The sequence below is a fragment of the Fibrobacter sp. UWT2 genome (assembly GCF_900142545.1).
Taxonomy (GTDB): domain Bacteria; phylum Fibrobacterota; class Fibrobacteria; order Fibrobacterales; family Fibrobacteraceae; genus Fibrobacter.
Genome location: NZ_FRBF01000006.1, coordinates 1 through 57,671, shown reverse-complemented (window position 1 = coordinate 57,671; position 57,671 = coordinate 1). Strand labels below are relative to the sequence as shown.

At 50.0% G+C, this 57,671-nt stretch carries 41 protein-coding genes (1 of these 41 running past the window's edge); 19 read left to right on the top strand and 22 right to left on the bottom strand.

From position 1 onward, the window contains the following. The 3 genes from ilvN to BUA40_RS05755 all read left to right on the top strand — a co-directional run. On the top strand, window positions 1-138 hold the 3' portion of the coding sequence (gene ilvN / locus BUA40_RS05765) for an acetolactate synthase small subunit (RefSeq protein ID WP_072799415.1). The gene continues 360 nt to the left of window position 1, outside the view; 138 of the gene's 498 nt are visible here — the last part of the coding sequence; the start codon falls outside the window, past its left edge; its stop codon occupies window positions 136-138. A gap of 241 nt (window positions 139-379) precedes the next feature. Further along, complete coding sequence (locus BUA40_RS05760) at window positions 380-1,081, top strand: hypothetical protein (RefSeq protein WP_072799413.1); 702 nt, start codon at window positions 380-382, stop codon at window positions 1,079-1,081. Then, complete coding sequence (locus tag BUA40_RS05755; protein ID WP_072799411.1) at window positions 1,078-2,169, top strand: radical SAM protein; 1,092 nt, start codon at window positions 1,078-1,080, stop codon at window positions 2,167-2,169. The genes BUA40_RS05760 and BUA40_RS05755 overlap by 4 nt, the downstream gene beginning before the upstream one ends. On the opposite strand, the gene BUA40_RS05750 is transcribed toward BUA40_RS05755, so the two are convergent. After that, entirely contained in the window at window positions 2,166-2,579 is a 414-nt protein-coding gene (locus tag BUA40_RS05750; RefSeq protein ID WP_072799409.1) for a hypothetical protein, read from the bottom strand. The two genes, BUA40_RS05755 and BUA40_RS05750, sit on opposite strands and share 4 nt — an antisense overlap. Window positions 2,580-2,908: 329 nt before the next feature. Here BUA40_RS05750 and BUA40_RS05745 point away from each other — a divergent pair, with 329 nt between their 5' ends. Continuing rightward, window positions 2,909-4,216, top strand: a complete 1,308-nt coding sequence (locus tag BUA40_RS05745) for a CobW family GTP-binding protein (RefSeq protein ID WP_072799407.1) — start codon at window positions 2,909-2,911, stop codon at window positions 4,214-4,216. 60 nt (window positions 4,217-4,276) lie between these two features. Here BUA40_RS05745 and BUA40_RS05740 read toward each other — a convergent pair whose 3' ends face one another. From BUA40_RS05740 to BUA40_RS05695, 10 genes are all read right to left on the bottom strand, one after another. Then, window positions 4,277-4,816: an RBBP9/YdeN family alpha/beta hydrolase gene (locus BUA40_RS05740; RefSeq protein ID WP_072799404.1), complete on the bottom strand. Its 540-nt coding sequence runs from the start codon at window positions 4,814-4,816 to the stop codon at window positions 4,277-4,279. A 91-nt stretch (window positions 4,817-4,907) separates the two neighbouring features. Further along, the gene (locus tag BUA40_RS05735; RefSeq protein ID WP_072799401.1) at window positions 4,908-6,269 is read right to left on the bottom strand and encodes a glutamate synthase subunit beta; all 1,362 of its coding nucleotides are present in this window, start codon (window positions 6,267-6,269) and stop codon (window positions 4,908-4,910) included. Window positions 6,270-6,402: 133 nt separating this feature from the next. Next, window positions 6,403-10,824 carry a glutamate synthase large subunit gene (gltB, locus tag BUA40_RS05730; protein ID WP_072799398.1) on the bottom strand — a complete coding sequence of 1,474 codons (4,422 nt, stop codon included), beginning with the start codon at window positions 10,822-10,824 and terminating at the stop codon, window positions 6,403-6,405. 223 nt (window positions 10,825-11,047) lie between these two features. After that, a complete protein-coding gene (feoB, locus tag BUA40_RS05725) occupies window positions 11,048-13,375 on the bottom strand; it encodes a Fe(2+) transporter permease subunit FeoB (RefSeq protein WP_072799396.1) in 2,328 nt (775 codons plus the stop codon). After that, the gene (locus tag BUA40_RS05720; RefSeq protein ID WP_072799394.1) at window positions 13,375-13,614 is read right to left on the bottom strand and encodes a FeoA family protein; all 240 of its coding nucleotides are present in this window, start codon (window positions 13,612-13,614) and stop codon (window positions 13,375-13,377) included. The genes feoB (BUA40_RS05725) and BUA40_RS05720 overlap by 1 nt, the downstream gene beginning before the upstream one ends. Window positions 13,615-13,625: 11 nt before the next feature. After that, window positions 13,626-14,045, bottom strand: a complete 420-nt coding sequence (locus tag BUA40_RS05715; RefSeq protein WP_072799392.1) for a metal-dependent transcriptional regulator — start codon at window positions 14,043-14,045, stop codon at window positions 13,626-13,628. Between the two features lie 240 nt (window positions 14,046-14,285). Beyond that, the gene (locus BUA40_RS05710) at window positions 14,286-14,876 is read right to left on the bottom strand and encodes a hypothetical protein (protein ID WP_143149705.1); all 591 of its coding nucleotides are present in this window, start codon (window positions 14,874-14,876) and stop codon (window positions 14,286-14,288) included. Window positions 14,877-15,012: 136 nt separating this feature from the next. Next, the gene (locus BUA40_RS05705) at window positions 15,013-18,174 is read right to left on the bottom strand and encodes a type I restriction endonuclease subunit R, EcoR124 family (protein ID WP_072799387.1); all 3,162 of its coding nucleotides are present in this window, start codon (window positions 18,172-18,174) and stop codon (window positions 15,013-15,015) included. Window positions 18,175-18,182: 8 nt separating this feature from the next. Beyond that, complete coding sequence (locus BUA40_RS05700; protein ID WP_143149704.1) at window positions 18,183-19,487, bottom strand: restriction endonuclease subunit S; 1,305 nt, start codon at window positions 19,485-19,487, stop codon at window positions 18,183-18,185. 46 nt (window positions 19,488-19,533) lie between these two features. Further along, on the bottom strand, window positions 19,534-22,077 hold the full coding sequence (locus BUA40_RS05695; protein WP_072799383.1) for a type I restriction-modification system subunit M: 2,544 nt from the start codon (window positions 22,075-22,077) through the stop codon (window positions 19,534-19,536). 674 nt (window positions 22,078-22,751) lie between these two features. On the opposite strand from BUA40_RS05695, the gene rhuM reads away from it, so the two are divergent. Beyond that, on the top strand, window positions 22,752-23,690 hold the full coding sequence (gene rhuM / locus BUA40_RS05690) for a virulence RhuM family protein (RefSeq protein WP_072799380.1): 939 nt from the start codon (window positions 22,752-22,754) through the stop codon (window positions 23,688-23,690). 78 nt (window positions 23,691-23,768) lie between these two features. On the opposite strand, the gene BUA40_RS14535 is transcribed toward rhuM, so the two are convergent. The 8 genes from BUA40_RS14535 to BUA40_RS05650 all read right to left on the bottom strand — a co-directional run bounded on the left by BUA40_RS14535 (window position 23,769) and on the right by BUA40_RS05650 (window position 35,283). Continuing rightward, window positions 23,769-25,160, bottom strand: coding sequence for a hypothetical protein (locus tag BUA40_RS14535; RefSeq protein ID WP_083585299.1), 1,392 nt, complete (start codon window positions 25,158-25,160; stop codon window positions 23,769-23,771). A 233-nt stretch (window positions 25,161-25,393) separates the two neighbouring features. Beyond that, on the bottom strand, window positions 25,394-28,033 hold the full coding sequence (gene feoB, locus BUA40_RS05680; protein WP_143149703.1) for a ferrous iron transport protein B: 2,640 nt from the start codon (window positions 28,031-28,033) through the stop codon (window positions 25,394-25,396). Then, window positions 28,033-28,317, bottom strand: a complete 285-nt coding sequence (locus tag BUA40_RS05675; RefSeq protein ID WP_072799378.1) for a FeoA family protein — start codon at window positions 28,315-28,317, stop codon at window positions 28,033-28,035. Before BUA40_RS05675 ends, feoB (BUA40_RS05680) begins: the two co-directional genes overlap by 1 nt. A 1-nt stretch (window position 28,318) precedes the next feature. Next, entirely contained in the window at window positions 28,319-28,759 is a 441-nt protein-coding gene (locus BUA40_RS05670) for a metal-dependent transcriptional regulator (protein ID WP_072799375.1), read from the bottom strand. 354 nt (window positions 28,760-29,113) lie between these two features. Continuing rightward, window positions 29,114-31,195, bottom strand: coding sequence for a heavy metal translocating P-type ATPase (locus BUA40_RS05665; RefSeq protein ID WP_072799372.1), 2,082 nt, complete (start codon window positions 31,193-31,195; stop codon window positions 29,114-29,116). A gap of 3 nt (window positions 31,196-31,198) precedes the next feature. Continuing rightward, complete coding sequence (locus tag BUA40_RS05660; RefSeq protein WP_072799370.1) at window positions 31,199-31,423, bottom strand: DUF1490 domain-containing protein; 225 nt, start codon at window positions 31,421-31,423, stop codon at window positions 31,199-31,201. A gap of 198 nt (window positions 31,424-31,621) precedes the next feature. Continuing rightward, complete coding sequence (locus BUA40_RS05655; RefSeq protein ID WP_255369222.1) at window positions 31,622-33,802, bottom strand: TonB-dependent receptor; 2,181 nt, start codon at window positions 33,800-33,802, stop codon at window positions 31,622-31,624. 161 nt (window positions 33,803-33,963) lie between these two features. After that, a complete protein-coding gene (locus BUA40_RS05650; RefSeq protein WP_143149702.1) occupies window positions 33,964-35,283 on the bottom strand; it encodes a hypothetical protein in 1,320 nt (439 codons plus the stop codon). A 313-nt stretch (window positions 35,284-35,596) separates the two neighbouring features. Here BUA40_RS05650 and BUA40_RS05645 point away from each other — a divergent pair, with 313 nt between their 5' ends. The 8 genes from BUA40_RS05645 to BUA40_RS05610 all read left to right on the top strand — a co-directional run bounded on the left by BUA40_RS05645 (window position 35,597) and on the right by BUA40_RS05610 (window position 45,295). Continuing rightward, window positions 35,597-36,433 (top strand): helix-turn-helix domain-containing protein, encoded by an 837-nt coding sequence (locus tag BUA40_RS05645; protein ID WP_072799366.1) that lies wholly within the window; start codon window positions 35,597-35,599, stop codon window positions 36,431-36,433. 35 nt (window positions 36,434-36,468) lie between these two features. Continuing rightward, window positions 36,469-38,220, top strand: coding sequence for an ABC transporter ATP-binding protein (locus BUA40_RS05640; protein WP_178299561.1), 1,752 nt, complete (start codon window positions 36,469-36,471; stop codon window positions 38,218-38,220). Next, window positions 38,213-39,943 (top strand): ABC transporter ATP-binding protein, encoded by a 1,731-nt coding sequence (locus tag BUA40_RS05635; RefSeq protein ID WP_072799361.1) that lies wholly within the window; start codon window positions 38,213-38,215, stop codon window positions 39,941-39,943. Before BUA40_RS05640 ends, BUA40_RS05635 begins: the two co-directional genes overlap by 8 nt. Before the next feature lie 90 nt (window positions 39,944-40,033). Continuing rightward, window positions 40,034-40,600 carry a DUF3793 family protein gene (locus tag BUA40_RS05630; protein WP_072799359.1) on the top strand — a complete coding sequence of 189 codons (567 nt, stop codon included), beginning with the start codon at window positions 40,034-40,036 and terminating at the stop codon, window positions 40,598-40,600. Window positions 40,601-40,642: 42 nt separating this feature from the next. Then, complete coding sequence (locus tag BUA40_RS05625; protein WP_072799357.1) at window positions 40,643-41,071, top strand: flavodoxin; 429 nt, start codon at window positions 40,643-40,645, stop codon at window positions 41,069-41,071. 125 nt (window positions 41,072-41,196) lie between these two features. Next, the gene (locus tag BUA40_RS05620) at window positions 41,197-42,057 is read left to right on the top strand and encodes a tRNA 2-thiocytidine biosynthesis TtcA family protein (protein WP_072799355.1); all 861 of its coding nucleotides are present in this window, start codon (window positions 41,197-41,199) and stop codon (window positions 42,055-42,057) included. 85 nt (window positions 42,058-42,142) lie between these two features. Beyond that, on the top strand, window positions 42,143-44,491 hold the full coding sequence (locus tag BUA40_RS05615; RefSeq protein WP_072799353.1) for an efflux RND transporter permease subunit: 2,349 nt from the start codon (window positions 42,143-42,145) through the stop codon (window positions 44,489-44,491). A gap of 15 nt (window positions 44,492-44,506) precedes the next feature. After that, entirely contained in the window at window positions 44,507-45,295 is a 789-nt protein-coding gene (locus BUA40_RS05610) for a ZIP family metal transporter (protein WP_072799351.1), read from the top strand. 8 nt (window positions 45,296-45,303) lie between these two features. Here BUA40_RS05610 and feoB (BUA40_RS05605) read toward each other — a convergent pair whose 3' ends face one another. Continuing rightward, window positions 45,304-47,343 carry a ferrous iron transport protein B gene (gene feoB / locus BUA40_RS05605; protein WP_072799349.1) on the bottom strand — a complete coding sequence of 680 codons (2,040 nt, stop codon included), beginning with the start codon at window positions 47,341-47,343 and terminating at the stop codon, window positions 45,304-45,306. 2 nt (window positions 47,344-47,345) lie between these two features. Continuing rightward, on the bottom strand, window positions 47,346-47,597 hold the full coding sequence (locus BUA40_RS05600; RefSeq protein ID WP_255369221.1) for a FeoA family protein: 252 nt from the start codon (window positions 47,595-47,597) through the stop codon (window positions 47,346-47,348). Window positions 47,598-47,754: 157 nt separating this feature from the next. Here BUA40_RS05600 and BUA40_RS05595 point away from each other — a divergent pair, with 157 nt between their 5' ends. Genes BUA40_RS05595 through BUA40_RS05570 form a run of 6 tightly spaced genes read left to right on the top strand, consistent with a single transcriptional unit; the run spans window position 47,755 to window position 53,921 of the window. Further along, a complete protein-coding gene (locus tag BUA40_RS05595) occupies window positions 47,755-50,130 on the top strand; it encodes an efflux RND transporter permease subunit (RefSeq protein ID WP_083585298.1) in 2,376 nt (791 codons plus the stop codon). A gap of 9 nt (window positions 50,131-50,139) precedes the next feature. Then, window positions 50,140-50,922 (top strand): outer membrane lipoprotein-sorting protein, encoded by a 783-nt coding sequence (locus tag BUA40_RS05590; protein WP_255369220.1) that lies wholly within the window; start codon window positions 50,140-50,142, stop codon window positions 50,920-50,922. Between the two features lie 50 nt (window positions 50,923-50,972). After that, a complete protein-coding gene (locus BUA40_RS05585) occupies window positions 50,973-52,184 on the top strand; it encodes a DUF1302 family protein (RefSeq protein WP_072799347.1) in 1,212 nt (403 codons plus the stop codon). Window positions 52,185-52,193: 9 nt separating this feature from the next. Continuing rightward, entirely contained in the window at window positions 52,194-52,904 is a 711-nt protein-coding gene (locus BUA40_RS05580; protein WP_072799344.1) for an energy transducer TonB, read from the top strand. Between the two features lie 39 nt (window positions 52,905-52,943). Further along, window positions 52,944-53,525 carry a MotA/TolQ/ExbB proton channel family protein gene (locus tag BUA40_RS05575; RefSeq protein ID WP_072799342.1) on the top strand — a complete coding sequence of 194 codons (582 nt, stop codon included), beginning with the start codon at window positions 52,944-52,946 and terminating at the stop codon, window positions 53,523-53,525. Next, on the top strand, window positions 53,526-53,921 hold the full coding sequence (locus BUA40_RS05570; RefSeq protein WP_072799339.1) for an ExbD/TolR family protein: 396 nt from the start codon (window positions 53,526-53,528) through the stop codon (window positions 53,919-53,921). A gap of 38 nt (window positions 53,922-53,959) precedes the next feature. Here the strand turns inward: BUA40_RS05570 and BUA40_RS05565 are convergent, their stop codons facing one another. Continuing rightward, complete coding sequence (locus BUA40_RS05565; RefSeq protein WP_143149701.1) at window positions 53,960-57,421, bottom strand: hypothetical protein; 3,462 nt, start codon at window positions 57,419-57,421, stop codon at window positions 53,960-53,962. Window positions 57,422-57,671 lie beyond the last annotated feature (250 nt).

Genomic DNA, 57,671 nt, shown 5'->3' with positions numbered 1-57,671 from the left:
GCTACTTCGATGATCATCCAGATCACCGGAAACAGCCAGAAGGTTGACACGCTCAAGAGCCTGTTGCAGAAGTTCGAAATCGTCGAATATATTCGCACGGGTAAGGTTATCATGCTCCGCGGCGAAGAACAGACCTAACAAGACCGGACTGGCTAATGCTTCAAGGTTCGTACCATGGAGCCAGTCCTCTCGCCTCCACGACTCGTTAAGACGAGTCGCTTGAGGCTCACAGAATCCGTTCGCGACCATGTAGATTTAAAATCCGCTCCGAAAGGGCGGATTTTCTTGTATTCGGTCACAGGTTTTTGCAGATTAGAATTTCTTGTAGAAATCAGGGAGCGGTTTATATATATTTTAAGTTGAAGGAAGGAGTTCTGCTATGAAAATCGAGAAGAAAATCGTCAAAAACAGCACGAAGCTAAGCATTGCCGCCAAAAGCGCCATTGCAGCCTCGTTCGGAATCGCAGCCGTTGCATTGACCGCTTGCGAAGAAAGCGCCACCGCCGCGTCCCCCGCTCAAGATCCTGAAACAGGGGCTCCCGAAACCGAGACTCCGAGCAGCTCTAGCGTTGTCGATATTCCTCTGAGCCATGAGGCCCTTAGTAGTTCGGCAGTCGAAGCACTGTCATCTGCCGCAAAGCCTTTGAGCAGTTCTTCGGAAGAAGTGGACGTGATGTTGGCGGGAGTCATCGCGCCCCATCATCTAGATACTATCCCTAGTTCCTCTTCCGTTGCAGAACCGCTGAGCAGTTCATCTTACGATGAGCCGTATCCGCCTCCTGAAGCAGGCGTTATCGAAGCTCCCGATGAAAGCGACTTCGAAAGCAGTTCTTCGAGCGAAGTGAACGCACAAAGCAGTTCCGCCGAAGATCCGGTGCCGCTCGCTGGCGACCCCATTATAGAAGAAAGTTCTTCGAGCGAAGTGGAACAGCCCTCTAGTTCGTCTACGGATCAGCCAGTGGAATGCCGTGAAGGAGACCCCTCCTGCATCAACATCCACTTATGCACCGATCCTAAAGATCCTAAGTGCCTGATTGTGAGCATGGCAACGACTTTCGAACAAGACGACATCACTACATGAATTTAGTTCTATGCCTTACGGAACAGTGCAACTTGCGCTGTTCCTATTGTTATTATAAGGACACGCAATCTGCCCGTCATAATGTGATGGATGACGAGACGCTTGAGCAGGCAATTCGCGTGGGGCTAGAACGTAGCCTGTTTTTCAAGCAGGCCTATTTGAACATTACCTTTTTCGGCGGCGAGCCCTTACTGCGCAAAGACGCCATTTTCAAAGGAGTAAACCTGGCCAAGGCTTTTCTTGCCGAGGCCATAGACAAAGGAGAAGCTCCCAGCAACTTTAAGCTCAACTTTGCCGTCAACACGAACGGAACGCTCTTTGACGATTCATTCTTTGATTTTTGCGAACGCGAACATTTTCGCATTTACCTTTCGCTCGACGGCCCGGAATATCACCACAACATTGCTCGCCGCACGGTAAACAACTGCGGCAGTTTCAAGGACATCGAGAAATACATTCCACGTTTCGTTAAGTTAGGCGCAGTAGCCCTAAGCACCGTGACGCGAGCCCACATCGAGACCTTAGCAGAAAGCGTCAAATGGCTGCATGAGCAAGGATTCAAAAGCCTCACCACCAGCGTCGACTATGACGGCAAATGGACCGGCGAAGATTTCGACAGGCTCGCCTTGCAATACCAGAAGATGGCCTTATATTGGAAGGAATGCCGCGACAAAGGCGACAAGATGTTCCTGGGTACAATTCAAGACAAAATAAAATTATACCTTGCAAATTTGCGATACAGGCAATATTCTTGCCACGTATACAACGGCGCCATTGGCGTCGCCACTAACGGCAACATGTTCCCGTGCACTAGGTTCATTACTTCAAACGAAAATCCGCCCTACTTACAAGGTAACGTCTTTACCGGATTCAACGAAGAAGCCTGCGAACAAATTAAGCAATTTCTAGACAACGACAAAAAGGAATGCGAAGGTTGTGACATACGCTACCGCTGCTGCGCACACGAATGCGCCTGCACTTCTTTTTACAGCACCGGTTCTATCGAAGGCGTATCGCCTGAAGTCTGCACGCACGAACGCATGCTCGCAGAGCTCTGTGATAATCTAATGATTAAAAACTTGGATTAGAAGCCGAGAACGGCTTCGGAGATCTCGTTGGCTTCGTCGGAATAATCGTCGGCATAGTCCGGATTGAATTCGCCCCAGCCATCGCTGACGCCGCAACCGACACCCACATCTAACGAAGACCACTTGAATGCGGCAAACACGCGTTCAAAGCGTTCCATGAGATCGGCAAAGAAATCTTCGGGGAGTTCATCTTCAATGAGCACGGAGCCATCCATCGCCAAGAGTTCGCCTTCGGGGAGTTCCTCGAAACGGCATTCGTATTCATCCATCATCACGTCGTCAACCGAGTACCAGTCGCCACTATCTTCACTGGGCAGGTCCATTTCGGGGTACTGCTCCATTAAAGCATCATAAACGGCAGAAAGTTCGTCGGTGGTGCCAACGAAACGCATCAGTATTCGACAATTCATACGTTCTCCATTCTTAATACAAATATAGCCGTTTTTTACTCAAAAATGAACTTTTTCTTACAAAAGGGGCTTTTGTAGGGCACAAAAAAGGAAAGCGGTACTTTTTGTACCAGCGCATTTAGCCATATCACACAAAAACGACAAAAATAAGAAATATGTAAGAAATTTTTTCAGTAATCTACTTGTCAGCCCCCTCAAATTTTTATATCTTATGTACCAGAAATCTTTGTTCTCCTCCTAACCCCCAAAAAACTGGTCCGGCTCTGCTGGGCCAGTTTTCTTTTATAAAAAAGCCGAAATTCGCGAAAAAAACTAAATTTTAAAGCACTATGAAAAAGTCAGTACCTATTACGCTGCTCACCGGCTACCTCGGAGCCGGAAAAACCACCCTCCTCAATTTTGTTCTCAACAACCAGCAAGGTTACCACGTCGCCGTGATCGTAAACGACATTGGCGAAGTGAATATTGACCAAACCCTTATCGAAAAGGGCGGAAACATTACCAAGGAAGACTCCGGCAAGGTGGTGCCGCTGTCTAACGGCTGCATTTGCTGCTCCCTGAAGACCGACCTTTTGGAACAAATTGCCGAACTGTTGGAAATGAACAAGTTCGACTATATTCTGATTGAAGCGAGCGGTATTTGCGAACCCATTCCTATCGCACAGACTATTTGCATGGCCGGCGCCCAGTTGCAGAGCCGCGACGGTCGCCCGCTCCCCTGCCACCTGGACAACATCGTTTCCGTTGTTGACGTGGCACGCCTCGCCGACGAATTCGCTGGCGGCCAGAAGCTTTTATCCAAGGATCTTGAAGAAGAAGATATCGCGAACTTGCTCATCCAGCAGATTGAATTCTGCAACACCATCGTGATGAACAAGGTTGATAGTTTGTCTAAAACCGACCTTGAACACGTGAAAGCCGTGGTTCGCGCCTTGCAGCCCGACGCCAAGATGATCGAGACGAATTACGGCAAGGTCGAAATGAAGGATATCTTGGACACTAAGCAGTTCGACTTCGAAAAGGTCGGCAACTCCGCCGCTTGGGCCAAGGAACTCATGAAGGAAACAACCCCCGACGACGACGATGATGATGACCACGACGAGCATGAACATCACCACCATCATGACCATGATGATGACGACGATCATGAACATCATCACCACGACCATGATGAACATGACCACGATCATGAAGACCATAGCCACTGCGACCACGAACACGGCGTGTGCCATTGCGGCCACCACCACGACAAGGATCATCCGCATGGTGACGAATACGGCATCAGCACATTCGTGTACGAACGCCGCCGTCCGCTGATTCGTGAACGTTTCGAAGTGTTGCTCGACGACTATCCGACCAGCATCATCCGCACCAAGGGTCTCGTGTGGTTCGAAGACGAACGCGATAACAGCTACCTGTTCGAACAAGCCGGCAAGCAGGCTTCCGCCCAGAATTTCGGACCGTGGTTCGCCAGCGAAAGCGAAGAAGAACAGAAGCGTATTCTCCGTGAAAATCCGGACCTGCTGAAGGTGTGGGACGAAAAGTACGGTGACCGCATTATTCGCCTCGTCTTCATTGGCCAGCACATGGACAAGAAGAAGATCATCGCAGCCATGGACAGCTGCTTGGGCGAGTAAGAGCTAAGCTCGACTCTATCTCAAAAAAATTTCGCCCCGACGATGTCGGGGCGTTTTCATTTAAAGGTTTGATTCGAATTCGGCGAGGAAGCCGCGGCCTTGTTCCCATTCGCGAAGGTCGGAATCGGAATTGATGTGGCCGAGAGCGCCGGCATTGTAGACTTTGACGCCCCAAGCGTTTGCAAAGAACAGCGAACGTTCCATGGTGACGAACGGATCGTTTTCGCTGGCCACCACACAGGCGGGAATCGGCAATTTTTCAAGCGGCATCGGAGCAAAGCTCTTGATGACGTCTACATTGTCTACATCGCTCGGAGAAACGAGAAATGCGCCCTTGACGTACGCAGGCACGCCTCCGCACGAAGCCGCCTTTAAAAGCCAGTTTACGGTGGTGCAAACGCCCAAACTGTGAGGAATCAGGATTGTATCGCCCTTCAAAGCGCGAATGGCCTTATCGAGAGTCTCAACCCATTCGCCCTTCTCGGGATTGTCCCAGCAGCGTTGCTCCACGCGAGTAGCGTTAGGCAGGCTCTTGGCCCAAAAAGTTTGCCAATGTTTCGGTCCAGAATTATTCAAGCCAGGTACAATCAGATAATTCATCACGTATTCTCCGTTTTATTCCCTATAAAAATAGTATAAAAGAAGCTTAAGCGGAACTTAAGCCTCTTCTATTTATGTCTATGGCGCAATTTTAAAGAGATGCAACTTTCGCCTTAGCATCGGCCATGGCGCGGACCACAAGGGACGCGCCATTTGCGCAGTCACCGACTGCGTAAATGTGGCGAGCCGGGTCCGGAATGATCGCGGTACGCGGCGTAAGTTGCAGGCCCAAATCGTTCACGATGCCTTCTGCCGGGACCCCGGTGAAGCCCATGGCGAGCACAACCAGGTCGGTTTCGATGACTTCGGTGGAATTCGGGACTTCGTTGGGTTTGAGCGGGCGGCCCTGCGGGGACATTTCCCATTCCACGCGGACAGCTTCGACGCCTGCGACGCGGCCATCTTTCACAATGAACTGCTTGGAAGACACGTTCCAGCGGCGTTCGCCACCTTCGTGCTGGGCGTAGCTGGTACGCAGCATGTACGGCCAATCCGGCCACGGAGTGGACGGAGAACGTTCCTCGGGCGGCTTGGGCATGAATTCCACCTGGAGCACGCTTTCGCAGCCTTCGCGGATTGCCTTGCCCACGCAGTCGTTACCCGTATCGCCACCGCCAATCACCAAGACCTTACGGCCCTTGGCGCTGAACTTTTCAGGATTCGTTTCGCCGGGCTTGTTTGCGCCGTGCAAGAAGTCGAGCGCAAGGAAGATTCCTTCGGCTTCGCGGCCCGGGATTTTCAAGTCGCGGGCGTTCGGCGTACCGATGGCGAGGAATACATAGTCAAAATTCTTGTGGATGTATTCCGCCGAGATGTCCTTGCCGATTTCGGTGCTGCAGACAAACTTGATGCCCGCTTCTTCGAGGAGTTTGACGCGTCGATCGATAACGGACTTGTCGAGTTTCCAGTTCGGAATACCGTAGCGCAGGAGGCCGCCCACCTTTTCACGCTTTTCGTAAACGGTAACGGCGTAACCCTTGCGACGAAGAGCTTCGGCAGCAAAGAGACCTGCAGGACCCGAGCCGATAACCGCAGCGGTTTTACCGTTCCATTCTGCAGTAGGGAGCGTTACGCGGCCTTCTTCGAAGGCTGTTTCGATGATGTACTTTTCGATTTGGCGAACCATCACGGGATCGTTATGCACATTGCCCGTACAGGCGGATTCGCAAAGGGCGGGGCAAACGCGGCCCGTAAATTCAGGGAAGAAGGCCGTCTTGCTGATAACGTTGTAGGCGCGTTCCGCATTCCCTGCAGCGACAGCCGCATTGAATTCGGGCACCAGGTTACCGAGCGGACAACCCGCACCATGACAGAACGGAATGCCACACGTATGGCAGCGTGAACCCTGCTGTACGATTTCCAGTGAAGTCAACTTGCGTTCGACTTCGTTGTTGTCCTTAATTCGCTCTTCGACAGGGCGGTAAACATCTTGTATGCGTTTAATCTGTTCCATAATAGGCTTCAACTTCTTTAGTTAAACTTTCAATGTTCAGTAGGAAGTTAGAAGTAGGAAGTAGGAAGTTTTTATAATCGCGGCATAGCCGCCTTACTTACACTGTCTACAGCCTACTGTCTACCGTCTACTATCATTTTACCTTTCCCTGTAATGCGTTACGATAGTCGACCGGGAAGATCTTTACGAACTTCGGACGTTCGCTGTTCCAGTTTTCAAGGATGCGCTTACCCTTTTCGCTACCCGTTGCCTGAACATGCTGTTCAATAAAGTCAATGAGTTCGCGTTCGCTGTCGGTACCGGCAAGCACGCTTTCAAGGTCCACAGAGCCCACGTTGCAGCTCAGGTCGAAGTGACCCGTTTCGTCGTACACGTAAGCAAAGCCACCAGTCATACCTGCGGCGAAGTTCACGCCTACGCGACCGAGCACGACCACGCGGCCACCCGTCATGTATTCGCAACCGTGGTCACCCACGCCTTCGGAGACGAGGAGCATACCGGAGTTACGGATACCGAAGCGTTCGCCAGCAAGACCATTGATGAACACCTTACCGCTGGTACCACCATAACCGATCACGTTACCGGCAATGACGTTGTCTTCGGCCTTGAAGGTTGCGTTGTGCGGCGGACGCACGATAATCTTACCACCCGAGAGGCCCTTGCCCATAAAGTCGTTGGCTTCGCCTTCCAAATCGAGCGTGACACCCGGAGCAAGGAAGGCACCGAAGCTCTGGCCCGCGACACCCTGAAGGTGAATGCGGATCGTATCTTCGGGAAGGCCCTTCTCGCCAAAGTGTTCGTCCACTTCGCCGGAAAGTTCCGTACCCACCGTACGGTCAGTATTGTGTACCATCGCGCTGAGTTCCACGGCAGTCCCCTTTTCGAGAGTTTCCTTGACGAACGGCAAGAGTTCGCGGCGGTCGAAGTTGACCAGTTCTTCCTTGACATAGTTCTTGTCGAAGGACTTGACGCCACCCTTGACGGTTTCGAAAATCTTGGAGAAGTCGAGGTTCTTGGCCTTGTAGAAGGCGATGGCGGAATCCTTTTCAAGGAGGTCGCTACGGCCGCAGGCTTCTTCGAGAGAGCGGAGACCGAGGCTTGCGAGGATTTCGCGGACTTCATCGGCGATGAAGAACAAGAAGTTTTCGACGTATTCCGGCTTGCCAGCAAAGCGCTTGCGGAAGTCGGCATCCTGCGTTGCAATACCCATGGGGCACTGGTTCGTATGGCACTTGCGGTCCATTACGCAACCAAGGCTAACGAGCAAGTTCGTAGCAAAGCCGAATTCTTCGGCACCGAGGAGGGCTGCCACCACAATGTCGCGGCCCGTCTTGAGCTGGCCATCGACCTGGAGCTTGATACGACCGCGCAAGTCATTGAGCACAAGAGTCTGTTCCGCTTCGGCAATACCGAGTTCCCACGGAAGGCCGGCATGCTTGATAGAGGTGAGCGGAGATGCACCCGTACCGCCATCGTGGCCAGAAATGAGCACCACGTCGGCATGAGCCTTGGCAACACCAGCGGCAACCGTACCCACACCCACTTCGGACACGAGCTTCACGGAAACACGAGCCTTCGGGTTGGAGTTACGCAGATCGTAAATGAGCTGAGCCAAGTCTTCGATAGAGTAAATATCATGATGCGGCGGAGGAGAAATCAACGACACATTCGGCGTACTGTGACGGATGCGAGCCACAAAGTCGTTCACCTTGTGAGCCGGCAGCTGGCCACCTTCACCGGGCTTTGCACCCTGAGCCATCTTGATCTGCAAATCCTTTGCGTGGCGCAGGTAGTCAATCGTGACACCAAAGCGGCCCGAAGCAATCTGGCGGATAGCAGAGCTACGGATATCACCGTTCGGAGCCGGAGTATCGCGATCCGGGTCTTCACCACCTTCACCGCAGTTGCTCATGGCACCGATGCGGTTCATGGCGATAGCGATGGTTTCGTGAGCTTCAGGGCTCAAAGAACCAAGGCTCATAGCGCCTGCCACAAAGTGCTTGACAATGGATTCGCGGCTTTCGACTTCGGAAATATCAATCGGAGCCGCTTCCTTGAACTTGAAGAGGCCGCGGAGCGTTGCCTGGCGTTCAGACTGATCGTTAATCAGCTTGCTGTAAACCTTGAACTTTTCGTAGTCGCCACCCTGCACAGCCTGACGGAACGCCGCCAAGGACTGCGGAGTCCACAAGTGCTTTTCGCCTTCCTTGCGGTAAGCGTACTGGCCGCCGGACTGAAGCACCTTGCTTGCATCGGCAAAGGCGATCTTCTGGCGTTCGCCCACTTCGGTTGCGATTTCTTCGAGGCCGATACCTTCGATGCGGCTTGCGGTTCCCGGCAGGAACTTTTCGACGAGTTCCTTGTTCAGGCCGACCGCTTCGAAAATCTGGGCGCTGCGGTAGCTACGAAGGGTAGAAATACCCATCTTCGACATAATCTTGAGGAGGCCCTTGTCCACAGCCTTCACGTAGTTGGCGGCAGCCGTCACCGGATCGACATCGAGGTCGCCGTTGTGGCACATGTTGGTAATGCTCTGGAAGGCCAAATACGGGTTGATGACCGTGGCACCGAAACCGAGCAACAAGGCAAAGTGCATGACTTCGCGGACTTCGCCAGACTGCACCACCAGACCGATTTCAGGACGTACACCGGCTTCCACAAGGGCGCGGTTCACGCTGGCCGTGGCAAGCAGCGACGGAATAGGCACGTAACCCCAATCGATGTTCTTATCGGTCAGAACGATGATATCGAAACCATCATTCACGGCACGCACAGCATCGCCAGCGAGGTTCTGCAAGGCAGCTTCCAGGACTTCCCCATTGCCACCGAGCGGGAACTGCATCTTGAGTTCCTTGGCCTTGAAGGCCTTATCGCCGATGTTTTCAAAGCGGCGGATTTCGTCTTCGGTCACGATCGGGCGCGGAATCTTGATGAGGTGCGCCTGCTCCGGAGTTTCTTCGAGTATGTTGCCGTGGTTACCGATGTAGGTCGTAAGGCTCATCACCAATTCTTCACGAATCGGGTCAATCGGCGGGTTTGTGACCTGGGCAAAGAGCTGCTTAAAGTAGTTGAACAGCGGCTGCGGCTTGTCAGAAAGCACGGCGAGAGCGGCGTCGTTACCCATAGAACCGATAGGTTCTGCACCGTTCTTGGCCATGGGCTGCAAAATGATGGAGAGGTCTTCGGCAGAGTAACCGAAGCGCTTCTGCTGCACCAGAATATCGTCAGGAACATCGGCCGGGTTGATTTCGATAAAGAGGCCACGAACGCTCATCTTGTTTTCGGCGACCCAGCGGCGGTACGGCTTGCTACGGGCCACGTAAGCCTTCATTTCGGCGTTCTTCAAGATGTGGTGATTTTCGAGATCGAGGTAGATGATTTCACCGGGTTTGAGGCGGCCCTTTTCTTCGACTTCGTCATCCTGCAGGTCGAGCACGCCCGTTTCAGAGGCCATCACGAAGAGACCGTCTTTACACAAAGTGTAACGTGCCGGACGAAGGCCGTTGCGGTCAAGGATTGCACCGGCGTTCACACCATCAGAGAAAGCGACGGCGGCAGGGCCATCCCACGGCTCCATAAGCATGGATTCGTATTCAAAGAAGCCACGCACGTCGCGACCCAGGTAATGCTTCTGGCCCCAAGCCTGCGGCAAGAGCATCATCATCGCATGCGGGAGGCTACGACCCGCAGCGACGAGAAGCTCAAACATGTTATCGAGGCTAGCAGAGTCGCTCTGGCCCGGCATAATGAGCGGCAAGAGCTTCGGCAAATCGTCACCGATGACTTCGCTCTTCAGGAGCGGTTCACGGGCACGCAGACTGTTCAGGTTACCGCGCAGGGTGTTGATTTCACCGTTGTGAGCGAGGTAGCGGAACGGGTGAGCCAGCGGCCAAGTCGGGAACGTATTGGTAGAATAACGCTGGTGCACGAGAGCCAAGGGGCTTTCAAAATCGAGGTCGTTCAGATCCTTATAGAAGCCTTCGATCTGGCTTGCAAGCAACAGACCCTTGTAAACGATGCTCTTGCGGCTGCAGCTGCAAACATACACGCCCTTGCAGGTCTTTTCGACCAGGCGGCGCACCACGTAAAGCTTGATATCGAATTCTTCGTTGGTCTTGAACTTGGAGCCGTCAAAGAACACCTGGCGAATATGCGGCAAGGTTTCGCGGGCCGTGTGACCGATGGTAGCGGGGTTCACCGGAACTTCGCGGAACTGAATGACATCTACACCTTCAGATTCGGCAACACGCTTGATTTCGGCATCCAGGGCGTCGGCGGCAAGCGTATTTTCGACAAAGTACATGGCCACGCCGTAACGGGCCGGAAGATTCGGGTACAGCTTGCGGAAGAACTTATGCGGCATAGAAAGCAAAAGGCCAGCGCCATCACCCGTTTCAGGGTCGCTACTAGCCGCACCGCGGTGCATGAGCCTTTTCAAGACCGTAATACCCTGCAACACAATCTGGTGCGAGGCAACATTATTAATATTGGCAACTAGGCCGACACCGCAGGCGTCGTGTTCGTTGGCCGGATCGTAAAGTGCTTGAGCGTTCATAAATAATCCTTGTTTTACTTTTTTGCGCTCCGTATTTGCAAAATCCGTGCCAAACGGACAAAATCACCCGTCAATTATTGAAAAAGCGGTCAAAAATGTAAAACAAAAGCCGAATTCCAGAATTAGGCTAAATTTTTGATTTCAAAAATTGTAAAGAATTACAGCGTTTTTACAAATTCCGTAAATACCCTTAAATCAGACGCAAATCGAGCGAAAAAGGGCGTCATTCAAACACTTTCTTCTTGCGTTGATCGCGACCGATCAAAATGAGGCTCACGACCACACCGGCGAGGAGCACCACCGAGGTCACAATCAGCGCGATGGAATGTCCGCAGGTCACCTGGAAGAACAGCACCGAGAGACTCCAGCCGATAACCGTCTGAAACACCATCATGAGCGTTCCGTAGAAGCGCCCGAGTTCACGGAAGGCGGTTCCCATGGCAGCAAGACACGGCACGTAGAGCAATATAAATAGTAAGTATGCCAACACCTGGAAACGCCCCAGGTTGAAATGCGCCTGCATGGTCTTGTACGCGCCTTCGTTTCCAGCACCTTCGGATTCTTCAATCGCAGCCTTGACTCCCAGCGGGTTCGCAATGGAGGTAAAGACTTCCACTAAGTTCGCGGGGATGCTTACGAGAGCTTCTTTTACCGTAGATTTCAGGCTAAAGCCTTCGTCCGCAGCGGTTTCGGCAGCGGCAGCCTCCCCCGCTTTTTCAGCAACGTTAGTAGCGTTAGCGTCGCCCGTACCCTCGATGGCGTACAACGAATTGAGCGTTCCGACAATCGCCTCTTTTGCGAAGAGCCCCGTAAAAAGAGCCACCGAAGCGGGCCAGTTGTCGCGTTCGACTCCGAAAGGTTCAAACACCGGCGTAATCACCGTACCCACGGCACTCAGCACCGACTTTTCGTTGTTGTCGTTACCGAAACTACCGTCAGTACCGACGGAACCCATAAAGCCGAGCACCGTCACCATAATGAGCACGACCTTACCCGCGCGGAAAACGAATTCTTTGAGGCGGAGCCATGCGTGGCGGAAAAGGTTACGCACCTTGGGCAGATGGTATGGCGGCAGTTCCATGATAAACGTCGATTCCTTGCCCATGAAAAGCGTATGGCGCAAAAGCAGGCCATAAATCAACGCAATAACGATGCCCGTCAAGTAAATTCCGAACACGAGCGTCCCTGCGCTTTCGCCGAAGAACGCCGCGCCAAACAGCGCATACACCGGGAGGCGAGCGCCGCAGCTCATGAACGGCACCAGGAACAAAGTAAGGAACCTTTCACGCTTGTTTTCGAGCGTACGCGTGCCCATGAGCGCAGGCACCGAGCAGCCAAAGCCCACAATCATCGGCACGAAAGCCTTTCCCGGGAGCCCGAGGAACCGCATAAAGCGATCCGCCACAAACGCCGCACGCGACATATAGCCGGAATCTTCAAGGAACGAAAGGCAAAGGAACATGAAGAAGATGACCGGAATGAACGTCGATACCGTCTGGATGCCCGTACCGATGCCGTTCGCCAACAGCGCCACGACAACGCCCGGAGCGCCAATCTTCGTCAACAGTTCCGTCATGCCGTCCACGAAAATTCCACCGAACAAAATGTCGAAGAAATCGATAAACGCGCTGCCGATCTTCACCGCAAACCAGAACACCAGATACATGGCAATGAGGAAAAGCGGGATTCCCAAGATGCGGTTCAAGAAGAGCTTGTCGAGTTTGTCCGTTCGTGTGCGCTTGTTGGTGTTGTCGCGAATCACCGCCTTGGCGATATCGCGGGCATAGGAATAGCGGGAATCGGCCAATGCAAATTCCACCTCTTCGCCCAAGTCTTCTTCAATCTTGTCGTGCGGGATTTCGACACCGAGTTCGTCGGCAAGTTCCAGCACTCGTCCGCTATGCTCCAGATACTGCACCGCCGTCCAGCGCGGGCTTGCCCCTAGTTTGTCGGCTACGGGCTTGAGCGGCACCGCAATTTCTTCAATCAGCTTTTCCAGGACTTCGGAATGCTTGACCGCCTTCGGGAGCGGAAGCTCGCGGCTGTTATGCAGCAGTTTGTGCAAATCGTTCACGAAGCCTTCGCAACTCTTGGGCGAAACCGCCGTGAGGCCAATCGCCGTCACGCCGAGGATTTCTTCGAGCTTGTGCAGGTCCACATGGATGCCGCGACTCGCCGCGATATCCATCATGTTCACCGCCAAGACCATCGGCACGCCCTTTTCCATCAGCTGGCTCGTGAGGAACAGGTTGCGCTCCAGGTTCGTGGCATCCAGAATGTTCACGACCAAATCCGCTTCGCCCTTGAGCAGGTAATCGAGAGCAGCACGCTCGTCTTCGGAGTTTGCAAACAGCGCGTAGATACCCGGCAAGTCCACCACGCGAATCGTGTGGTTGTCGAGCTTAAACTGGCCTTCCTTTTTTTCGACAGTCACGCCCGGCCAGTTGCCCACAATTTGGTTTGAGCCGGTCAACGAGTTGAACAGAGCGGTCTTTCCGCAGTTCGGGTTGCCTGCAATCGCAATCGTGAAAACTTCTTTCTCGATAGGCATCAGACTCTCCTCAACTTGAGTACGTTAGCCTCTTGTTTACGGAGCGAAAGCCTGTACGAAAGCACGCTCACCTCGACCGGGTCGCCGAGCGGTGCCACCTGCAAAACCTGCAGCACCACGCCGCGCACAAGCCCCATCGACAAAAGTTTGGACTTGTACTGAGAATCACCCGTGTTGTATCCAATAATTTCGGCCTTGTCGCCTTTTTTAAGTTCCGAAAACTTCGGTTCGTTATTCATACACCAACGATTTACTTTTTCGTAGATTTAGCGGTCTTCGACTTTTTCGACGGTTCACTGGGCGTGTTCACAAACTCCTCGATTTTTTCGAGAGTCTCCGCCGAAAGAATGTGCTCCATGCAGCAGGCGTCCTTGTCGGCAATCGCCTCGGACACGCCGAGCTTGATCAAGAAACTCTTCAGCAGAATGTGACGGTTCAAAATCTGGGACGCCACAAGCGCACCTTCCGACGTGAGTTCGATGCCGCTGTAAGGCTCCTGCGTCACAAGGCCGAGCTTCTTGAGTTCGATTACCGCCTTCGCCACCGACGGCATCTTGACCTTGAGCGCCGCTGCAATGTCGCGGACACGGGCAATCCCGTTTGCAAGGCGCAGCATGTGCACCATTTCCAAGTAGTCTTCAAGGCTCTGGCTTAACTTTACTTGTTCCATAGGACGGCTCCGATTAGATGAAAAACACACCTTATATATTAGTCATAGCTAAATTTAGAAAGCCTCGGCTAATTAGTAAAGGCTAAACTGCGGGAAATGGGGGTATTTTTGCAACAGTTGTCAAGAAATCCTTGACAACTGCATTACGAAGGGGGCGTTTCCCGGCTCGTCCCTCGCCGGGTCGGGCTATACTCGCTACGCTCGCCGAGCCTGTAGTCTCGGCCCTTCGGGTAACTATCCCTAACGCAATTCCCATAAAAACTTTCCATCAACAAATTTCACTTTCAACTCTTTTTCAACTTTGGGAAAATTGTCCGCACTAATTGTCAATTTAAAATTTTTGCTTTCCAAGCCAAATGATGTATAAGAATTACCAGGATCAACTTCCGTTTGCAAACAAAAGCCCTGCTCATGAAATCGAGCTATATCACATAAAGCACAATCATTCGGTTCAATATTTTGTAGCGGCAATTCTATATGAGTCCAAACCAATCTTATTGGAACAAATTGCGGATCATCACAAGAAATCTTTATTGAAACGTTTTTTGCGAGACCTCGTCCTATATTGCTGACCTCCAATCTACGCCAAATTTGTCCGTTTACATTTGTAAATCTGTCGGATAACCCAATTGTCAAAATAGGACGTTGAGAATACTCCTTGTATTCATCTTTCCATAAGGCAACCAAAGCTGCATAAAATGTTGCAAGCGCCACTCCACAATTTATAACAGCACCTTCTGTATCGCAATACTTAGCAACTACAATCATAACTGCTATTCCCCAAAAAGGGAATAAACGAATAATAAATACGGAAAGAGGACTTTTTTTCATAGCAACTCCTAACAGTAAAGAGAATATTAAACTCCTATTACACAAAAACAACAAACACTGAACAACTATTGCTTCAATCCAGAATTGTACAAATTCTGAAACGGCGATAAAAACCGTTCTAAAATACATTTAGCATCTACTCCAAATCAAATCCGCCCTCGAGGATGAATTTTCGGAGATAATCGTCGAGTTTGATTTTAACTTTGGGGATTGATAATTTTCGACCGCTGGTATTTTCAAAATAGCGGGCTGCCGCACTGGTATCCTTGACAGAATTTTTCAGCGCGTCTAATCGACCGTATTCGTTGATGTTTGCCGCGTTAACATCCTGGGACATCAAGACACGGAGCATTTTTTCATCAAATCCAAATGTTTTAGCAAAACGATGGATTTTATCGTCGTGAGCTTTGCCCATATAATCCGTGATGTAATCCCGTAGCGTCTTACCTTTTTCCGGTTTCACATCGCCACTTTGGATGTCGTGCAAGAACATGTCCGCATATTTCTGTTCTTCTTGTGTGAGCGTGGCGAAAGTCTTATGCAATTCGGCTTCGGCTTTTTCCAAATCATCCGCATCAACACCTTTAGTTTGCAGCAACTTGAAAAATTTTTCAAATCGGGAATTCATATAATCTGAATCGATTTTGCCGGTATCAATCGTAGTTAAATAGCCGTCGATATCATAAGGGACGTCGTCGCTACCAGAGCCACTTTTTCCGCTAAACAATTCCTTGTAACGCATAGCAAAAATCAAATATGTCGTCTCGTTTAACGCGAGCGTTATTTCCTGCTTTTTGCCAGAATTGTCTACTTCAACCTTATATGTCAATTTGTCCCAAGTAAAACCTTGAATTCTTGCGGCAGCCAAGTAGTCGTTAAATTCCTTGAAAAGGCTTGCGAATTTCTTCCTTTCGGCAGGATCTTCAGGAAGCTTTTCAAAATTCGGTATTCCCGCTAGTTCAAACAAGTCTTTAATTTGGGCGAAGAAAGAGTTCATCAACAACAAGTTCTTCCCCAATCTTTGTGCAAAAAGGCCCAGGGGTTTGTTGCCGGAATACAATTTTACCGCAGCCTCGATATTCTTTTCCATGGTATGCGGTTTTCTGTAATACTTGATTGTTCCGAACGGTTTTTCGTCTTTTCCGAACAACCTATTCGTGCGGGAGAATGCCTGAATCACATTGGCGTATTCAAGAATTTTATCCAAGTACAAAGTGTTTATCCATTTGGAATCAAATCCTGTCAGCATTTGGTTGACGACAATCAACAAATCTATTTGTTTTTCAGGCTCACGTTCTATCCGTTCGTAAGGCTTCTTGTGCGCAAGCCTTGCGGCGATATCCTTTTTCATTTTCGCCCAAGTGGGAATCGTGAACTTTTGATTATAACGCTCATTATAATCTTCAATCAATTCCTTCAGGCCGTTTTCCTTGATTGTTGCACCATCCTCATTATCGATACTCGGATCAAAAAGGGCGGTTACCTTCAAATCGGGTTTTACTGCTTTAATCCGCTTGTAATATTCCAAGGCTTCGGGAATACTACTGGTAGCAAAAATGGCGTGGAATTTACCATTCTGCGAAAGGACAAACCAATTTTTCAGGATGTCTTCGACAACTTTAGATTGATGAACTTCAGTTCTGTATTGAACGAGCGGGACATAATCCTCAATTCCCTTTGTATAGGAACCGTCACTTTCATAATGCCCGGCCATTGGAACTTTATTCTTGAATTCCAAAAATTTCTTTTTCTTTGCAGAGTTTGCAAAAGCCTCTTCTACTGTTTTTGCCTTCGCCTGTTCCAAAGCCACTTGAGTTCGTAAATCATCGTCAGCAAAGGTCAATACCTTATAAGGGTCAAAGCCGAGAACGTTTCCATCGCGGATGCCATCTGCAATGCTGTAGCGATGGAGTTCATTGCCAAATACGGTTGCCGTCGTATTCTTTTGAACCTGGTTTTCGTCTTGAATGGGCGTTCCTGTAAATCCGAAGAATATCGCTTTCGGGAAAGTGTGCTTGATGGTCAACAGCATATCTCCGAAAACAGAGCGGTGACATTCGTCAACGATAAAGACAATCCGCTTTGAAGTGATAACCGCCAAGTCAGTCGCTTTCAGTTTTTTGAAATCTTCGCTGACATTGCTCATTTTTTGAATGGACGTCACTATCAGCGTATCGGCGGGATTATCGCTCTTGAGTTTTCCGATAAGCACCACCGTATCTTCGGTTTCTTGGACAGTATTTGCCTTTTGCTGTTCCGAAAGCCCAGCCCCCGCAAAGTTGCGGTATTCCTTGAGCGACTGCGTTCCGAGTTCAATTCGGTCCATCAAGAAAACAACCTTGTCAGCATCTTTCGAAGTTGCGATGAGCTGTGCCGACTTGAACGATGTCATTGTTTTGCCGGAACCGGTCGTGTGCCAAATGTAGCCGCCAAGCTGGTCGTCTCCTTCCCACTTGATACTTTTCACCTTGGTAGAAATTTCTCTTGCAGCATAATATTGATAGCTGCGCATGACTTTCAATATGCCATCGGAGCCGTCGGCAACGGTGTAAAAACCAACCATCCAATGAACCATCGGAATAGAAAGCAATGAAGATGCAATATCTTTCCAGTCATTGATGGGCTCGTTGTTGAAATCCGCCCAATGAAAATAGAAGTCGGGATTGAATTTCCCTTCGGGGCCGGGATTCGCGAAATACAATGTTTCGTCAGGATTCATGGCGACAAAGATTTGCACCAGCGCAAATAGCCCTGAAAAAATTCCCTCGTTCGCATATTTTTCGATTTGATAGGCTGCCTGGCTTACAGGAACACCACTCTTTTTGAGTTCTATATGGACGACAGGCATTCCGTTGACAAGGAGCATCAGGTCGCCGCGACGGTCATTGAGAATTTTCGATTTTGTCGGGAACTTGGGTTGTTCCGCGATTTGATAGCGGCTTTGACCACCTTGAATTTCAAGACGGTCATAGATTTTCAAAGAAACTTCTTTGCCAAAATGGGCGGCATCATCAGGATTGTCTCGCGTAATGGCGACACTGCCACCGTTAATAAAGCCGTTTAAGAGCAAGGGCGTTTTCAGGTTATTGATTTGTTCGATAATCTGCTGCATCTCGCCGTCTGTGAGCGGATAATCATTAAGGCGGTCTATGCCGCGATTATTTTCGAACAGAATGTTTGCCCAATTTTGGAGTAGGTCTTTTTCGGTCGGATTCTTGATAATCTCCGATTTCCAGCCGTAATGCGTCAGCAATTCAATGAGCGCATGTTCAAAGTCAATTTCTTTGTTGAAAACCATATTGACCCCTACACAAACATTTTCTCTAGCAATGATTTCTTGATGTTCTTGAGTTTTTCCAGTTTGCGTTGCTGGAGGGAAATGAGGGAATCGAGATTATCTAAATAATTTGCAATTTGAATTTGTTCCTCTTTGCAGGGTATTGGGATAAGAGCTTTTTTCAAATCTCCTATTTTTATACTTTTAAAAGTACTTCCCGTTACACTATCTAAAATCTGAGAAAGAACAATATCACAATGAACAACATGGAATAAATAATTAGAAGCAGCAATCGCTTTATTAGGGCGAAGCGTAAAAACTGATTCATTGATATTCCAATTTTGAGGGTTATTTTTTATTAAATAGCAATCTCCAATGCGTCCTATGCTAGAAAAAAGAAGATCATCTTTTTGAAGATCACTTCGTGCTTGAATAAGTTGTAAAGCGCAATCATCTATTCTATCACATTTTTCATCCAAATATAAATGACCATGTTCAAAATTCTTTATTGTAACATAATAATTTGAACCGCCTGAATTAAGTTTAAAATTATCTCGTGGGTTCAGCCCTGTTGCAATCCTAACAATAATATCATCTAGTTCTTTCCAAACCCAATCGCCAGAGAAGCCGGCGAAGCGGATTTCAGGAACGGTCGCACCTTCTTTGGGGAACATTTTCTCGAGCATTGATTTTTTGACTTGCATCAACTTGTCGTATTTCTTTTGTTCTAACAAAATAAGAGAATCAATATTCGAAAAGAACGAACCTATTTTTTGCTGTTCCTGATTATCTTTTGGTATGACCAAATTCGTTTCTTGTAGAGCTGATTTTGAAATAGACAAAACTTTTACACCCTGCATTAAAGGAAGTAATTGCTTACGATATGCAGAAGAATTCAAATAATATCCTAAAAACTTTGAGCCATATTTTTCTTTTGGTCTACTCGGAATCGTATGCAAACCGGAAAGAAGGATTGCATCATTTACCCCTTGCATTTCCGTACATTTGCCAACGGTTTCATCTTCTGCTGTATCAGCAATAACTATGTCTCCGTCTTGCAAAAAAGAATTTTTGAATTTATCAACAACAAATGCATCGGAAACAAAAGGAATTTTTTCTTCAGCCACATCTATACATTCGCCAAATTTTACAAGAACATCTCCATAATGAATATTTTTCGCTAATCCGCTTTCACTATTTAATTCAGCTCTCGAAAGAGTGTTATTTTGTAAATAGGTAAAAGATTCTCTAAATATCTTATTCACCCACCCGTCTTCAAAACCAGCGAATCGTATTGTCGGAACTTTCTTTGCCTTTTGTTCTATAGTTTTCATTGTAATTGCCCTAGATCCTTCGACTCCGCTCAGGATGACACCGTTATTACACACCCAACAGTTTCTTGAATTCGGCAATGCCCTTCTTGTCGAATTTATCGCCAGTCAGCTCATCCAACATTGCAGAAAGTTCCGTTTCTGTCTGCACAATCTGTTCTTCAACTTCTGCAAATGTGGTGTTGTATTTTTCAGCCAGCTTTTCAAGTTTTGAAGCGAAAACATCAACCACTTTTTCAGGCAATTTCGCCACACCATTTACCAGTGGCACCACCCACTTTTCGTACAGCAATTCATTTGCTTGCTCATCCGTCAATTCTTCAATCGCCTTCTTGGTCGCAAGAATCAACTGCTCGCCTTTTTCCTTAATCTGCTTTTTCAGTTTCTTTTCTTCGCCGTTATCGTCTTGCACCTTCTTGAGAATTTGCAATATTTCAGGCTCCAGGTCTCCCGACTTAATGGTCTTTTTCACCTCGGCCCAGACAAAGGCATCCTTGTCATCATTCACAAAAGGCTTTTCCTTTTCGTCTTCTGGCAGCAGGTCCAACGATTCTTCGTAACCCGAAACAATTTCGGCAAGGCGTTCTTCATCAGCCTTCAGCGAAGCATGTTCTGCCGACAACAGTTTGGACTGCACCAAATCAAAAGGCAGCACATGGCCTACCCAGCCATCTTGAACTTCATATTCCTTGTTGTCCTTTTTCTTGACAACCATGTTCGGATCCACTTGCTTGACCGCCGCAAAGCCTTCCGTCTGGATAATTTCAAGATCAACGGCTATTTTAAGCCATTCATTGTCCAGAATCTGATAAGCTTCGTATGCGTTTACCAAAGGAATATTTTTCAGTCGAGCGAAAATATTCTCACTCAAAACCGATTCTTCCTTGGAAATGTTCGTCGAGCCGTTTAATTCGCCATTCAGGTACTTGTCAAAGCCCTTGAAAGCGGTTGCATACTTTTTGGTAAATGCCAGCACGTCAGCAGAATTCTTTACAGCAGACTTGACATCGGTCGCCTTGATTTTCCAATAACCGCTATTGATTGGCGCTAAAATTTCGCTCTTCAAATTCGGGAACGCATCCCAGTATTCCGCAAGGTCGGCAATTTCTTTATCGGGAATGCCACCGAACATCGATGCGTAAATATCCCAGCTTTCCGTCTTTTCAGACGAATCCACATAGCGCGGGATATTCAAGTTGTAGTCGTTCTCGCGGATTTCGTCACGCGATACCACTCTTGAAAACTTGGGGACATCCAGACGCTTTGTCACGGAATCCACAATCTTCTTGATATCGGAAGCCCGTAACTTGTTGTTCTTGCCAACCTTTTCGAAGCCTTTAGACGCGTCAACAATCAAGACATCCGTGCGTTCCCGCTTTTGTTTCAGGACCATGATAATCGTGGGAATGCCCGTTCCAAAGAAGATGTTTGCGGGGAGCCCGATAATCGCATCGACATGGTTACTTTCAATCAGGTTCTTTCTAATTTCGCCCTCTTCACCACCGCGGAAAAGAACGCCATGCGGAAGCACAATCGTCATGATTCCGTCACTCTTGATATGGAACAAGTCATGCAGCAAGAAGGCGTAATCCGCCTTGCTCTTGGGAGCGAGTCCAAAGCGGGCGTATCTAGGGTCGGCATCTTTATCAGCGGGGTTCCAATTCTGCGAATAAGGCGGATTCGATACGACAGCATCGACATAAAGCGGTTCGTAAGAACCCTTCGGATCGTTCTCGTCAAAATAGGGCCAGTCCTCTTCGAGCGTATCACCGTTTCGAGTCACGATGTTGTCGGGCAGAATTCCACGCATCACCAAATTCATTCGAGTAAGGTTATACGTATTTTCCTTAAGCTCTTGTGCGTAATACTTGATTTTGTCGCTCTTGCCCATGTGCTTCGCGACTGCCTGGCCAATATTGATTAGCAAGGAACCGGAACCCGATGTGGGGTCATATATTTTTATCTCTTTCCGGGATTTCAGGTGATCGGCAACAACTTCCGACATCAAAAGCGAGACCTCGTGCGGCGTGTAAAATTCGCCCGCCTTCTTGCCCGCATTTGCCGCAAAATTCGAAATCAGGTATTCATAGATAAAGCCCAACACATCGTAGTCCTGCTTGCCATCCATCGGAATATCCTTGATAAGATGGAGCAAGTCGCTGATAGACTTTGTCTGCGTGTTGGAAGTATCGCCCAGCTTGGAAAGCCCCGTCTGCAAGGTATCGAACACCTTGTCAAAGACTTTTTTGTGCGAGGGATTGATAAGGCGGCTGAAAGCAGAAAGCGCATCGCGAACGTTCGACACGTTGAAGTCACTTTTCAACTTGAGCCAAGTCGAAAACAGGTTCTCGTACGAGATGAAATAGCCGATGTTCTGCTGGACATTCTTGACGATTTCTTCGTCATCTTCGGTAACAGTATCCAAGTCAGCGTCGGTGTAACCAAGACCCTTAAGATACTTGACCTCTTTATCCGAAAGGAACTTGTAGAAGATGAAACCAAGGATGTAATCCTTGTATTCGTTCGCTTCAATCTTTGAACGCATCTTGTTCGCAGATTCCCAAATCTTCGCCGCCAGCTGTTGCTTGTTCATCGCTATTCCTTATAGGGCGAGAATCACCCCTATTCGGAAGCCTTCAGCGAACCGAAGCTCTTTTTCTACAAAAAAAAGGCGTGGAGTCGCTTAGCGTGCCTATCGCTCTGCGGGCTACCACACCCTTGACTCAATAAGCACAAACGACCCACGCCCCAGATGGGACGTGAGCGTTCGTCTTACTCTCGAGTCATTAGAAAGTGGTAGTTTCAGAGCGAGAATAAGAGACGAATCTCAAAATTTCCGGTCGCCCCAAACCGTGAGGAATGGGGCTATGTCATGGGGAAATAGTAGTAAAAAAGTTGAGCTAGATTCCGGGTCAAGCCCGGAATGACGCATGGAAAGGAGATCCCCGGTCAAGCCGGGGCGTTGCGGGCCGGCGTCTGAGGGCCCGCAGAAGGGGTAGCAGAAGACCCGACTAAGGCGGGTTTAATAGGAGATGCCCGACCAAGTCGGGCATGACACCAGGGAGGGGCCGGGGCTGTAGCGAGGGGAAGTAATTCCCCTTTTATCTAAAAATTTTTGTATATTATCCCCTGACAGGCACTGGCAGCGGAATTCCGTCTGCAAGCCATGACTGACGAATAAGTCGGCCTTTTGGTATATCCCCAACAATTGTTGGGATTTTAGTATATCCAAAGGCCGGCTTTTTTTTGTTTAACTAGAGGTAAAAAATGAAAGAAACCGAAGAAAAAGGTGAAATCGTACTCTATCAGCCGGAAGGTGAAGTCCGGCTGGAGGTGCGTATGGAACGGGAATCAGTATGGCTATCGCAGGTCCAGATGGCAGATTTGTTTCAAAAAGACAGAACCGTTATCGGAAGGCATATCAAAAATATCTATAAGGAAGGAGAATTGTCAAAGGATATCACATGTGCAAATTTTGCACATATGGGTGTTGATGCCGATCAAACTTACAACACAATCCTTTACAACCTTGATGTTATTATATCCGTGGGATATCGGGTCAAGTCCATCGCTGGGACACGTTTTCGTCAGTGGGCAAATAAAGTCCTGAAGGACTACATGCTCAAGGGTTATGCCGTAAATCAACGAATGGTTGCGACTGGAATGCAGATCGCCAATCAGTTTCAGGAACAACGGCAATTAATTGAAAAACAGGGGACGAAACTCGAAAATGTGGACAATCGTCTTTCGACCGTTGAAAAACATATTGATTTCTTTGTCAAAGCCGCCCAAACACCCACAGGAGGCATTCTTGCAACAGGGACTCGGTTTGACGGGCTTGTACTGATTGCGGATTTAGTGAAATCTGCGAAACAGTCCGTGGTGTTTATCGATCCGTATGCAAATATCGAGGTTTTGAAATTTGCCGCGATGCGTGCGAAAGATGTTAAGGCAATCATATATTCCGCACATATCACACCTGAATTTAAGGCAGCCAAGGACATGCACAACAGGCAATATCCCGGCTTGGAACTAAAAACTATGCGCACCATCCATGACCGATTCCTGCTAATAGATGATACCGTTTATCATTTTGGTGCCTCGTTCAAGGACATGGGTAATGAAATGACGGCTTTTAGCGTTTTGAATTTTGTGACACCGGAGGAGGTTATTGCCAAAATTCAGGCAAGTATGAAGGGAAAATAAGCCAGCCATTCCCCTTCACAGAAAAAAAGGACCGCGGCAAAACGCCACAGTCCCCTTTTTGCGCATTATGCGAGGTAATTAGAAGCTGTACACCGTTTCAAGGCCGAAACGCAGAGCATTGTCGTCTTCGTTATCCTGCACGGCAACATCCACCATGCCGAAGGCCGTGATTTCCAGGTTTTCGACCGGAGTGATGTAGACGCGGGCACCGACATCGAACGTAGCAGCGGTATCGTCATCATCATCCAAAGTGTGCGTGTGGTATTCTACAGGAATGCCAACCTTGATGAATTCAGCAAACTTGAAGGCCGGTTCGGCGTACAGGAAGAAGTATTCCGGGATTTCGCCGTTATCAAGGTCGCTAGCATCCTCGGCAGCATCACCTCTGTTGATGAGGGCGTAGAAGGCAGTCGTCTTGATATCAAACATACCCACTTCGAAAGTCGGTTCAACCAAGAAGGCGTGGGCAGTAGAAGTCCAGTCCTGATCTTCCACGACATCGCCATCGTCCATCAGGTAGTCAGCATGGAAGCCATACACAGCCCTGAAGCCGAAACCACCGAGAGAGAGGCCCGCTTCGACACCGGCATGGAGTTCGTTATGCTGAGCGGTCTGGAAGCTCTTATAGTCCACATACGGACGCAAGTGCTGACCGGCGTAGTCGAATTCGTAAGCGGCGTGGACATCATAAACCTTGGCACCTTCTTCATCGGCCCAGTCGTTATCGCCACGGCCAAAGCCAAAGCCGAGAATAAAGCCTGCCAAGTCGATTTCAAAACCGCGGATATCGTGTTCCTTCATACCAGCAGCATTGTCGGCAGGATCGTCGTAGTCATAGTAGGCAACGAATGCACCTTCCGAGAAGGTCAGATCACCCAGCTTGACGGCGAAGAAATCAGCCGGCTGGTACTGAACGTAAGCACCATTGTAAATGGCACCCGGATCAGTGGTTTCGCCATCGGCTTCGAGGCCCACGAACGCAGACCACTTTTCGTTGAACTTGACTTCAAAATTCAGGTCGAAGGTAGAAGCATAGCTGTGGTTCAGGTCATCTTCCGCCCAGACATTGCCTGTGTAAGCATCAAATTCCACTTCGCCATTGTACTTGACTTCCATCTGGGCTTCCGAAGTGCCTTCGTTCATGCTAGCCTTGAGCATGCCGAGAGCGTTACCGGCGGCGTCAGCGACTTCGCCCGGGTTAGTGTTTTCGGCAGGAGCGGATTCAGCGGTTTTTTCTTCGGCAGGAGCGGCAGCGACAGGAGTTTCCTGTGCCGGAGCGGCGGCAGGGGCTTCCTGTGCAGGGGCAGGAGCAGCCTGTTCAGCGGGGGCTGCGGCAGGAGCTTCAGCAGCAGGGGCTGCAGCGGGTGCTTCGGCAGCAGCGGGGGCAGCTTCCTGAGCAAAAGCCGATACGGCGAAGAAGGAAGCGGCTGCAAGGCCGAACACAAGATTAGACGTCAAACGGTTCTTCATTTTTCTCTCCCTTGACGGATTGATTTTCTGTTTTTGTAACACTCCGTCAGGTTTTTTACAAATAGTGCAACAAAAACGCTTGGCTATCGCCTTCTGTGTGCTATTGTTGCAAAATGCGTGCCAAGATGTTTTAGTTTAGTTTCAAAAATTAGACTAATCTAATTCAAGTTTTTTAATTAAGGGCCGGCAGGTTTTGGGCCTACCAGCCCTTAATAGTTCTTGATTCTAAAAGATTAGTCTTCGAATCTCTTTTCCTTGTTGGCTTTCATGCCGAAGAGCTTGAGGAAGATTCCCGTACCCACCAGCGCCACGATGGCAGCGACGATCCACTTGGTATCGCCTCCAACCGGCACCTGATAGAGGAGAACCGCCACAGCCCAAGCAAGAATCGTCTGAACCGTAGCCATGAGGATAGCAAGGCCGAGGCCGATTTCACGGGCTACGACACCCATTGCAGCAAGGCAAGGCACATAGAGCAAGATAAAGATGAGGAATGCGAACACCTGCCAGTTAAAGCCATCCACCGGGTTACCGTTCTTATCCGGGTTGTGGAAGTAAGAGCGGAGGTTAGCGTAGATGTCGGCGGTTTCGGAAAGGTCGCCTTCTTCGAGAGCGCCCATTTCGTCTTCGTCGAGCGTGATGCCAGCAGCAGCGAGCTTTTCGAACACGGCTTCGCGGGTCTTTTCATCCTCTTCTTCTTCGCCGAAGGTAGCGATGGCAGCGAATTCTTCGCAGGTCAGCACCTTGGCATCAGTAATCTTGTCGAGAGTTTCTTTCTTGAGTTCGGCAGCTTCCTGGCCTTCCAATTCACCGGCGGTTCCGAGAATGTCGGTAAGCGAGCCGATGACTTCAGAGAGATTTGCCGGAATCGAGCCGAGAGCTTCGAGCACGGCACCCTTGATATCGGGAGCGCCACCTTCTTCCTCTTCTTCGACAGGGCATTCGTCTACACCGGCGATAAGCGGTTTTTCTTCTGCAGCAGGTTCTTCAGCCTTCGGCTCTTCAGCAGGAGCTTCGGCATTTTCACCCGCCATGGAATACAGCGAGTTCATGGTACCGATAACAGCTTCCTTGGCCAAGAGGCCCGTAAACAGGGACACAGATGCCGGCCAGTTTTCCTTTTCGACTCCGAACGGTTCGAACACCGGCGTAATGGCCTTACCGATTACAGAGAGCAAGCTATTTTCGGAATCACCATTACCAGCCGTAAATTCAAAACCTGCCGGTTCATTGGTCGGAGCATTTTCATCAACAGCCTTCTCCACAATGCCGAAGCTGTTGAGGAAGCCAAGTATTGCAACGGCAAGCGTAATCACCTTACCGGCGCGCCAGATGTAGTCGCGCAGGCGCTGCCAGCAGTGAATCATCAGGGACTTGAACTTGGGCAAATGATACGGCGGAAGTTCCATCACAAAGTTGCTGGCCTGGCCCTGGAACAGGGACTTCTTCAAGAAGAGGCCGTAGGCAACGGCGAACAGCACGCCGGCGAGGTAAAGCAGGAACACGACCGTGCCCGCCATCTTGCCAAAGAATGCTGCAGCAAACAGCGCATACACCGGAAGGCGAGCGCCGCAGCTCATGAACGGCACCAAGAAAATGGTGAGGAAACGTTCACGCTTAGATTCCAACACGCGAGAGCCCATAATGCCCGGCACACCGCAACCAAAACCCACCATCATCGGCACGAAGGCGCGACCCGGGAGTCCAAGGAATCTCATGAAGCGGTCTGCAACGAAAGCCGCGCGGGCCATGTAACCCGAGTCTTCCAAGAAGGAAAGGCACAGGAACATGAAGAAAATCACCGGGATAAAGGTCGAAACCGTCTGGATACCGGCACCGATACCGTCGGCGAGAATAGCGGACACAAAGCCCGGCGCATGGAAGACGTCCGTGAGCACGTAGCCGAGGCCGTCCACAAAGATTGCACCAAACAGTACATCAAAGAAATCAATGAACGCAGAACCGATCGTCACTGCAATCCAGAACACCAGATACATGATGACCAAGAAAATCGGGAGAGCTGCCCAGCGGTTCAAAAGCACAGCATCAAGCTTATCCGAGAAGGTCTTCTTCTCGCGTGCAGCGACAATTGCCTTGCCTGCCACACTGTGCGAAATGGAATAGCGGTTTTCGGCCATCGCAAATTCCGGTTCTTCGCCAAGAATCTTTGTAACGTCGGCCTTGTTAATCTTTACGCCAGCTTCGGCAAACTTGTCGGCATAACTATTCTGGTTGCCCAAATACATGAGCGAAACCCAACGAGCGTCCGCATCCAAGAGCTTTGCGACCGGAGCCACCTTCGGTTCCAAGACCTTAACGGTTTCTTCAATCTTGTCACCATAAACCATCTGTTTCGGGAGCGGCATCGGAGATGCCAGCACATGGCCCATATGGCTGATAAAGTTAGTGACGCTCTTTTCGCTCACAGCGGAAAGCGGAATGCACGGCACGCCGTAAACGTCAGAAAGTTCATCGAGATCCAGCTGAATTCCACGATTTTCGGCGATATCCATCATATTGACGGCAATCACCATCGGGATATGCATATCGGCAAGCTGACTCGTGAGGAACAGGTTACGTTCCAGGTTCGTGGCATCGACGATGTTGATGATCAAGCTTGCTTCGCGGCTAAGCAAGTAATCGACAGCAGCGCGTTCGTCTTCGGCATTTGCGAACAGAGCGTAAGTACCCGGAAGGTCCACCAGGCGAATCTGGCGGTCGCCCAGTTCAAAGTAACCTTCTTTCTTTTCGACCGTCACGCCGGGCCAGTTACCCACATGCTGACGGGCACCCGTAAGGGCGTTAAAGAGAGCCGTCTTACCGCAGTTCGGGTTACCGGCAATAGCAATCGTCAAAAGTTTTCTAGCAGCCATTATACCCTCCTCAGCTTGAGCACGTTCGCTTCTTCTTTACGGAGCGAGAGTCTATAAGAAAGCACGGCCACTTCGATCGGATCGCCGAGCGGGGCAGCTTGCAAGACTTCGATCTGGACGCCACGCACAAGCCCCATCGAAAGAAGCTTGGACTTGTAGCGAGAATCGCCTTCGTTATAGCCGACGATTTCCACCTTGTCGCCCTTTTTGAGTTCCGAGAACTTGGGCTCGGTACTCCACTTTTTCGTTTGCGACTTTCCGCCGCAACCACAATTACAGCTCATGTTACTTTTCACCTGCTTTTTTGCCGTTTTTCGCGGCGGGTTTTAATTTTTTAGCCGACGAAATCGCGTCCGTCGGCTTCACAAAATCTTCAATCTTTCCAAGAGTCTCCGCCGAAAGGATATGTTCCATGCTGCAAGCATCCTTGTCGGCAATCGCCTCGGACACGCCCAACTTAATAAGGAATCCCTTCAGAAGAATATGACGGTTCAGAATCATTGCGGCAACGCGTTCGCCCTCTTCGGTGAGTTCCACGCCGCTATAGGGTTCCTGCCTCACAAGGCCCATCTTCTTGAGTTCCACCATGGCCTTTGCAACCGACGGCATTTTCACGCCGAGAGCCGCCGCAATATCCTTGACACGGGCAAGCCCGTTCGCCAGGCGCAACATGTGCACCATTTCCAAGTAGTCTTCTAAGCTTTGAGTCAGTTTTGTATGGTCCATTTTAACCAGCCTTATTTAGACGCGGCTAATATAGTTTAATAAATCTAATTAGGCAAGGCTAAAATTATTACCGAAAGCGTATTTGTTTAGACAAAACTAATATTATAAGAAAAAATTTACATTTATTTCGCGATTTTGCCCTTGTTTTTGTAGTTAGATTTATCTAACTTTTAATTAGCCAAGTCTAACTCTGGTTGTTGCCATAGCATTCAGATTCGGGCTTGCTAGGTTGAATCAAAAAAATCCAATTCCCTCTTTTGTGTCTCTTTGGGAATAAAGGTGCCCCCGCTCAAGTAGCTCTGAGCGGGGGCATTTTTCGTTAATTTAGGCGATTTTCGCCGATTTTTTGTGGTCCTACACCGGTTTTAGCGGGGTCATACTCTTGGCACAGATTCCCATGGTCGAGAGGTTGTGCAACAAGGCCGAGGTCGAGGGCGCCAAGAAACCGAAGAAGCCTGCCGCCAGTAACGACGTGTTGAAGGCCACAATAAAGCGGTAATTCGCCTGGATACGTTCCATAAGCAGCGTACTCAACGTACGGAGTTCGGCGAGATCGCGCAAATCTTCACTGCGGAGCGTCACATCTGCCGTTTCGCGGGCAATATCGCTGGCGTCACTCATAGCAACCGACACATTCGCGGCGGCAAGGGCGGGCGCATCGTTGATTCCGTCGCCCACCATAATCACGCGGCGGCCTTCGGCCTTCATCTTTTCCACATAGCGGTGCTTGTCTTCGGGCAGCACCTGCGCAAAGAAGGTGTCAATGCCCAAAAGTTGAGCTGTACGTTCAGCAGCTTTCTGGCTATCGCCGGTAATCATCGCCACATGCTTGATTCCGCGTTCACGGAGCATGCGGATAGCTTCGGCGGCTTCGTCACGCGGAGGGTCGCTAATGCAAAGCACGCCCGCAAGGTTCCCGCCAATGGCCAGGTAAATCACGGATGCGGCTCCGGCGAGTTCATCAATCTTTTTCTGTTCCGCCTCGCCCACTGCAATTTTCTCGTCTTCCACTACGAAATGCTTGCTACCGATAATAGCGCGTTCGCCGTCGAGAGTCGTCGCAATTCCATGTGCCACAATGTACTTCACGTCAGCGTGTTCTTCTTCGTGGTCGATTCCCCTTTCGGCAGCCCCGCGCACAATGGCGCGCGCCATGCTATGCGGGAAATGCTCCTCAATGCAGGCCGCAATGCGCAGAATTTCTTCTTCGCTGCGGTTTCCGAACGGAATCACGCGTTCGAGTTTCGGTTCCGCCTTGGTGAGCGTTCCCGTCTTGTCGAAAACGATGGTGCCTGCAAGCGCGAATTCTTCCAAGTACTTGCCGCCCTTCAAGGTCATGTTGCGGTCGGCCGCCTCGCGCAGTGCCGAAATCACCGAAATTGGCGTTGAAAGCTTGATGGCGCAAGAATAGTCCACCATCAGAATCGAGACGGCCTTGGTGATGTTGCGCGTAAACAGGAGCGTGAGCCCGAATCCGATAAAGCTGAACGGTACAATTCCATCGGCAAGGCGTTCGGCGCGGCTCTGGATAGAGGCCTTCAGGTCTTCGGAGCGATCGATAAGCTCAATAATCTTCTGAATCTTAGTATTGCCACTCACGGCACGCACCGACACGACAATCGAGCCCTCATCTACGATGGTGCCCGCAAAAACGGACTTACCGACCGTCTTATGAACCGCCTGCGATTCGCCCGTCATAGTCGCTTCGTTCACAAAGGCGTCGCCTTCGGTAACGGTTCCATCCACCGGAATCATGCTGCCGGAACGCACACGCACAAGGTCGCCCACCTGAACATCCTGCATGCGCACCTGAACATCGACGCCATCGCGAACGACCCACACCTTGTCCACCTTCACGGCAAGGCTTGCAGTAAGGGCTGTGCGGGTACATGCCTTAGTATAATCTTCCAAGAGGCTACTTACGTTCAGCAAGAACATAATGGTTCCCGCCGATTCGTAATTGCGCTGCAGGATGCTCGCTCCGATAGCGGCTCCATCTAACACCTCGACAGAAAGCTTTCCTTCACCAAGGCAATTCAAGCCCTTAGCCACAAACTTGAGGCCCCTGTAAATCAGGTGCACCGTGCGGATAGGAGCCGGAATAAACAACTTGGCCAAGTAACGCCGCGCAATCATGAACGCGAGCTTATTCTTGAAATCAGTATCAATAGCCTGCAGCTGATATTCGGTATCGGGTTCAATTTCCGGAAGATTTGCAATGTTCAGATTTCGAACGAAATCAATCACCTGTTCACGATAGCCATCTTCGTATTCCAGCAGAATACCGCCGTTTTCCGAATGGACTACCGCTTTCTGGACATAAGGTTCACTCACGCATGCCATGTGGATGCGCGGTTCATGCATTTTTTCAAATGCGTAGGCCCCCGCCCGAAAGCGGATTCGCCCCGGCTGATCGTAAACAATCTTGAATTTCATGGATTACTTCGCTTCTGCTTCTTTCTTTGCGTCGTTGCAGATGTCGGCAGCTTCGTCCTTCATGTCTTGGAAGGTGGCCTTAGCGTCGGCAGTGAACTTCATGCCCTGAGCAAGTCCCTTGACGGCATATTCGCGAGTTTTGGGAGCCTTGAGGATTTTCTTTGCAATAGCGGAGCCTACAGCACCAGCCATCACCAACCAGAACTTTTCATTTTTCCATACGGACATAGTTTACTCCTTTTGTTGATTGTTTGTCACTATAAATCTATCTCTTTTTCTCACAAAAAACAACTTACATACAAACTAATAAACAGACTTAGAGCCTTAGTCCCATAAGCTTTCCAAGCGACTAACAATGTTGCAAATTTGAAATTTAGTTGACAACTTGCAACTTAGTTAGTAGTGATACAACTTAGTTAGAATGAACTACCTAAAACTGTATCTAATCTTAGTCGCGAAAGTGCGTCCCGGTTTAGATTCTCCATACTTATCGTAAACGGTTTCGTCCATAAAGTTATCGACTTCAAAGCTCCAAGCGAGTTTGTTTTCCCACACGGAATATTCAATACCTAAATCCTGCGTGAACGATGCATCGATTTTTCTGCTTTGGCGGGAACTGACTTTCCAGCCGTAATAGTATTCATCGGTGTAATTTGCAGCCCACCAGAACTTGACAAAATCGTTCTTGTTGAGTATATCACCCATGTGGAATTCGGCCATATAATTCATAAAGAACCGAGGAATGTTCGGGATGATTGCATCTTCTAGAATTCCCTGCTTTGCATTATAATCGATATTGCGCAAATCCTGGAAAGTCCAGTTCGTCCCGAGCAGCACCCATTCATTCACATCGAGTTTTACGTCGCCTTCGTAGCCCCAGCCGCGAATCGGGTCCATGTTAAAGTACGGCACCGACATTTGTGAAGTTCCCATATAATGGATGCGGTTCTTGTAATAGGAATAGAATACGTCTCCGTCAAATCGGAATCGCGCAAACAACGGGATTTCTTGCAAATCAAGAGACAGGCCCACGTTAAAATTGTCTGCTTCTTCGGGTTTGAGGTTTGTCGCAGCACTCACGCGCACTCCATCGCCAAAGAGTTCGTCAGGCGTGGGCAAGCGCACCGCATGCTGGTAGGAGCCCTTGACCGAAAGCGGCTTTACAATTCTAAACATCAAGCTTTCATCGTAACTGAAATCCGTATAATCGTTCGATTCTACAGAAGCCTGCTGCAACAAGCTCGTCGATGTGTTAGAAATTTCAGCCTTCAAGTAGTGAAATTTGAAACCAAGTAAGTTCTGCAACCTAGAATCAAAGAAATTATCTTCAAGCGAAAGGCCCGTCGTCACAGAAATTGTCTTTCCCGGGAAACCCGCCGTATTGAAACCCACCATTTCAGAGCCCACATCATCTTCAGGGTCTTCCTTATGATACCTGAAAAGAGTATTCCAGTAAACAAACTGATTCTTGATGAACTGATAATCTAAATTCAACAAATTGTTGAAGTCATAAGCCTGAACAGTCCTCAGTTTCGGGAGTCCCATTGACGAAAGTTCGCCCACATTTTTCTTTGCCGTATCGCAAGCATACCAGTTGCGGCAGTGCACTCGGCTCGTATCAACGACTTTATTTTCGCCATACCCGAACGAAAAATGGTTTCCAAAATTCAAGTCTTTCACAAAGACATTCTTCTTGTCAAGCCCGAATGTCGCTCCAAAATTGTACCCTTCGGACATCGCTTCCACAATGCGGTTTGCATCGCCCTGAATTTCCTTCTCAAACGCACCGTAGCTTACACCCAGCGAAACCTGGTCAAACCAAGCATTCATCAAGTTTGCAAAAGCCTGTACATTGTAAGAGGTGTAATGGTCGTGATCGCGAACAATGCTCGTGTCTTTGCCCGTAGAACTTTTCATATAAGGCGAAGTAAATTTGTAATCGTTGTCGGAATGGTTAAAATACCCCGACACACCCACTTCCAAGCCTGCGCCACCCACAATACTATCCACCAAGTGGCTCGCCGTTACAGAAGCCTTGTGCGTATTAAAACTCGAAAGGCTGTAAGAAGCGTCAATCGAATTGGCAGGACGTTTCTTGGTAATGATATTGATAGCACCGCCTGCGCCATCCGTTGCAAAACGTGCCGGAACATACCCCTTATAGACTTCGATATCGGCAATTTGATCAATAGGAATATCGTCAAGGCCCAAGTTGCCCTGTGTTTCGACAGGAACACCGTTCACGAGCACCTTGATATTCTTGCCTTCCATGCCGCGAATGTTGATTTTACCTTCGCTGCCCACGCCACCGGACTTGCGCACCTTAACGCCCGAAGCGGAATTGACCGCCTTCGAAACGGTCTTGCTCGTATTCTGCATTTCGGCTGCGTCAATCGTCGCCACAGACTCCGCTTTTTTAGCTTGCTTCGCCTGTTCCGCTTCTATTTCAGATTCCACCGAAAGTTCATCTAGCTGCGTGACGTTTTTTTCTTCTAGAAAATCGTCTATCGAGGTAATTTCATCATCTTGAGCACGGACCGAAACCGCACCAACCGTAGCAAATATAAGGGCAAGCGTAGTTGCTTTGTAAATAAACATCTTTTTCATCGCAGCGCAATTGAGCAAATTTTCGCTCAAAATTCTACTCCAAATAGGCTGCTAAAAACCCGAATAGTTTTTTCCTTTTCATAAAGCAAAATCCGCTCTCGCCTGAGCAAGAACGGAAGTTTGTGTTTATGAGGATATTGAGGTTTTATGGAGAATTTTTCTTACTTGAGAGGCACAATCCACATCGGAATCGGTTCCACCGTAGCAATCTTTTCGGCCTTTTCCGTCTTCGGGTCATAACGGAAGTAGGCATTGCCGTCTTCTTCAGTAGACACAGCAAAAATCACGGTACCGTCTTCATCAATGTACTTACCGTAGCTAGCCCAGCTAGAAGAATAGCCGATCGGCAGAGCCTTCATAGTCTTCTTGGCAAGATCGATTTCCACCGGCTTGCAAGTGTTATTGTGGTAGCTATCCATATCGGTCCAAACCTGCTGCAGGTCCACCATCACGTTCAAGAATGCATAAACCTTAGTACCATTAGCATAAGTAGTGGGGCTCAGGTACTTGAAGTTATCCTTCTTGGTAACACCATCGATAGCGACTTCCTTGGTCACGAGCCAAGCATAGTCCTTATCGAACTTGGTTTCACCCACCTTGATGCGCAGGAAGCCGTCAACCTGGCCCGGAGCGTAGCCCCAGGAGGCGTTACTGTAGCAGTAAATGTAGCCATCAGCAACAATGAACGCCTGATTCTGAGAGTCGTCCAGCGAACCCACGGCTGCAACGCGGTCATCTTCAGCCACGGCTATCACAGAATCCTTCTCAACGTCAATGATAGCAACCTGAGCCTTGTTGCCAGTTGCATAGTCGCTCACATTCTGCAAGAGGCCAACATAGAGGCGACCATCTACAATCACGCCAGTACCCGGGCTCACCACGAGAGCGTCATCACCCTTGTACTTGGAAAGATCAATTGCACCGGAGGTTTTCATGGTCTTCGGATTAATGATAAGGAGCGAGTCAAGCATGCCGCCCAAATAGGCCTTTTCTTCGTTCACAAAGTAAATGTGGTTCACCCAAACGCCCGGGAGCGTAAGTTCAGCAGACTTTTTACCGATCTTGTTATTGTCATCGAGGCTGTAGCGAGCAATGGAACCGATGTCAAGGTCCGCAATGAACAGAGATCCATCATAATAAACGACGCCTGCGCGGGTGCCGACTTCGATATAGTCCTTGCCCAAATCACCGGTGTGGTCCAGAGACATGGTGCCAATGAACATCGTTTCGCCCGAAGCGATCGATGTTGCGAATTCACGCTTGTATTCGCCCTTTTCTTCTTTCTTAGAACTGCTAGAGGCGTCCTTGCTATCGCTAGACTTTTCAGTCGAAGAACTGGACTTATCCTCGCTATTGCCGGACTTTTCGGTCGAAGAGGAAGAGAGTTCCTTGTCGTTGTCAGAGCTTGCCGAAGAGGAATCGTCGCAAGCAACCAGCATACCGAGCGACACGATGAGCGCCGCCAAGAATCTTTTTTTCATATTAGCTCCTGAAATGGTGCGGGAAAAACCGCGGTTGTTAATTTCGCGGAGCATTTTAGAAATGATTTGAGGGGTGTTCTACTCCAAACGGAGGTGGAAAAATCCGTTTGGATTTTTAAGGAGGAAATCGTCTTTTTCGTTTTGTTTTAACTCCGTTCAGTCATTTTTCACTCCATTCAGACATTCTTGCAATAAAATTTTTTTATTGCCATCACAGAATTAGCCTTGACGAAGTTTTGTTTACTAATTAGATTTGGCTTACTTTTTAAGACTAGACTAACAAAGCCGGTTTAAAGAGATTTTTGAGGGAAATATGTTGAATATTAACGGAATTGAATGGTTGTACAAAGTCGGGTGCTACCATACAACGCTTGAAAGGGATCCGCTCCTGGTTCTTGAATTTTGCCGAAAGGGGCAAATCAGCTGGGCCGGCGGAGCACTCCCCTGCAATCAGCTGAAGGCAGGAGAAATGCTGGTTTACGACGCGTGGACTTCGGGAGCGCTAACGCGTTCCGCCGATTACTGCGGCGACCGCATTTTGTTCTTTGAAGAATCGATAAAGTACATCCGCGAACATTTTGCAGGTTTTCTGATTGACATCAAGATGCTCGCACAGAAAATGTGCCGACCGGGCCGACCGTTTATCGTCCACACCAAGGAAGAAGTCGCCAGCGCCTTCGAAAAGATTGACAACAAGTCAAAGAATTTGCAGGCGGAATATGGCAGGCTCGCCATTTTGGAGCTTTTGCTCACCCTGAAAAACCTAGACACGCAGCGAGAATCCATTTGCCGCGAATGCAATTTATCTTCGATGCAAATTGAAAAAATCTACTGCATCCGTTCGTTTATCTGCGAAAACATGGACAGTCATTTCACCATCGAGGAACTTTCCAACAAGTTTGACATGCCGCCTACCGCAATGAAACTCTGCTTCAAGAACGTGTTCGGTTTGCCGGTATTCACTTACGCTCGCCGCGAGCGCATGAAACTGGCCGCCAAGCAGTTGCGGGAATGCGACCGCGGAATCCTCGAGATTGCAGGCGAAGTCGGTTACAATAACGGGAGTAAGTTCGCGCACGCCTTCCAGGATGTGATGGGCATGACCCCGAAGGAATACAGGAAAAAGTACAGGATGACAAACGTCGCATAATTATGAAAAAGACATTCTCTAAACTCTACGCATACATGGGATCGCGAAAACCGCTGTTCCCGCTTGCATTGATTCTCTCGGCATTGAGCGCCATCGCGGGGCTCGTGCCGTTTTTACTGATGTGGCTCATTGTCCGCGAGGTTATCTCTGGCGGTGACATGACGAACATCAAGATTTTTGACTACTCCATCGGAGCGGTTCTCGCCTCGGTCACAAGCGTATTGCTCTACTTTGCGGCCCTCGCCTGCTCGCACATGGTTGCATTCAGGCTCGAAGGCGACCTGCGTCGATTCGCCATGAAAAAACTGATGAGCGCGCCGCTTGGATTTTTCGACAAGAATCCGACCGGCAAGCTCCGCAAAATTATTGACGACAATGCTGCAATTACGCACACCTTCGTCGCGCACGAAATGCCCGATATTTCGGGCACCATCCTGATTCCCATCGTGGCGCTTGTGATGATGTTCGTTTTCGATTGGCGACTCGGCCTTGCCTCTTTGGTGCCTATCGCCTACGCCTTGTTCATTTTGGGCACCCTTGGCCGCAGGGGAACCAAGTTCATGGAACGCTACATGCAGGCACTCGAAGAGATGAACTCCGAAGCGGTGGAATACGTGCGCGGAATTCCCGTAGTCAAGGTTTTCCAGCAGACGATTTTTTCGTTCAAGAGTTTCTACAATAGCATCGTGACTTACCACAAAATGGTGACGGCCTATTCCGACAACTGGAAGGTCCCTTACTGCATCTACACGATTCTCGTGAACGGATTCGTGCTGTTCCTGGTGCCGACGGCAGCGCTCATTATCGGTAACAACGGCGATGTAAAACTCACCATCGTGAACATGATGATTTACGTGTTGGTGACACCACTGTTCTCGCAGTGCGTGATGCGCAGCATGTACCTAAGCAATGCCACGAACCAGGCGGGCATTGCCATTGACCGCATCAATGATATCGCACGCACCAAGGATTTGGAAGTATGCGAAAATCCAATGCCAATGCAAAAGTTCGATGTGGAATTCCGGAACGTGAGCTTCACCTACCCCGATACCGACAAGCAGGTATTGAGCGACATTTCGCTCACAGTACCGGCGGGCCACACGGTAGCACTTGTCGGGCCTTCGGGCGGCGGCAAGAGCACGATCGCAAAACTCCTACCGCGCTTCTTCGATGTCGATAGCGGCGAAATTACTATTGGCGGTGTTCCGGTCAAGCAGATTGACCCGAAGGAACTGATGAAGAACGTTTCGTTTGTATTCCAGAACACCCGCCTTTTCAAGATGAGCATTCTGGACAACGTTCGTTACGGCACGCCCGACGCGACTCTTGAGCAGGTAAACAAGGCGCTTGACCTTGCGCAGTGCCGCGAAATCATTGACAAGTTGCCCGCTGGCATCAATACCGTTATCGGAAGCAAGGGAACATACCTTTCGGGCGGCGAGCAGCAGCGAGTGGTGCTTGCACGCGCCATCTTGAAGAACGCCCCCATCGTGGTGCTCGACGAGGCAACCGCCTTTGCTGACCCCGAAAACGAACGCTTGATTCAAGAAGCTTTGCACAAACTGGCCGCAGGCAAGACCGTTCTGATGATTGCCCACAGGCTTACAAGCGTGGTGAACGCCGACCAGATTATCGTTGTTGAAGAAGGCGAAATCGCTGAACGCGGAACGCACAGCGAATTACTTGAAAAGAACGGCATTTATGCCAAGATGTGGGCCGAATACCAGCAGTCCGTCACATGGACCCTCGACAATTCCAAGGATAATGAAGGAGGCGAAAATGTATAAGTGGGTTCAGAATACTTTTGCTCTTTCGGAAGAAGGCTCGCGCACGTTTGTCCGTGGCGTTGTCTGGACATTCCTGCACTTTGTTTCGCTCATGTTCCCGATGATGATGCTCTTTTATTTTTTGATGGAGCAGATGGGCATTGGTGAATTTGCAGGCAAAACTCCGCACGGGACCTTGTTCTATGTGGGCATTGCGGTAATTCTGTTTGTGGTGATGCTTGTCATTTACAGGTTCTCGTACAGCGCGACTTACAGCAGCGTGTACGACGAAAGTATGTGCCGCCGCGTCTCGATTGCCGAAAAACTCCGCAAGTTGCCGCTCTCCTTCTTTGGCAAGAAGAACCTTTCGGATTTGACGTCGACCATCATGGACGACTGCAATGCCCTCGAAATGATTTTCTCGCATGCGGTGCCAGAACTTTTCGCCGCCATCGGAAGCGTTACCATAATTGGCATCATGCTGTTCTGCTACAACTGGAAAATGTCTATCGCGCTTTTCTGGGTGGTACCCGCAGCGGCATTGCTCATTGCGCTTTCCAAGAAAATTCAGGACCGCTGGTTCGAAAATTCATATAACGCCCGCCGCGTGATTATGGAGGACATCCAGGAAGGTCTCGAAAACGTGCAGGAAATCCGCTCGTATTCGGGTGAAACCGCCTACCTCAACCATTTTGACAAAGACTGCATCAAATACGAAAAATCGCAGATGGATTCCGACGTGAAGGTGGGTTCGTTCCTGAATTCGGCGCAGGGCATTCTCAAGATGGGTCTTGCCACGGTGCTGATTACAGGCGCAAGGCTTTGGACCAAGGGCGAAATCGACGTGTTTACCTACCTGGTGTTCATCGTATGCGCGGCGACTGTCTACAATCCGGTTTTCCTCGTATTCAATAACCTCGCCGAACTGTTCTTCGTGAACGTGCGCCTGCGCCGTTTCCGCGAAATGGATCAGATGCCCATACAGCATGGCGACACGGAATTCACTCCCGCCAACTATGACATCGAATTCAAGGACGTTGATTTTAACTACAACGAAAACAAGCAAGTTCTGAAAAAAGTTTCGTTCACCGCAAAGCAGGGCGAAATCACCGCACTTGTGGGGCCGAGCGGTAGCGGAAAGACAACCGCCGCCAAAATTGCCGCACGATTCTGGGACATTCAAGGCGGAACGGTAGCGCTCGGCGGCCAAGATATCAGCAAGATTGACCCCGAAACGCTCCTCAAGAACTTCTCCATCGTCTTCCAAGACGTGGTGCTGTTCAACACGAGCATCAAGGACAATATCCGCATCGGTAAGCGCGGAGCAACCGACGAAGAAATCCTGAAAGTCGCAAAACTTGCCGGCTGCGACGATTTCGTGCAGAAAATGCCGCAGGGTTACGATACCGTCATCGGCGAAAACGGCGACACACTCTCGGGCGGTGAACGCCAGCGCATCTCCATTGCACGCGCCCTGCTGAAAGACGCGCCCATCATCTTGCTCGACGAAGCGACCGCAAGCCTCGACGTGGAAAACGAATCCAAGATCCAGCGCGGCATTTCGCAGCTGGTGAAGGGCAAAACCGTCATCATCATCGCGCACCGCATGCGTACCATCGCAAACGCCGACAAGGTCGTGGTTCTGCAAGACGGTCACATCGCCGAAACAGGCTCCCCTGCCGAACTCAAGGCGAAAGGCGGCCTATTCAGCAAGATGCTCGAATTGCAAATGAACAAAAATTAATACAAAATTAGCCTTGACAAACATCAAGGCTTTTTTATATATTTGTTAGAGAAATCTAACTTTACAATTTATTTGTAGTTTGCAATAAAAATGAATCGCCTTTTAGACCACCGTCTCGTTCGCCAATGCGCGCCAACACTCGCCGGGCTCAAGGTCGGAAGCTTATTCTGCCTTGAATCTTCACCCAGCGAAACGCTGTGTAAACAACTCGCCCACTGGAACAAGGAACTCAACCCTCGCGGCGTGTGCGTGCGCGTTATCGCAGAACGCTGCGGTCGCAGTTTTATCTACGTCTATCGCGAAGACGCCCTGCAAAAGCTTATTGCCGAGCCGGAAATCCGCCATTTTCTCGCCGCCTACGGCTACACAGACTTTAGCACCGACTGTGCACTCGCATACATGACGGCGCGCATCCGCAAATGCCACTGTTTTCCGCACGAAGTCGGACTTTTCTTGGGCTACCCCCTCGAAGACGTGAAAGGGTTCATTATCAACGGCGGCAGGAATAGCAAATATACGGGCTACTGGAAAGTTTACGGCGATGTAACCGAATGCGAAAAACGGTTCGCCTGCTTTCGCAAGTGCTTCGATGTTTTCAACAAACTATTTGAAAAAGGATATTCGCTGCCGATGCTGACCGTCCGAAACGCAGCGTAATCAAACGACATTTACCTCTTTAATTCACCTAGGAGAATCACAATGGAAAAAATCGCAGTCATTTATTGGAGCGGAACCGGCAACACCGAACTGATGGCAAAATACGTCGCCGAAGGTGCAAAGGCCGCCGGCGCCGAAGCCGACGTGTTCAGCGTCTCGGACTTTTCGCAGGGCCAGTTGGGCGAATACGCACGCTATGCGCTGGGCTGCCCCGCCATGGGCGCCGAGGAACTCGAAGATTCCGAATTCCAGCCCTTCTACGAAGCCGTCAAGCCCGCACTTAACGGCAAGAAAGTCGCCCTATTCGGCTCTTACGGCTGGGGTGGCGGCGAATGGATGAATCCGTGGAAGGCTGACGCCGAAGCTGCTGGGCTCGTGCTTGTGGCAGATCCGCTCGCCATCGAGAACGCCCCCGATGACGCCGGCAAGGCCGCCTGCCAGGATCTCGGCAAGGCGCTCGCCACCGCCTAAAAAGACTTTTTCTTTCTTATAGTGTTTTGGATTGAAGCAGCCCCGACGGAATCACACTCCGTTGGGGCTTTGCCGTCTTTAATTTTCTATCTTTTCACTAGGATTTCTTAAAAACGAGCGATCAGATGGCACGCGAACTTTCATTTGTCCAAAGCGTAGAACGGAGCATTTCGAAAACTTACCGCGAAAGGCTCTGGACGCCGTTCATTACCGCCATCAAGAACTACAAGCTCATCGAAGAGGGCGACAAAATCGCCGTCTGCATCTCTGGCGGCAAGGATTCCATGCTCATGGCGAAGCTCATCCAGATGCTTCACTGCCACAGCGACGTGAAATTCGACGTGGAATACCTGGTGATGGACCCCGGTTACAACGAAATCAACCGCCAGAAAATCGAAAGCAACGCGAAGCTCCTGGAAATTCCCATCACCGTTTTCGAGACGAACATTTTCGACGTGGCGAACAACACGGAACGTTCCCCCTGCTACGTTTGCGCAAAGATGCGCCGCGGCCACCTCTACCACAAGGCAAAGGACCTGGGCTGCAACAAGATTGCGCTGGGCCACCACCTCTCCGACGTCATCGAGACCACCGTCATGGCGATGTTCTACGGCTCGCAACTGCAGGGCATGATGCCCAAACTCCACAGCCTGAATTTCGGCGGCATGGAACTCATCCGCCCCATGTATTGCATCAACGAGCAGGACATTATCAACTGGAAAAATTACAACGGGCTGCAGTTTATCCAGTGCGCCTGCCGCTTTACCGAAAGTTGCACCGTCTGTGATAACGGCGGTGGCGGCAGCAAGCGCCAAGAAATCAAGGCGCTCATCAAGCGCCTCAAGCGCGAAAACCCGAACATCGAAAAGAGCATCTTCAACAGCCTGCACTCCGTCTGCATCGAGACATTCCCCGGCTACAAGGCCGGCGGCGAACTGCATTCGTTCCTGGACGATTACGAGGAACGCTTACCGCAGAAAGGGTAAACGAGCCGTATTTTTTGAGCCCGTCCGTTTGGAGTAGAAAAAACGGCGCTATGGCTCTATTTTTCCCTCAAAAATTGAGGGTTTTATGCAAGTTTCTCGTGTCAACAAGGTTTTTGCCCGATTGGGGCGTTTTCAGGTCAAGTTTCGTTGGTTGATTCTGCTGGTAACGGCAATTGTAACGTTTTTGGCATGCCTCGGGCTCCCGCAACTGCAGATGACGAGCAGCGAAGAGGAATGGTTTGACGACTGGGACAAGGTGAAGATTGACCAGGCGCATTTCAACGAAAAATTCGGTAGCGATGACGGTTACATGGTGATGGTCCGCGCCGACGACGTATTCGCGCCGGAGGTGTTGCAGGCAATCGACAGGCTTTCACGCAGGCTCGAAAACGAGGTGCCGTACGCCGACCGCGTGGTTTCGCTGACACACAACTTGTCAATTCCGGTCGCAAACGACGAAGGCTTCGAAGTCATCGATCCCTTCGAGGGCGGCGTTCCCACTGACCCGCAGGAACTGGAATCGAAAAAGCGGCTGATTCTTTCCCGCGAATCGCTCGTAAACAACATCGTCTCGGACGACGCGAAAGAAACATGGATTATCCTCTCGCTGAAATCTTACGAAGGCGGCGTCGATTTCGGCAAAGACAGCATTGCACCTTATGCACGTGACATCATCTATTCCGACGAATTCAAGAGTGACAAATTTGAGATGCTCCCGACGGGCATGAGTTACACCGAGATGGAAGAAAACGAGGTCATTTCGCGGGAATGCGCGATGCGCATCGGTTTCGGATTCCTGGTGATGCTCGTATGCCTTATCTTGTTCGTAAGGTCTTTCCGCGGCGTGGTGGTGCCCGCGATTGCAACGGTCGGCGGCATCGCTTCGGTACTCGGCATCAATGCGTGGCTCGGCATTATCGGCGACGAGAGCATGGTCGCGCTCCCGGTGCTTTTGGGCATGGCACTTTCGGTGGGCTATTCCATCCACTACATCAATTCGTTCCGCATGCATTTTAGGCGCACGGGCAACCGCCGCGAATCCGTGATTTGCGCCGTCGAAGAAACGGGCTGGCCCATTCTCTTTACCGTCATTACCACAGTCGCATCGCTGATTTCGTTTCTGTTCGCAGGCATTCGCCCTATCCGCTGGATTGGAGGCATTTCGGCGGGCATCGTCACGATGGTTTATCTGTACGTCATCATCCTGATTCCAATTCTCATGAGCTTCGGCAAGAATGCAGAACCCGACCCGACGCAAGTAAAGTCGGCAGGGGCCACCAAGGCGGACATTCTCTTTGAATTCTTCGGGCGCAAGGTGTGCAGGCACAGCGTTATTGTCGCAGTGATTTCGGCTGCAATTATGCTGTTGCAAGTTCCAGGCATGATGCACATCGATGTGAACATGGACTACACCGAGACCATGGGCGAAAAGATTCCCTTCGTGGTGCGGCTCAAGGACATGCTCAGCGGAAAACTCGGAAGCCTTTACGACTTCAACGTGATGGTGGAATTCGAGAACGACGACGCGCTCAAGGATCACGCCAACATGAAACGCATTGAGCAACTTGAGCAGAAACTCGGCACGCTCCAGCTCACCAAAATTTCGGGCGACAAGCCGCGCGTGCAATCGGTGACGCGCCTCGTGAAAGAGATGAACCGCACGCTGAACGCCGACAGTATCGAGTATTACAAGATTCCCGACGCACAGGACATGCTCACGCAACTGCTGTTCCTGTACGAAATCTCGGATCCCGATGCGCTCTTTGAACGCATGGACGAAAATTACAAGACAACCTTCATTCACATAGAACTCGCCGGCTACGATGCCAATAAAATCGTCGAGGACCTGGATTCGGCAAACGCCTATGCCGCCCGCATTTTCCCCGACGCGAAAGTTTCCGTCGTGGGCGAAGTCGTGAACTACGCCGAAATGAACGGCAAATTGCTTGGCGGACTTTTGCGCTCGTTCGGCGGTTCGTTCGCGATTATCGCCATCATGATGATTCTTGCGTTCGGGAGCGTCAAGGCGGGCCTTATCGGGATGATTCCAAACGTCGCACCAGTGCTCCTGATTGGCGGCGTCATGGGTTATTCGGGCATGCCGCTCGACATGATCACGATGATCGTGATGCCAATGATTTTGGGTATCGCCGTCGACGACACCATCCACATGAACAACCACATCAAATACGGCTTTGAACGCACGGGCAGCTACAGGCACGCGCTACTGCTCTCTTACCGCGAAATCGGAAAGACCATGGGCATGACCACCTTCATCCTTTGCGCGATGTTCTTCGTATTCATCTTCAGCCCCATGGGGGCCCTCCACAACGTGGGCCTGCTTTCTATCGTGGGCCTCGGCGCCGCACTCCTCGCCGACTACACGCTCACCACCGCCCTCGTGTACCTGACAAAACCGTACGGAAAAGGTTAATACTATCTTTATGGCATGAACGAGCCGGTTATACAAATTGCCCAAGGTCTTGCCATCCCATTCTTAGGGACGGTTCTCGGAGCCGCCTGCGTCTTCTTTATGAAGAAGCAGATGGGGCAAAATCTCAAACGTGGCCTTTTGTCGTTTGCGGCGGGCGTCATGGTGGCGGCTTCCGTCTGGAGCCTGCTTTTGCCTGCAATCAGCGCGAGCGAATCGATGGGCAAACTGGCTTTCATCCCGGCGACGGTCGGATTCTGGGCCGGCATCCTGTTCCTGTACATTTTAGACAAAATAACACCACACTTGCATTTGGGCAGCGCCACTCCCGAAGGTCCCAAAGCAAAACTCAAGCGCACCACCATGCTTACGCTGGCGGTGACGTTGCATAACTTGCCCGAGGGCATGGCTGTCGGCATCGTTTTCGCAGGCTGGCTTTCGGGAAATGTGGCCATCACGCTTTCGGGTGCGTTTGCGCTTGCCATAGGCATCGCCATCCAGAATTTCCCTGAAGGGGCGGTGGTTTCGCTCCCGCTCCGTGCCGAAGGGGCATCCCGCAAAAAAGCATTTGCCCTGGGCGCACTTTCCGGAGCCGTAGAACCCGTAGGCGCGTTAATCACGCTGCTTGCGGCTGAGGCGCTTTCGCCGTTTATGCCCTACCTGCTCTCGCTTGCGGCAGGCGCCATGATTTATGTTGTCATCGAAGAAATGCTCCCCGAAGTCAGCGAAGGAGAGCACTTTGATGCCGGCACCATCCTTTTTGCCGTGGGCTTCACGCTCATGATGGTGCTCGACAGCGCGCTATAAAAATTCACTTAGAAAATCAGCAATCCGATGTGGTAGCCGATAAAGGCTAGCCCGAGCGAAAGTGCCAAGTAGTAGCCCATGATGGTGGCTAGCCACTTGAACGAGCCGGCCTCACGGTAGGTCGTACCCATCGCCAACACGCAGGGAACGTTGAACATCGATGCAAACAGGAATGCGAGCGCTTCGGGCTTGCTGATGGTACTAGCAAGCGCCTCGCCCAGGTTTTCACTTGCAGCCACGCGGGTCACAAGAGAGAACGCCTCGCCGGTGTGGTTGAAAAGCGTACTCATGATGCCAAGCGAAGCCTCTTTACTGAACATGCCGCCCAGGTAAGAGACGAAAAGCTCCCAGCGCATGCCAAAGAACATCGTCACGGGCTCAATCGCATTGCCAATTTTGTAAAGGAGCGTATTTTCCACATTCCCGTCGCCCGCGTAAGAGAGCGCCCAGAAAAGGGCCGCCACCATCAGGATCATCTTCAAGGCCTTCTTGAAAATGCCCCAGGTGCTGCGCCCCACCATCGCAGCAATCATCTTCCAGTGCGGTTTGTGATACGGAGGCAGTTCCATAATCATGCCCACGCGTTCATTCTGCGGGACAAGTTTTTTGCCGAACAGGCGCGAAGACAGGTAGAAACTGGCGAAAATCAGTGCCACGTAGCCGATACCGAACAGCGGAGCCGCCGACCCGAAGAAAGTCGACGCCAAGAACAGCACCACAGCCACCTTGCTCCCACACGGAATCGCCCACAGCAGAACGAGCGCAAGTAGGCGTTGCCCGCGGGTATCGAGCACGCGCGTGCCGCAAACCGCACCCGCCGTGCAGCCAATTCCGGAGAACAGCGGCATAATCGCCTTGCCCTGCAAACCGAGGCGCGAAAGCCAGTTATCAAACGCATACGAGAAACGCGCCATGTAGCCGATTTCTTCGAGAATTCGGAACACGAATATGATAGCGAAAATGAAACTTGTCATGCAGACGGTAATGCAGGTGCCGCCAACCAGAACTAGCTTGACAAACGAAATGAAGACAGGCCAGACGCCGAGCGCATTGCCCACGCGCTCCGCAAGCGATTCTAGCACAGGCTGCAAACCAAAACCGATTCCCATGCCAGGGAACGCAAGAATCATACACGCAATCAGCGATACAACCATGATGCCGAACGCAAAGAACTTGCCCTTGATATGGTGCGTCGCAATGCGGTCCCACTTGCTGAAAACTTTCTCAATGGATTTCGGCGTTGCCGATTCACGCACAATCTTCGAGACCCAGCGGTACTTGGCTTCGCCTGTGAGAATTCCGCCGTCACGCCCTTCTTCGCTATCGAGGATTGCATCAATCGCATTCTTCCTCGCAAACGGAAGCATTTCATTCACGACACCGCAAATGAGTTTATCTTTTTCGAGAAGTTTTTCTGCAATCCAGATTTTTTCGCACACGCCGTATTCAAAGTCGCCCAAGGCCGCCTCAATACGGCTTACGACATCTTCGTCCTCAGATTTGCCACCAACGAGTTCTTCGCGCAAGCTTCCACTATCAAGGCAAATAGGCGTCTTGATGGCCGAAACCATCTTCTTGAAAAATTCAGGATAACGCGCCGTTTCGGCCGCGCTGAACCCCAGCACAGGAACGCCGAGGCGCTTTTCAATCGCGCTTGCATCAATCTTCTTGCCCGCTGCTTCGGCCACATCCATCATGTTGAGCACCAGCATCACGGGCATGCGAATGCCCACAAAATCCGCCAGCATGTAAAGGCTGCGTTCCAGCTGCGAAGCGTCCACCAGAATGCACACGAGGTCCGCCTTGCCGCTCTGAATGTAGTCGCGAGTGACGACCTCTTCTTCGGAGTTCGCCGAAAGGCCGTAGCTACCCGGAAGGTCAACCACCCTGTACGTAACACCGTCAAAAACAAAAGAACCTTCGGCCTGTTCCACCGTTTTGCCGGGCCAGTTGCCCACGCGCTGGTGAAGTCCCGTCAGGTTGTTAAAAAGCGTCGATTTACCGGAATTGGGCTGCCCGAGCAAGGCAATAGTCTTAATTTCGCTCATTTTTACGATTCCACCTTGACAAAAATCTGTGAACTTTCCTTATGATTGACGGCGATAACCGTATCACGGCAAAAAACGAGCACCGGCGAGCGCCCGTCATTCTTGAGGAGCGTAAAAGCAGAACCCGGCGTAAGCCCGATGGAAACAATTCTCGAAATAAAGCGGGAATCACCCTCAATCTGGGCAACCGTCCCGCAACGATTCTCGCCCATTTCGGCGAGGCTCAAACGACCATCAAAATCAGCGTTTTTCATGCGCCAAAAGTAGCCGAAAAACGCCCCAAAAACCGCTCCAAATGGACTATGGGGAATCCAGAACGATTTACAGTCCGTTCGGTTTTTCACAAAACCATTTGGAGTAGAAATTTTAGGTCCAAGTCCCTATTTTTGCACCGCAAAAAAAGAGGATACAATGAGCCTACCAAAGATTAACATTGAAAGAATCAACGAGCGATTCGACCGTTTTGGCGAATTTTTGCTCGGTCACCGCGCCATTTTGCTGGTGGCGTTTATCGTTTTGCTCGCGGTTTCGGTCGTGGGCATGAAAAAAATCTACGTCGAGGCCTCGTGGGATAGCTACTTTATCGAAGGCGACCCGATGCTTGTCGAAACCGACAAGTTCAAGGAAACTTTCGGTAACGACTATTTCGTGGGCGTGCTGGTCGAGAGCGACCATTCCATCTTGACGCCGGACAACCTGAAGCTCTTGCGCGAGCTTTCGAACGAACTGCGCGATAGCCTTTCGTATTCCGACGGCAAGGCAACTTCGATTGTCGATTTGGAATACATGCTCGGCACCGAAGAGGGCATGGAAATCACGCAGATTGTTCCCGAAGAAATCCCGACAGACGAAGCGGGACTTGCCGAAATCGAGAAGCGCCTGGCTGACAAGCCGGAACTGGCGAAGAAGCTGATTTCGAGCGACCGCAAGCAGGCTTTCATCAACATCAAGCTGCGCCCCTTCCCCGAAGATTCCGTGTGGAAGGCTGAAGGCGAAGCGAAGGGCGAAAAAGCAGAAGCCCCTGACATGAAAACGGGTCGCGAAACGGCCGCAATCATCGCGAAGGAAAAGTATGCACCGCTGAACCCGCGTGCAACAGGCATGCCTTACTTGAGCTTCGAGAAAATGACCTACATCGGTCAGGAAATGGGCCGCATTTTCATCATGACGATTCTCTGCGCCATCATCGTGATGTTCTTGGTGACGCGTTCGCTGCGCGGAATCGTCTCTCCGTTGATTACGACATTTGCTGGCGTCATTATGACTTTCGGTCTAGTGGGTTACCTTGGCCTTTATATGGACGTAACCAACATCATGGTGCCCGTGATTTTGGCCTTCGCCGTTTCGATTGCATACAACATTCACATCAACTCGTTCTTCCGCAAGAACATGATGCTTACGGGCAAACGCAAGGAATCGGTGCTTTATGCCATGCGTGAAACGGGCTGGTCGGTGCTGTTCTCTGGCCTTACCACGATTGTCGCGTTGCTTAGTTTCCTTTCAGTGATGCTCAAGCCGATTCGCTCCGTGGGCATTCTCTCGTCGATCGCGATTGCATTCATTCTGCTTGTAGCACTGACGGTTTCGCCGATTCTCCTGAGCTTCGGTAAAGACAAGAAGCCGAACGCCAAGGTGCTTGAACGCGGCGACACGCGCATGGGACTCATTCTTGATTCTATCGGCAAGTTCGTACTCGGTCACGGCAAGCCGATTGCGATTGTATTCGCCGTCATCACCGCAATTTCGATTTACGGCGTGACCAAGATGGAACCCGCCTTTGACGTGGAACGCACCATGGGCCGCAAGGTCGAATACGTGAACAAGATGCTCTATGTGGCCGAATCGGAAATCGGTAGTTTCTATTCGTATGACTTGGTGATTGACTTTGGCGAAAACGACAAGGCCAAGGAAGTTGAGAACCTGAAGAAACTGGAACAGTTGCAGGATCACGCCGGCAAGTATCCGCTCACCAAGCGTTCTACCTCCATTCTTGATATTGTCAAGGATTTGGACCGCACGCTGAACGAGAATCGCCAAGAAATGTACGCCATCCCCAAAAACGAGGAACAGGTGGCGCAGATGCTGTTGCTCTACGAAAATGCGGGCGGTAGCGAAGCGACTTACTGGATGGATTACGATTACAGAAAGCTCCGCTTGATGGTGGAAATTTCAAGCTACAACTCCAATGAACTCCAAAAGGAAATCGAAGACTTGCAAAATTTCGCTCGCGAACTTTACCCGAACGCAAAGGTGACGGCTGTGGGTAACTTGCCGCAGTTTACTGCCATGCAGCAGTACTTGGAAGTGGGTCAGATGACGTCTTTCCTGATTTCTGTGGTGATTGTGGCGATTCTCTTGATGATTGTTTTCGGCAGTGTGCGCACGGGCCTTATCGGCATGATTCCGAACATTGCGCCGGGCATTTTCGTGGGCGGCTACCTTGGACTCACGGACATTCCGCTTGACATGATGACGGCGACGCTTATCCCGATGATTATCGGCCTTTCCGTTGACGATACGATTCACTTCATCAACCACGGGCATGTGGAATTTGACCGTACCCACGATTACCGCGAGTCCATTCTCAACGTATTCCGCACGGCGGGCCCGGCCCTCGTGATGACGACAATTATCATGGTGGCGACATTTGCGGGCTTTACCACCTCGGCCGCAACGCAGATGTTCAACTTCGGTTTCGTGGTGTTCGTGGGACTTGTCTCGGCACTGCTCGCCGACCTGTTCGTGACACCGCTTTTAATCAAGAAATTCAAGATTTTTGGAAAATAGGAGAAATTTATGAATATGAAATTCGCAAAAAAAGCCGCGACAATTATTGTCGCCTTGAGCGCCATAGTGAGCGCAGAAACATTGACCGGTCGCGACATTGTACAGAAGGTACATGACCGCCCCAATGGTGACACCCGCAGTTCCGAACTCTCGATGACCCTCATCAACAAGAGCGGGGCCAAGCGCGAACGCAAAATTACCTCGTTTGCGATGGATGTGGGCAAGGACACCAAGCAGATTATGTTTTTCCGCTACCCCAACGACGTGAAGGGCACGGGATTCCTGACAGTCGATTACGACGACATCAACAAGGATGACGACAAGTGGCTTTACCTGCCCGCCATGAAAAAGACGCGCCGTATTAGCGGAAAGAGTTCCAAGACGGATTACTTCATGGGTTCCGACTTCACTTACGACGACGTTGGCCAGCGCAACATCGACGAAGACACCCACAAACTCCTCCGCGAAGAAAAAGTGGATGGAATCGATTGCTGGGTGGTTGAATCCGTGCCGAAAAAGGGCGACGAAATCTTCTCGAAGAAAATTTCCTGGATCCGCAAAGACTGCCTGATTGCCGCCAAGGTGGAATACTACGACAAGCTCGGCAAACTGCACCGTTTGCTGAAGGTCGAAAGCGTCGTGCAGGTGGATGGTTTCTGGACTATCGGCAAGATGACCATGGAAAACGTGCAAGCCAACCACAAGACTATCCTCGAATTTGGCGACATCAAGTTCAACATTCCGGTTGACGCAAAGACATTCACCGTTCCGAGATTGGAAAGAGGACTGTAAAACAGTAGACAGTAGGAAGTAGGCGGTAGGAAGTGTTTATAATTACGTCATTGCGCAAGCGATCTCTAGCGGCTTTGTTGTTGGCGTCGACATTCGCAGTCGCACAGGAATCTCCATTCCAGTTTAACGGGTTCGTGGATACGTATCATGCGGTGCAGACAAAGCATCCGCACGACTTTACGACGTCGCGGACACGCCTGCGTGCTGAATTACGCGTGGATTACGAGAACGCCTACTTGTTCACCAGCCTAAATGGCGTGCACAACAGCATTCTCGAAGACCGCACCGGAATCCAGCTGCAAGAAGCGTATTTTAACTACCAGAATGACTTCGTAGAATTCAAGGCGGGCCGCCAGATTGTGGTGTGGGGCGTTGCCGACGGACTCCGCGTTACCGACCTGATTTCGCCTGTTGATTACACCGAATTCATGTCGAGTGACTACGATGACATGCGTATGGCCGTTGACGGATTCCGCATCAAGTACCCCGGCGAGCGCATGAACGCCGAAATCGTTTACGTGCCCGTACCGCGATACTTCCAGATGCCCATGCAAGAAGAAAATCCTTGGCGTCCTGAATTGCCCGAAAAAGCGAGCATCGATTTTCCGGAAGGTCCCGATGCCAAATTCAAGAACGGCGATTTCGGAACGCGAGTTTCGTTTTTCCTCTCGAATCTGGATTTCTCTATCTCGGCGCTCCATACGCATAATCAGTCGCCCGTTACGGTCGCAGGCTACGACCCCGTCAAGGATTCTATTGTCATCCACGGCATTCACGAAACCATGACCATGATCGGTGGCGACCTCTCGATGCCTGTCGGCGAATTCGTTCTGCGTGCCGAAATTGCAGAATATTTTGGTGAAGCACTCGGTTACGCAAGCAACCTCGATTACGCTCGCAAGAACACCTTCAATGCCCTCGGTGGAATCGACTGGTACGCCGGCGACAACTGGACTTTCATGGTGCAGTACTTACACAAGTACATCGCTGACTATTCGCATAACTTGGCCGCCGAAAAGAATTCCTCCGAAATGACTTTCCGCATTTCAAAGGAACTGCTGAACAACACGCTCAAGCTTTCGCTCTACGGCGTATTCGACATCGATAACCTCGGCTACTACGGCCGCGCCTCGGGCGACTACGCCGTTACTGACCAAGTGATGCTCTCGCTCGGTTACGACCACTTTGGCGGCAAGCGCGGACAACTCGCTGGCTACAAGAAAAACCGCGAAGTCTGGGCGAAAGCGAAGTACTACTTCTAATAAGATCTAATGAATTTTGAAATAGAAACAGAAACCCGCAATCCCTATTCCGCGTTCACGATGCGGCGTGTATTTTGCTTTGGCATTGTTATCGCCGTATTGCTACATGCGGGCTTTTACGCCTGGGGATTCTTGAAGCGAACGCAGGTGGTTACCACTCGCGAAGATGCCGAGGTGATTCATGTGGAGCAATTACTGCTCCAGCCACCTCCGCCCCCGCCCGAAGTCAAGAAAATCGTGAAGAAGGTGGTTCGCGCCAAGATTATTCCAAATATTGTGCAAGATACCGTGCCGGAACCTGAACCGGAGCCAGAGCCGGAACCGATTGTGGTTACGGATGCCGAACCCGTTGTCGAAGCACCGCCTGAGCCAGTGGCACCGCCCCCACCGCCGCCACCTCCACCGAAACCTTCGAAGGATTCGCTGATGAAGGTGACGAAAGCCTACCTTATCGGGCTTTCCAAGGCGTTCGAAAAGCAAAAGGACTACCCCGCTACAGCCCGCCGCCTAAAGCAAGAAGGCACCGTGCGCGTACAGTTTACGGTCGCAAAAGACGGAAGCATCAGCGGAGCAACCGTTTCAAAACCGTGCCCCTATTCTTCACTAAACGAAAGTGCGCTTGCCGCCGTGCAGGCCGTGCCCAAATTTGATCCGATTCCAGCTGTACTTGGCAAGGACACCTGGAAAATGGAAATTCCAATCAAGTATAACCTTCACTAACAAAGGAGATTCCGGCTCGGAGGCCGGAATGACATAAACATGAACTACATCTTAGATTTTATTCAACAGGGCGGCGTTATCGCCTACGTACTCGTGGCGATGAATTTCGTCGGTTATTCCATCATCGTGTGGAAAATCATTTCGCTGATTCTCTTTAACAGGAGCATCCGCAAGCGCCTTCCGTCTAAAATTCTGCACCGCGTGGTGAGCCACAACACCGACCACCACATCATCATGGAAAGCATCCGCACCGAAATCGCGCTCGCTTTTTCGCCGCTGCAAAAGGGAATGACCACCATCGAAAACATCGCAAGCATTTCTCCGCTGCTGGGCCTTTTGGGCACCGTGTTCGGCATTTTCAACGCCTTTAGCGTCATCGCCGTTTCGGGCCTTTCTGATGCGGGTGCATTCGCCACAGGCATCAAGCTCGCCCTCATTACGACGGTCATCGGCCTTGTGGTCGCCATTCCGCACGTCATCGCGTTCAACTACTTGAATGCCAGCATGGAATCGGAGCAGGACAACGTAGAAAACGATGTGCTTTTGCAGCTGGGTCGCATTCTCAAGGAAAAGGACCACATCCGTTCTCAAAGCGCCGATTCCGCAAACGAGGATGCATAAATGGCCAAGCGCACCCGCCGAATCCGCCCCGACATGACGCCGCTCATCGACTGCGTCTTCTTGCTGCTAGTGTTTTTCCTGGTGACATCTGTCTTCAAGCAAGACGAATCGGTGCTCAAGCTGATTCTGCCGGAAACACAGACCGAAACCAAGCGCGACACGCCCGAGGGTCTGTACATTGAGCTTTCCGAGACGGAACTCGCCTTTAACGGCCAGCGTGGCACGTCAGACGAGCTCCGCGAAAAAGCCGCTACGGTGCAGAATAAGAAATCCCCTGTCGCCATCAAGATTGACAAGGGAACCACTTACGAACGCATCGCCGTCATCCTCGATATTTTACAGGTGCAAAAACTGTACAATATCCAGCTGATCAACGAAATGGAAAGCGCGGAATAAAGCCACTTGCGGAAGGCGTGCTCCGGGAAAAAATGTTTTTAGTGGACCAAGACCTTGGCCACCATTGACTTCACTTTGACGAAATAGATGCCGGGTGAATTCACGTGTACAGTAAGCTCGGTTCCTGTGGCACGGCCGATCCAAGCGGCCTTTCCATTGACCTTTACAACGGCCACCTTCTCGTTGCCGGCCAGACCCGAAATGGCAATCGCACCATGGCTTGCAGCAACATTGTACAACGGGATATTCTTGGCAATCTTAGGCTCGTCATTCGCACCAGGAGCTTTTTTGAACAGGGCCTTGCTGTTGATGAGTATCGGATAGCCGTTATTGACCTTGGCAGAATCATACTCAAATTCCGAGCCCAGAAGTTCTACAAATTCCTTAGACTTCATGAATTCCTGAGTAAGCCCATTGGAATCTTGAGAATCTCCCTGCAAATAGAAAATATTTACACCGAATTCGCCACTCTCTGAATAATTACCACTTTCAGCCTTTACTGTCGAGGTCGTATATACTTTTTGAATTTTCATGTTATCTTTCAAAGACGAAATCCCGATTAATGTTGACAGGGAGCCATTGCTGTTATCCGTCACCTGAACCTTGCCTACATTAAAACTATTGGAAAGAGTAAAGCGACTTCCCCTAACATAACCGACAATTCCGCCCACAAAATGGCTTCCGTTCACAGTTCCAGTATTAAACACTCTATCAAATGTACTGCCATTTGTTGCCACGGCAACAATTCCACCTGCAACCGAATCGCCCTTTACCTCAGAATTTCGATTCCAGCAATTCTTTACGCTACTACCGTAATGAACAGAAGCAATTGCAGCCGCCGTATCTCCGACAAATTTTGAATTTACCACGCCAAGATTCATGATGGAACCTGTAACATAGCTGAAAAGAGAGGCCATATGATTCTTCGTGCCAGTTACATCTACATTAAGTCCCGAAATAATATGATTGTCTCCATCAAACTCACCATCAAACGAAGCCGACACACTTCCTATCGGTTCCCAAATATCGGAGCTTTCAAATACGATATCTTTTGTAAGCTTGTATTTTTTAGTCCGATAGAGATTACCCAACGTCGAATCTTTCACAAAAGAAGACAGCCTATACAAATCTTCCTTTGAGCTTATCAGGTACGGCGAATCCGTAGTTCCCTTACCTTTGAAACCTTCGTACAAAATAGGATATCCATCATTTTCACCATTTTCATCGTAAGCAAAATAAACTCCCATTTTTTGGACGACATCTTTTTCCAGGAACTGCTGTTGAGTAAAGCTTGCGGTATCCGCAAAATCTATACTAAAGATATTTTTCGAACCCGACAGTCCAAAATTCCCTTTCTTTTCATAATAAGCATGATTCACAATCGATGTACTCGAAGAGGAGCCATAGCCTAAAATCATTCCGCCAACCTCAAGGCTATCCGTAATGACGTTCCCTGTGTTATAAACATGGCTCAGAATCCGAGCTTCGGAAGCAATGCCTCCCACCTCGACACCCCTCACCTGTCCACGGTTAAAGGAACCGATTACTTTACTAGCGCGGGCAGCAATACCTCCAGCTTCATTAGCCCTGACATTGCCATAATTCTTGACAAAGACCATCGTCCCGCCAGCACCAGATATTCCACCAGCGTACCTTACTGCGTAAATGTTTCCGTAATTTGCTGAATGATAAACAGAAAGAGAGCCTTCTCCCAAAATGCCCCCTGCATATTCCGGACCCGTCACATTGGCATAGTTTTCAACATTATCTATGGTTCCTCCCCAGTGAAGCCGCCCAACAACACCGCCAGCATAACCACTCCCGGAAAACAATCCACTTTTTCCCCGGGCCACGACTTTTCCAGACACCTTTATGTTGGAAAGATTCGCATTATATAAACGAGCAGCCAAGGCTCCGGCCAAATAATAACCATCAACATGCACGTTGGAAAGTTCCAGATTTTTAACAGTAATGGAGCTAGAATACGAAGTGTCGATAAAGCCAGCGTAACCATTAGGCCAAACGGATTTAAAATTTATGATTTTATGATCATCGCCATCATAAATAAGACCTTTCACCACTGCAGGCATCCAGTTTCGCAAAGTATCATACATAATATCGGCAGTTTGCTTATAGTAGCCACGATCTACGGCGCGAGCATGTTTGCCGAACATAATCAAGTCGTCCATGTTGCTAATCAAATACGGATCATCCGACGTACCGGAGCCTTTCAGGTACGTAAAATTCTTATTCTCTTCGATTAGGATCGGAAATCCGTCATTCAACTTTGTTGCACCCGTATCGGGTATGTAATATGCACCCAGGGAATCTGTATAATCATTCAGTTCCTCTAAGGTTTTTCGCTCGTCAAGCAAAACAAGATCACCTTTATAAGTTTCAGCAAAGCTGTACGAATGCCACTTGGCGACAACATCTTCGCCGTAAAGGGTAAACAGAGGATCTACATGGTCGTTTCCCTTGACCCGTCCCGCATTATATGAATATTCAATGACGTTTGGACTAGAAGTTTTCCCTCGGCTGTATTCTCCGAAAAGACCTCCTACATAAGAGTCCCCAAAAACTTCACCCATGTTTCTCAAATACGAAAATTCATAGTCATGCCCAAATTTGATTTCTCTATTTATGTACAATTCGCCACCAATGCCCCCAACATGCTCAGCTCCAGAAACAGCTCCAAAATTTCTCAGCTTGTTAAGGCCGGCTTCAGCCACATCTATCTCAAAATGTCCAAAAATACCACCTATATACTTTCCAGAACCAACAACGGAGCCATAATTGTCGCAATGGGAAGAATAAGCAGACGAACTATAGTCAGCACTTCCAGCTCCAAAAATTCCACCCACATAGGAATGTCCCTTTACAGAACCCTTGAACACGGCATTAGAAACAGCCCCACCGTCATCGTCATAGAACGACTGACCGGCAACGCCTCCCACATAATCCTGGCCTTCTACAATGGCTTCGACAAATACGTTATCCACCCCCCCGTCAGAACCTCTGACTTTTCCGGCAACAGCGCCAACATAGTTGCCACCCTTGATAAAAGAATTAACGACTTTCAGGTTCTTGATTTGTCCACGCACCTTGCCGAACAACCCCTGATAATCCTTCTCGGAATTCACATAGAGGCCGCTAATGGTATGTCCGTTTCCATCCAAATACACAGAAGCTTCCCTCGAGGAATCTCCTAAAGAAATCCATTTGTATTTGGGAGGCTTGGTTCCCCAATTCGCGGCATTGCCTTCGTTGATTACGATATCCGTTTCCAGTATATAGGAACGGCCTCTTTTTGTCGAGTCCGTGGAGTATGCCACCATAAGAGCAAAATCTTCTACCGAGGAAATAATATAGGGATCACTCAAAGATCCGTTCCCTTTAAAGAAACTCTTTGAAGGCTTGACATTCCAGGCGACAGGAGCCGCCAAAGAATTCCCCCAGGCAAGCAGCAGAAATAAGCAGATAAGTAGAATGCTTCTCATATTATTCCTCCCCCAAATTCTTGATGCACCTTACCGAAACGCCGGTTTGCTTACTCACATCCCACGCACCAGAGTGATGTTGCACGAAATAAAAAACCAACGCATCCGTCGATGTGGTCTGGTGAGATGAGGCAAAGCTAGCCTCATGTCCTATATAGTTGACCCTTAAAAAGTCACTTCGCGAGCGCAGGATAAGGAGGTTCGCCGTTTTTATTCACCCCTTCCCGGCAAAGGAAGCAACAGTATAGCC

Coding starts and splice junctions, on each gene's coding strand:
- BUA40_RS05635 (WP_072799361.1), top strand. CDS start 38,213: ATGTATAAGTGGGTTCAGAATACTTTTGCTCTTTCGGAAGAAGGCTCG.
- BUA40_RS05660 (WP_072799370.1), bottom strand. CDS start 31,423: ATGTCCGTATGGAAAAATGAAAAGTTCTGGTTGGTGATGGCTGGTGCT.
- BUA40_RS05630 (WP_072799359.1), top strand. CDS start 40,034: ATGAATCGCCTTTTAGACCACCGTCTCGTTCGCCAATGCGCGCCAACA.
- BUA40_RS05665 (WP_072799372.1), bottom strand. CDS start 31,195: ATGAAATTCAAGATTGTTTACGATCAGCCGGGGCGAATCCGCTTTCGG.
- feoB (WP_143149703.1), bottom strand. CDS start 28,033: ATGGCTGCTAGAAAACTTTTGACGATTGCTATTGCCGGTAACCCGAAC.
- feoB (WP_072799349.1), bottom strand. CDS start 47,343: ATGAGCGAAATTAAGACTATTGCCTTGCTCGGGCAGCCCAATTCCGGT.
- gltB (WP_072799398.1), bottom strand. CDS start 10,824: ATGAACGCTCAAGCACTTTACGATCCGGCCAACGAACACGACGCCTGC.
- BUA40_RS05695 (WP_072799383.1), bottom strand. CDS start 22,077: ATGAACAAGCAACAGCTGGCGGCGAAGATTTGGGAATCTGCGAACAAG.
- BUA40_RS05745 (WP_072799407.1), top strand. CDS start 2,909: ATGAAAAAGTCAGTACCTATTACGCTGCTCACCGGCTACCTCGGAGCC.
- BUA40_RS05570 (WP_072799339.1), top strand. CDS start 53,526: ATGGCCAAGCGCACCCGCCGAATCCGCCCCGACATGACGCCGCTCATC.
- BUA40_RS05650 (WP_143149702.1), bottom strand. CDS start 35,283: ATGAAAAAAAGATTCTTGGCGGCGCTCATCGTGTCGCTCGGTATGCTG.
- BUA40_RS05580 (WP_072799344.1), top strand. CDS start 52,194: ATGAATTTTGAAATAGAAACAGAAACCCGCAATCCCTATTCCGCGTTC.
- BUA40_RS05705 (WP_072799387.1), bottom strand. CDS start 18,174: ATGGTTTTCAACAAAGAAATTGACTTTGAACATGCGCTCATTGAATTG.
- BUA40_RS05625 (WP_072799357.1), top strand. CDS start 40,643: ATGGAAAAAATCGCAGTCATTTATTGGAGCGGAACCGGCAACACCGAA.
- BUA40_RS05715 (WP_072799392.1), bottom strand. CDS start 14,045: ATGGAACAAGTAAAGTTAAGCCAGAGCCTTGAAGACTACTTGGAAATG.
- BUA40_RS05645 (WP_072799366.1), top strand. CDS start 35,597: ATGTTGAATATTAACGGAATTGAATGGTTGTACAAAGTCGGGTGCTAC.
- BUA40_RS05600 (WP_255369221.1), bottom strand. CDS start 47,597: ATGAAAAACGCTGATTTTGATGGTCGTTTGAGCCTCGCCGAAATGGGC.
- BUA40_RS05760 (WP_072799413.1), top strand. CDS start 380: ATGAAAATCGAGAAGAAAATCGTCAAAAACAGCACGAAGCTAAGCATT.
- BUA40_RS05655 (WP_255369222.1), bottom strand. CDS start 33,802: ATGAAAAAGATGTTTATTTACAAAGCAACTACGCTTGCCCTTATATTT.
- BUA40_RS05700 (WP_143149704.1), bottom strand. CDS start 19,487: ATGAAAACTATAGAACAAAAGGCAAAGAAAGTTCCGACAATACGATTC.
- BUA40_RS05615 (WP_072799353.1), top strand. CDS start 42,143: ATGCAAGTTTCTCGTGTCAACAAGGTTTTTGCCCGATTGGGGCGTTTT.
- BUA40_RS05755 (WP_072799411.1), top strand. CDS start 1,078: ATGAATTTAGTTCTATGCCTTACGGAACAGTGCAACTTGCGCTGTTCC.
- BUA40_RS05565 (WP_143149701.1), bottom strand. CDS start 57,421: ATGAGAAGCATTCTACTTATCTGCTTATTTCTGCTGCTTGCCTGGGGG.
- BUA40_RS05720 (WP_072799394.1), bottom strand. CDS start 13,614: ATGAATAACGAACCGAAGTTTTCGGAACTTAAAAAAGGCGACAAGGCC.
- BUA40_RS05735 (WP_072799401.1), bottom strand. CDS start 6,269: ATGGAACAGATTAAACGCATACAAGATGTTTACCGCCCTGTCGAAGAG.
- BUA40_RS05710 (WP_143149705.1), bottom strand. CDS start 14,876: ATGAAAAAAAGTCCTCTTTCCGTATTTATTATTCGTTTATTCCCTTTT.
- feoB (WP_072799396.1), bottom strand. CDS start 13,375: ATGCCTATCGAGAAAGAAGTTTTCACGATTGCGATTGCAGGCAACCCG.
- BUA40_RS05575 (WP_072799342.1), top strand. CDS start 52,944: ATGAACTACATCTTAGATTTTATTCAACAGGGCGGCGTTATCGCCTAC.
- BUA40_RS05740 (WP_072799404.1), bottom strand. CDS start 4,816: ATGAATTATCTGATTGTACCTGGCTTGAATAATTCTGGACCGAAACAT.
- BUA40_RS05620 (WP_072799355.1), top strand. CDS start 41,197: ATGGCACGCGAACTTTCATTTGTCCAAAGCGTAGAACGGAGCATTTCG.
- BUA40_RS05595 (WP_083585298.1), top strand. CDS start 47,755: ATGAGCCTACCAAAGATTAACATTGAAAGAATCAACGAGCGATTCGAC.
- BUA40_RS05590 (WP_255369220.1), top strand. CDS start 50,140: ATGAATATGAAATTCGCAAAAAAAGCCGCGACAATTATTGTCGCCTTG.
- BUA40_RS05670 (WP_072799375.1), bottom strand. CDS start 28,759: ATGGACCATACAAAACTGACTCAAAGCTTAGAAGACTACTTGGAAATG.
- BUA40_RS05675 (WP_072799378.1), bottom strand. CDS start 28,317: ATGAGCTGTAATTGTGGTTGCGGCGGAAAGTCGCAAACGAAAAAGTGG.
- BUA40_RS14535 (WP_083585299.1), bottom strand. CDS start 25,160: ATGAAGAACCGTTTGACGTCTAATCTTGTGTTCGGCCTTGCAGCCGCT.
- BUA40_RS05610 (WP_072799351.1), top strand. CDS start 44,507: ATGAACGAGCCGGTTATACAAATTGCCCAAGGTCTTGCCATCCCATTC.
- BUA40_RS05640 (WP_178299561.1), top strand. CDS start 36,469: ATGGGATCGCGAAAACCGCTGTTCCCGCTTGCATTGATTCTCTCGGCA.
- rhuM (WP_072799380.1), top strand. CDS start 22,752: ATGAAAGAAACCGAAGAAAAAGGTGAAATCGTACTCTATCAGCCGGAA.
- BUA40_RS05750 (WP_072799409.1), bottom strand. CDS start 2,579: ATGAATTGTCGAATACTGATGCGTTTCGTTGGCACCACCGACGAACTT.